Annotated in this window: 50 protein-coding genes, 1 tRNA gene and 4 pseudogenes (1 of these 55 cut by a window edge); 17 read left to right on the forward strand and 38 right to left on the reverse strand. The window is 72.5% G+C overall.

Features of this window, described 5'->3' with window-relative positions; genetic code table 11:
• The first annotated feature begins 5 nt into the window (after positions 1-5).
• Positions 6-341, forward strand: a complete 336-nt coding sequence (locus WBK50_RS28620; RefSeq protein ID WP_341338544.1) for a cytoplasmic protein — start codon at positions 6-8, stop codon at positions 339-341.
• Between the two features lie 663 nt (positions 342-1,004).
• Here the strand turns inward: WBK50_RS28620 and WBK50_RS28625 are convergent.
• Complete coding sequence (locus tag WBK50_RS28625; RefSeq protein ID WP_341338545.1) at positions 1,005-1,730, reverse strand: PAS domain-containing protein; 726 nt, start codon at positions 1,728-1,730, stop codon at positions 1,005-1,007.
• A gap of 295 nt (positions 1,731-2,025) precedes the next feature.
• Between WBK50_RS28625 and WBK50_RS28630 the strand changes: the two genes are divergently transcribed.
• Complete coding sequence (locus WBK50_RS28630) at positions 2,026-2,187, forward strand: hypothetical protein (RefSeq protein ID WP_341338546.1); 162 nt, start codon at positions 2,026-2,028, stop codon at positions 2,185-2,187.
• Between the two features lie 122 nt (positions 2,188-2,309).
• Here the strand turns inward: WBK50_RS28630 and WBK50_RS28635 are convergent.
• Positions 2,310-2,391 (reverse strand) — tRNA-Tyr (locus WBK50_RS28635).
• Between the two features lie 92 nt (positions 2,392-2,483).
• Here WBK50_RS28635 and WBK50_RS28640 point away from each other — a divergent pair.
• Positions 2,484-2,975: a YajQ family cyclic di-GMP-binding protein gene (locus WBK50_RS28640; RefSeq protein ID WP_341338547.1), complete on the forward strand. Its 492-nt coding sequence runs from the start codon at positions 2,484-2,486 to the stop codon at positions 2,973-2,975.
• Between the two features lie 664 nt (positions 2,976-3,639).
• Here the strand turns inward: WBK50_RS28640 and WBK50_RS28645 are convergent.
• Positions 3,640-4,134 carry a PaaI family thioesterase gene (locus tag WBK50_RS28645; RefSeq protein ID WP_341338548.1) on the reverse strand — a complete coding sequence of 165 codons (495 nt, stop codon included), beginning with the start codon at positions 4,132-4,134 and terminating at the stop codon, positions 3,640-3,642.
• A 130-nt stretch (positions 4,135-4,264) separates the two neighbouring features.
• Between WBK50_RS28645 and WBK50_RS28650 the strand changes: the two genes are divergently transcribed.
• From WBK50_RS28650 to WBK50_RS28660, 3 genes are read left to right on the forward strand one after another with little or no spacing between them, the layout of a single operon-like run.
• A complete protein-coding gene (locus WBK50_RS28650; RefSeq protein ID WP_341338549.1) occupies positions 4,265-4,441 on the forward strand; it encodes a hypothetical protein in 177 nt (58 codons plus the stop codon).
• A 35-nt stretch (positions 4,442-4,476) separates the two neighbouring features.
• A complete protein-coding gene (gene rfbA / locus WBK50_RS28655; RefSeq protein WP_341338550.1) occupies positions 4,477-5,391 on the forward strand; it encodes a glucose-1-phosphate thymidylyltransferase RfbA in 915 nt (304 codons plus the stop codon).
• Between the two features lie 43 nt (positions 5,392-5,434).
• Positions 5,435-7,087: an AMP-binding protein gene (locus WBK50_RS28660; protein ID WP_341338551.1), complete on the forward strand. Its 1,653-nt coding sequence runs from the start codon at positions 5,435-5,437 to the stop codon at positions 7,085-7,087.
• Between the two features lies 1 nt (position 7,088).
• Here WBK50_RS28660 and htpX read toward each other — a convergent pair whose 3' ends face one another.
• Together htpX and WBK50_RS28670 are read right to left on the reverse strand one after the other, a co-directional pair.
• Entirely contained in the window at positions 7,089-7,949 is an 861-nt protein-coding gene (gene htpX, locus WBK50_RS28665; RefSeq protein ID WP_341338552.1) for a zinc metalloprotease HtpX, read from the reverse strand.
• 78 nt (positions 7,950-8,027) lie between these two features.
• Positions 8,028-8,393, reverse strand: a complete 366-nt coding sequence (locus WBK50_RS28670) for a PaaI family thioesterase (protein ID WP_341338553.1) — start codon at positions 8,391-8,393, stop codon at positions 8,028-8,030.
• Between the two features lie 255 nt (positions 8,394-8,648).
• On the opposite strand from WBK50_RS28670, the gene WBK50_RS28675 reads away from it, so the two are divergent.
• The 3 genes from WBK50_RS28675 (at position 8,649) to WBK50_RS28685 (ending at position 12,547) form a co-directional block, all read left to right on the forward strand.
• Positions 8,649-9,407 carry an enoyl-CoA hydratase gene (locus WBK50_RS28675; protein ID WP_341338554.1) on the forward strand — a complete coding sequence of 253 codons (759 nt, stop codon included), beginning with the start codon at positions 8,649-8,651 and terminating at the stop codon, positions 9,405-9,407.
• 126 nt (positions 9,408-9,533) lie between these two features.
• A complete protein-coding gene (locus WBK50_RS28680; RefSeq protein WP_341338555.1) occupies positions 9,534-11,480 on the forward strand; it encodes a 2-oxoacid:acceptor oxidoreductase subunit alpha in 1,947 nt (648 codons plus the stop codon).
• Positions 11,477-12,547: a 2-oxoacid:ferredoxin oxidoreductase subunit beta gene (locus tag WBK50_RS28685; protein ID WP_341338556.1), complete on the forward strand. Its 1,071-nt coding sequence runs from the start codon at positions 11,477-11,479 to the stop codon at positions 12,545-12,547. Before WBK50_RS28680 ends, WBK50_RS28685 begins: the two co-directional genes overlap by 4 nt.
• 118 nt (positions 12,548-12,665) lie before the next feature.
• On the opposite strand, the gene WBK50_RS28690 is transcribed toward WBK50_RS28685, so the two are convergent.
• Positions 12,666-13,055, reverse strand: coding sequence for a LapA family protein (locus tag WBK50_RS28690; protein WP_341338557.1), 390 nt, complete (start codon positions 13,053-13,055; stop codon positions 12,666-12,668).
• An 8-nt stretch (positions 13,056-13,063) separates the two neighbouring features.
• On the reverse strand, positions 13,064-13,813 hold the full coding sequence (locus WBK50_RS28695; protein WP_341338558.1) for an OmpA family protein: 750 nt from the start codon (positions 13,811-13,813) through the stop codon (positions 13,064-13,066).
• A 188-nt stretch (positions 13,814-14,001) separates the two neighbouring features.
• Between WBK50_RS28695 and rarD the strand changes: the two genes are divergently transcribed.
• Positions 14,002-14,940 carry an EamA family transporter RarD gene (gene rarD / locus WBK50_RS28700; RefSeq protein ID WP_341338559.1) on the forward strand — a complete coding sequence of 313 codons (939 nt, stop codon included), beginning with the start codon at positions 14,002-14,004 and terminating at the stop codon, positions 14,938-14,940.
• 60 nt (positions 14,941-15,000) lie between these two features.
• Here rarD and WBK50_RS28705 read toward each other — a convergent pair whose 3' ends face one another.
• The 19 genes and pseudogenes from WBK50_RS28705 to WBK50_RS28795 form a co-directional block, all read right to left on the reverse strand.
• Positions 15,001-16,002, reverse strand: coding sequence for a polyprenyl synthetase family protein (locus WBK50_RS28705; RefSeq protein ID WP_445942316.1), 1,002 nt, complete (start codon positions 16,000-16,002; stop codon positions 15,001-15,003).
• A 50-nt stretch (positions 16,003-16,052) separates the two neighbouring features.
• Positions 16,053-17,684, reverse strand: a complete 1,632-nt coding sequence (nuoN, locus tag WBK50_RS28710; RefSeq protein ID WP_341338561.1) for an NADH-quinone oxidoreductase subunit NuoN — start codon at positions 17,682-17,684, stop codon at positions 16,053-16,055.
• Positions 17,681-19,318, reverse strand: a complete 1,638-nt coding sequence (locus WBK50_RS28715; RefSeq protein WP_341338562.1) for an NADH-quinone oxidoreductase subunit M — start codon at positions 19,316-19,318, stop codon at positions 17,681-17,683. Before WBK50_RS28715 ends, nuoN begins: the two co-directional genes overlap by 4 nt.
• A pseudogene (gene nuoL, locus WBK50_RS28720) lies at positions 19,315-21,266 on the reverse strand (NADH-quinone oxidoreductase subunit L). The gene WBK50_RS28715 and the pseudogene nuoL overlap by 4 nt, the downstream one beginning before the upstream one ends.
• A 43-nt stretch (positions 21,267-21,309) precedes the next feature.
• On the reverse strand, positions 21,310-21,609 hold the full coding sequence (nuoK, locus tag WBK50_RS28725) for an NADH-quinone oxidoreductase subunit NuoK (protein WP_297502951.1): 300 nt from the start codon (positions 21,607-21,609) through the stop codon (positions 21,310-21,312).
• Positions 21,606-22,421 (reverse strand): NADH-quinone oxidoreductase subunit J, encoded by an 816-nt coding sequence (locus tag WBK50_RS28730; protein ID WP_341338563.1) that lies wholly within the window; start codon positions 22,419-22,421, stop codon positions 21,606-21,608. The genes nuoK and WBK50_RS28730 overlap by 4 nt, the downstream gene beginning before the upstream one ends.
• A pseudogene (nuoI, locus tag WBK50_RS28735) lies at positions 22,418-22,989 on the reverse strand (NADH-quinone oxidoreductase subunit NuoI). Before nuoI ends, WBK50_RS28730 begins: the two are co-directional and overlap by 4 nt.
• A complete protein-coding gene (gene nuoH / locus WBK50_RS28740; RefSeq protein ID WP_341338564.1) occupies positions 22,990-24,282 on the reverse strand; it encodes an NADH-quinone oxidoreductase subunit NuoH in 1,293 nt (430 codons plus the stop codon). It lies immediately after the preceding pseudogene.
• Positions 24,279-26,741, reverse strand: a complete 2,463-nt coding sequence (locus WBK50_RS28745) for an NADH-quinone oxidoreductase subunit G (RefSeq protein ID WP_341338565.1) — start codon at positions 26,739-26,741, stop codon at positions 24,279-24,281. The genes nuoH and WBK50_RS28745 overlap by 4 nt, the downstream gene beginning before the upstream one ends.
• Entirely contained in the window at positions 26,738-28,042 is a 1,305-nt protein-coding gene (nuoF, locus tag WBK50_RS28750; protein WP_341339535.1) for an NADH-quinone oxidoreductase subunit NuoF, read from the reverse strand. Before nuoF ends, WBK50_RS28745 begins: the two co-directional genes overlap by 4 nt.
• Positions 28,043-28,157: 115 nt before the next feature.
• Positions 28,158-28,964: an NADH-quinone oxidoreductase subunit NuoE gene (nuoE, locus tag WBK50_RS28755; protein WP_341338566.1), complete on the reverse strand. Its 807-nt coding sequence runs from the start codon at positions 28,962-28,964 to the stop codon at positions 28,158-28,160.
• Positions 28,961-30,313, reverse strand: a complete 1,353-nt coding sequence (locus tag WBK50_RS28760) for an NADH-quinone oxidoreductase subunit D (RefSeq protein ID WP_341338567.1) — start codon at positions 30,311-30,313, stop codon at positions 28,961-28,963. Before WBK50_RS28760 ends, nuoE begins: the two co-directional genes overlap by 4 nt.
• A pseudogene (locus tag WBK50_RS28765) lies at positions 30,310-31,160 on the reverse strand (NADH-quinone oxidoreductase subunit C). The gene WBK50_RS28760 and the pseudogene WBK50_RS28765 overlap by 4 nt, the downstream one beginning before the upstream one ends.
• Before the next feature lie 7 nt (positions 31,161-31,167).
• The gene (locus WBK50_RS28770; protein WP_341338568.1) at positions 31,168-31,716 is read right to left on the reverse strand and encodes a NuoB/complex I 20 kDa subunit family protein; all 549 of its coding nucleotides are present in this window, start codon (positions 31,714-31,716) and stop codon (positions 31,168-31,170) included.
• A gap of 27 nt (positions 31,717-31,743) precedes the next feature.
• Complete coding sequence (locus tag WBK50_RS28775) at positions 31,744-32,109, reverse strand: NADH-quinone oxidoreductase subunit A (RefSeq protein WP_297491791.1); 366 nt, start codon at positions 32,107-32,109, stop codon at positions 31,744-31,746.
• A gap of 89 nt (positions 32,110-32,198) precedes the next feature.
• On the reverse strand, positions 32,199-32,393 hold the full coding sequence (locus tag WBK50_RS28780) for an FAD-binding protein (RefSeq protein ID WP_341338569.1): 195 nt from the start codon (positions 32,391-32,393) through the stop codon (positions 32,199-32,201).
• Positions 32,394-32,498: 105 nt separating this feature from the next.
• Positions 32,499-33,197 carry a demethylmenaquinone methyltransferase gene (locus WBK50_RS28785; protein ID WP_341338570.1) on the reverse strand — a complete coding sequence of 233 codons (699 nt, stop codon included), beginning with the start codon at positions 33,195-33,197 and terminating at the stop codon, positions 32,499-32,501.
• Positions 33,198-33,356: 159 nt separating this feature from the next.
• Positions 33,357-34,460 (reverse strand): glycosyltransferase, encoded by a 1,104-nt coding sequence (locus tag WBK50_RS28790; RefSeq protein WP_341338571.1) that lies wholly within the window; start codon positions 34,458-34,460, stop codon positions 33,357-33,359.
• A gap of 1 nt (position 34,461) precedes the next feature.
• Positions 34,462-35,619, reverse strand: coding sequence for a glycosyltransferase family 4 protein (locus WBK50_RS28795; RefSeq protein WP_341338572.1), 1,158 nt, complete (start codon positions 35,617-35,619; stop codon positions 34,462-34,464).
• A 164-nt stretch (positions 35,620-35,783) separates the two neighbouring features.
• On the opposite strand from WBK50_RS28795, the gene WBK50_RS28800 reads away from it, so the two are divergent.
• Positions 35,784-36,641 carry an inositol monophosphatase family protein gene (locus WBK50_RS28800; protein ID WP_341338573.1) on the forward strand — a complete coding sequence of 286 codons (858 nt, stop codon included), beginning with the start codon at positions 35,784-35,786 and terminating at the stop codon, positions 36,639-36,641.
• Here WBK50_RS28800 and WBK50_RS28805 read toward each other — a convergent pair whose 3' ends face one another.
• Entirely contained in the window at positions 36,642-37,112 is a 471-nt protein-coding gene (locus WBK50_RS28805; RefSeq protein ID WP_341338574.1) for a DUF3592 domain-containing protein, read from the reverse strand.
• Positions 37,113-37,239: 127 nt separating this feature from the next.
• On the opposite strand from WBK50_RS28805, the gene WBK50_RS28810 reads away from it, so the two are divergent.
• Positions 37,240-38,490: an isochorismate synthase gene (locus WBK50_RS28810; protein WP_341338575.1), complete on the forward strand. Its 1,251-nt coding sequence runs from the start codon at positions 37,240-37,242 to the stop codon at positions 38,488-38,490.
• A 156-nt stretch (positions 38,491-38,646) separates the two neighbouring features.
• Here the strand turns inward: WBK50_RS28810 and WBK50_RS28815 are convergent, their stop codons facing one another.
• Positions 38,647-39,456 (reverse strand): hypothetical protein, encoded by an 810-nt coding sequence (locus WBK50_RS28815; RefSeq protein ID WP_341338576.1) that lies wholly within the window; start codon positions 39,454-39,456, stop codon positions 38,647-38,649.
• Between the two features lie 113 nt (positions 39,457-39,569).
• A complete protein-coding gene (menD, locus tag WBK50_RS28820; RefSeq protein ID WP_341338577.1) occupies positions 39,570-41,213 on the reverse strand; it encodes a 2-succinyl-5-enolpyruvyl-6-hydroxy-3-cyclohexene-1-carboxylic-acid synthase in 1,644 nt (547 codons plus the stop codon).
• A gap of 65 nt (positions 41,214-41,278) precedes the next feature.
• Between menD and WBK50_RS28825 the strand changes: the two genes are divergently transcribed.
• Together WBK50_RS28825 and WBK50_RS28830 are read left to right on the forward strand one after the other, a co-directional pair.
• Entirely contained in the window at positions 41,279-42,910 is a 1,632-nt protein-coding gene (locus tag WBK50_RS28825) for an ABC-F family ATP-binding cassette domain-containing protein (RefSeq protein WP_341338578.1), read from the forward strand.
• A 34-nt stretch (positions 42,911-42,944) separates the two neighbouring features.
• Positions 42,945-44,138 carry an MFS transporter gene (locus WBK50_RS28830; RefSeq protein WP_341338579.1) on the forward strand — a complete coding sequence of 398 codons (1,194 nt, stop codon included), beginning with the start codon at positions 42,945-42,947 and terminating at the stop codon, positions 44,136-44,138.
• A 152-nt stretch (positions 44,139-44,290) separates the two neighbouring features.
• On the opposite strand, the gene WBK50_RS28835 is transcribed toward WBK50_RS28830, so the two are convergent.
• The 9 genes and pseudogenes from WBK50_RS28835 to WBK50_RS28875 all read right to left on the reverse strand — a co-directional run bounded on the left by WBK50_RS28835 (position 44,291) and on the right by WBK50_RS28875 (position 53,667).
• Positions 44,291-44,605, reverse strand: a complete 315-nt coding sequence (locus WBK50_RS28835; RefSeq protein ID WP_341338580.1) for an adhesin — start codon at positions 44,603-44,605, stop codon at positions 44,291-44,293.
• Positions 44,606-44,681: 76 nt separating this feature from the next.
• Positions 44,682-45,506 (reverse strand): aldo/keto reductase, encoded by an 825-nt coding sequence (locus WBK50_RS28840; protein ID WP_341338581.1) that lies wholly within the window; start codon positions 45,504-45,506, stop codon positions 44,682-44,684.
• 52 nt (positions 45,507-45,558) lie between these two features.
• Positions 45,559-46,419: a patatin-like phospholipase family protein gene (locus WBK50_RS28845; RefSeq protein WP_341338582.1), complete on the reverse strand. Its 861-nt coding sequence runs from the start codon at positions 46,417-46,419 to the stop codon at positions 45,559-45,561.
• Entirely contained in the window at positions 46,419-47,156 is a 738-nt protein-coding gene (locus WBK50_RS28850) for a DUF998 domain-containing protein (protein ID WP_341338583.1), read from the reverse strand. Before WBK50_RS28850 ends, WBK50_RS28845 begins: the two co-directional genes overlap by 1 nt.
• Before the next feature lie 140 nt (positions 47,157-47,296).
• Positions 47,297-50,096, reverse strand: a pseudogene (locus WBK50_RS28855) (FAD-binding and (Fe-S)-binding domain-containing protein).
• 112 nt (positions 50,097-50,208) lie between these two features.
• On the reverse strand, positions 50,209-50,691 hold the full coding sequence (locus tag WBK50_RS28860; RefSeq protein ID WP_341338584.1) for an FmdB family zinc ribbon protein: 483 nt from the start codon (positions 50,689-50,691) through the stop codon (positions 50,209-50,211).
• Positions 50,692-50,755: 64 nt separating this feature from the next.
• The gene (locus WBK50_RS28865) at positions 50,756-52,045 is read right to left on the reverse strand and encodes a hydroxyacid-oxoacid transhydrogenase (protein ID WP_445942404.1); all 1,290 of its coding nucleotides are present in this window, start codon (positions 52,043-52,045) and stop codon (positions 50,756-50,758) included.
• 5 nt (positions 52,046-52,050) lie between these two features.
• Entirely contained in the window at positions 52,051-52,863 is an 813-nt protein-coding gene (locus WBK50_RS28870) for an N-acyl homoserine lactonase family protein (RefSeq protein WP_341338587.1), read from the reverse strand.
• 102 nt (positions 52,864-52,965) lie between these two features.
• On the reverse strand, positions 52,966-53,667 hold the full coding sequence (locus WBK50_RS28875; protein ID WP_341338588.1) for a GntR family transcriptional regulator: 702 nt from the start codon (positions 53,665-53,667) through the stop codon (positions 52,966-52,968).
• A gap of 233 nt (positions 53,668-53,900) precedes the next feature.
• On the opposite strand from WBK50_RS28875, the gene WBK50_RS28880 reads away from it, so the two are divergent.
• The 3 genes in view from WBK50_RS28880 to menE are tightly spaced (at most 32 nt apart) and all read left to right on the forward strand, a layout consistent with a single transcriptional unit that may run on beyond the window.
• The gene (locus WBK50_RS28880; protein WP_341338589.1) at positions 53,901-54,572 is read left to right on the forward strand and encodes an ANTAR domain-containing protein; all 672 of its coding nucleotides are present in this window, start codon (positions 53,901-53,903) and stop codon (positions 54,570-54,572) included.
• Positions 54,573-54,604: 32 nt separating this feature from the next.
• Positions 54,605-55,525: a 1,4-dihydroxy-2-naphthoyl-CoA synthase gene (locus tag WBK50_RS28885; protein ID WP_341338590.1), complete on the forward strand. Its 921-nt coding sequence runs from the start codon at positions 54,605-54,607 to the stop codon at positions 55,523-55,525.
• Positions 55,526-55,535: 10 nt separating this feature from the next.
• Positions 55,536-56,638, forward strand: partial view of an o-succinylbenzoate--CoA ligase gene (gene menE, locus WBK50_RS28890; protein ID WP_341339536.1) — the 5' portion only. Its footprint extends 43 nt past the window's final position; 1,103 of the gene's 1,146 nt are visible here — the first part of the coding sequence; it begins with the start codon at positions 55,536-55,538; its stop codon lies off the right edge, out of view.

A 56,638-nucleotide genomic window follows, 5' to 3' on the forward strand; every position in this document is an offset into this window, starting at 1 on the left:
TGGACATGGATCCGGTCACGACGAACCCCGACCTCTACAAGGTCGTCTTCGAGAACAAACGGGTGCGAGTGCTGGAGTACAGGGACCGTCCGGGAGACAAGACCACGCCCCATGAGCATCCGGACAGCGTGATGCACACGCTGAGTTCCTTCCGGCGACGCCTGGGTGCGGACGGGGGCGAGCGGGAGGTAGAGCTGCCGGCCGGAATGACTGGCTGGCTACCGGCGCAGCGCCACTACGGCGAGAACATCGGCGAGACGGATACTCATGTTCTGTTCGTTGAGTTGAAGGAGAACGCGGCAGAGCCGTCATCTGACGTCGTGGGGCCATCCGAGGCCTGAGCTTGCGGATCATCTTCGGAGCGCCAAGTGGGCCGGCTGAGGCCCGCCGGCTGCGCCCGGGCCGGAGGCAGGAGGGCGCGAGCCGAGCGATGCCGGCGTAGCCGGCCCGCGCCGCCGGAGGCGGCGCCTTGATCCGGTAGAGGCAGATTCGGCAGCAACGTGGCCTGTTACGTGGACTGGACGCGGGAGGCCGCCCTTATGAGTTCCGGGCAGTTGGGTGCTTCGTCCCCCTAATACAGCAGTAGGGGATGCGAACCGTCCCGGTGCAGGCTCACCACCGGCGCCGGTCCGCCTCGACACATGACCAGCCCGCCTGGGCGCCCGCGGTCAAGGCGACCTCGACACGCCCTCACGCCGCAGCCTGGTTGCTGGCGGCGGTCGTCGTCGCGCTCGTCCTCGGCCTGCTCATCGCCGGCGCTCTGTCGATGCTGCCGACAGGGTTGTGCTCAGCTGCTGCTCTCATCGGCAGCGAGTTCGGCTACGGCCGAGGACGAACACGGCCCGCTCGGCGGGCATGACCAAACGACCGGATCACCTCCTTGCCTGTCTCCGGCGCCTGCGCACGACAGGACATCTCCGAGGTGCTCATCGACAGCCGGTCCGCCTAGACGCCGAGGAACTCGGAGCAACCTTCAGCGGCGATGTTCAGACCCGCACGCGGCGCTAACCGATCGGCGGGCTCTGCCAGCGGTCGGTGACATCCCAGGTCAGCCCGCGCATCCGCGCGGGCTCCCCGTCCTCCCCGACGAAGACCCGGCCCGTCGAGTACAGCCACCGGACCGCGCCGTCCGGCCGCACGATCCGATGGCTGGCCGCATAGGACTCCTTGGCCGCCAGAGCCCAGCCGATCGCCTCGGTCACGGCCGCCCGGTCGTCTTCGTGAATGCGCTGCAGGGCGATGTCCAGGTTGTGCCCCGTCCCCGGCTCGAGCCCGTAGATCTCGTACATGCCTTCCGACCATGTCGCGAAGTCCCGGCTGATGTCCCAGTCCCAGGACCCGACGAGGAACCGCTCTCCGCGAACCTGCGGTGGGTGGTCGGTGACGTCCTCACCGCAGAGGTAGATGCGTTCCTCCTCCGGGTTGGCCCGCATCCCGCAGGCGATGAAGCGGTGCGTGCCGTCCCGGCACAGCATCCGCACCCGCCGGGCGGGCATCCGACCCGGCCCGCGCAGCACCAGCCGCTCCCGGTCCTCCATCAACCGCTGCTGGTCGTCGGGGTGCACCAGCTCCCAGAACGGCACCGCCGACAGCTCGTCCAACGACCACCCCAACACCGCCCGGTGCGCGGCGTTGATCGACAAGGTGTAACCGTCGAAGTCCTGGACCCACACCAAGACCGAATCACCGGACGAGCCCTCGGGCGGTGGTGCCTCCTCGCCTCCGGCCATCGCGCAGCTCCCCTAGCCGCCTGAACGGCCGATACCTGAGTTGGTGCGAGCGTGACTATCCCGCAGAGCCTCGGCATAAACCGGCATAACCGGCATGGGGCGGCACCTCACTCGGCACGCTCCTCCGTGAGCACCTCGACGAGCACGGCACGACCCCCGATGGCCGGTGTTCCGCGGGGTGCGTGGCGGTCCGCTCTCCGAGAGCCTCCACGGCCGCTTGTGGGCCGCTGCGCTCTCCGACGAGGAAACCGCCTCGCCGCTCGCCCGGCGGCCATACGACCTGCGGCATGCGGCCGTGTCGACGTGGCTCAACAGTGGGGTCCCCGCGCCGCAGGTCGCGCAGTGGGCCGGCCACAGCGTCGACGTCCTCCTCCGGGTCTACGCGAAGTGCATCGCCGGCCAGGAGCACGAGGCGCGCCGTCGGATCGAGAACGCCCTCCGGGATCCCGGTTCATGATCGCGACCGCGTAGCGACCGCGAACACCCGTGGAGAGCCGGACGGAGTCGAACACCACTGGACACCAACGAAAACGGCCCCTGACCGGCTTCTCGCTGGTCAGGGGCCGTTTTCACGGGGTGTGGCAGGTGAAGGATTCGAACCTTCGTAGGCTAAGCCGACGGATTTACAGTCCGCTCCCTTTGGCCACTCGGGCAACCTGCCGGGTGCTTGTCGGCGTGCCGACGTGCGGGAGAAGGATACGACAGACCGAATGCGGGCCCTGAAGAGGGGGCCCGCTTGCACGAGGAGGACCCATGGCCGACCCGTCGTTCGACGTGGTGAGCAAGGTCGACCGGCAGGAGGTCGACAACGCGCTGAACCAGGCGTCGAAGGAGCTCTCGCAGCGCTTCGACTTCCGGGGGACGGGCACGTCGATCTCCTGGGCGGGCGAGGAGGCCATCACGATCGAGTCCGAGACCGAGGAGCGTGCGAAGGCCGCCGTCGACGTCTTCAAGGAGAAATTGATCAAGCGCAACATCTCCATGAAGGCCTTCGAGGCCGGTGAGCCGGCCGTCTCCGGCAAGACCTACAAGGTCGCCGGCAAGATCCTGCAGGGCATCGAGCAGGACAAGGCCAAGGAGATCAGCAAGGCCATCCGGGACGAGAAGTTCAAGGGCGTCCAGGCCCAGATCCAGGGTGACCAGCTGCGGGTCACGGGCAAGAAGAAGGACGACCTGCAGGCCGTGATCGCCCTGCTCAAGGGCAAGGACTTCGGGATCGCGCTGCAGTTCACGAACTACCGGTAGCACCGCTCCGAGCTGTGAAGACAGCTTCTCGAGGGGTGTTGGCAGATCACCGGAACAGCTGAGCGCAGAGCCCCTCAGCGTCTGCGTCTGGTCCGTGCCGAGCAGATCCAGCAGGAACGCTCGGTCGGACTCGGCGCCGGCGCTGTACACGATCACGTGCGCGCCAGCGATCATCGAGGCTCCCGTCCGGCGGTGGGCACCGCCCACCTTCCCGTCGCCGGCGCGAGGGCGTGTCGCGCGGCACGCCGAGGGGGCGGCACACCCGACCCCGCGAAGCCCACCGCGTGGTGAGCGGGGTCCGGTCAGGGTGCCTCGACCGCCGAGATCCGGTACTTCTTCACGTCCGCGTCCAGGTTCCGGGCCGAGGTCTCGTCGTCCGGCCCGGATCCCGGGAACGCCACCAGCTCCCCGTCGGACTCCCAGCCCTCGTGGACGATGATCCGGGCGGGGTCCGTCGCGTCGGCCGTCGGCGCGAAGTCGAGGCACCGGCAGAAGCGCGGGCAGCCTCCACGACCTCGACACCGTCAGCGACGTAGCCGTCCCGGTCGATGGGATCGACGACGAGATGTCCGGCGATGATGAACATGCCCCTACGCCCGGTACCGGACCCGGAACTCATCGCCGCCGAACCCGGCCACCCGTCGCGAGCGGCCACCCGAAACCCTCAGCGGAGCAGCAGACAGGACGACGTCGCCTCGCCCAGCAGCTTCCCCGCCTCGTTCCGCAGCTCGGCGCGCGCCAGCACGGTGCTGCGACCCGCGTGCACGACCCAGCCCTCGCAGCGCACGAGCCCGGTGTCCGTGGTCATCCGGCCCAGGAACTTCACGTCGAGGTCCAGGCTCGTGTACCGCACGCCGGCCGGCAGCGTGCTGTGCACCGCACAGCCGCACGCCGAGTCCAGCAGGGTCGCGTAGACGCCGCCGTGGACCGAGCCGATCGGGTTGTAGTGGTACTCGGCGGGCGTCAGCACGAAGACCGCGCGGCCGTTCTCGACGGACTCGAGATCGAAGCCCATGGTGTGCGCGATCGGCGGCGCCGGGAGCGAACCGTCCGCGACCCTGCGGAGCAGGGTCAGCCCGTCGAGCCCGGCCCCGGCGGCCATGCCGCGCGGGTCGGCCCAGGTGTAGGCGCGTTCCCGGTCCAGCTGCACGTTCGTCATGCAGCCGAGACTAGCTGGATAGCGATAAGAAACCCAGACTCGGGCGTAGGCGAACCGCTCCCGCCCGACACCGGCGACGGCGAGGTTCCCGCGGTCCAGAACCAGGTCGACGCACGGGTGCGGCAACAGCGTGACCGACGCCCGCCGGCCTCGGCAGTGCCCAGCTCACCACCCGGTGCCGCTCGACGAGCTCGGCGAGATCGGGCGGCGGCGGCAGCCGCTCGAGGGCGAAGTCCACGTCCCGCACGCCGAGGACGCCGTGCTCGCTGGTGGTGGACAGCTCGGTCACCGGTGCAGCACGGCCTGAGGGTTCGACGGTTTCGCGTGGGAGGATTCCCGGCAATGAAGGGGATCATCCTGGCCGGTGGCACCGGCACGCGTCTGCATCCGATCACCCGGGGCGTGTCGAAGCAGCTCCTGCCGGTCTACGACAAACCGATGATCTACTACCCGCTCTCGGTGCTGATGCTGGCCGGGATCCGCGAGATCCTGGTGATCACCACACCCGAGGAGCAGGACCTGTTCCGCAGGCTCCTCGGCGACGGTTCGGAGCTCGGCCTCTCGCTGAGCTACGCCGCGCAGCCCAGGCCGGAGGGGATCGCGCAGGCGTTCCTGATCGGCGAGGAGCACATCGGCGGGGACTCGTGCGCGCTCGTCCTGGGGGACAACATCTTCCACGGCCAGCGCTTCGCCGAGACGCTGCGCGAGTGCTCGGCCCGGATCGCCCGGGGCGCCCACGAGCCCGACGGCGCGGGCGCGGTCCTGTTCGGCTACCCGGTGCGCGACCCCGAGCGCTACGGCGTCGGCGTCGCGGACGACGACGGCCGGCTCGTCGACATCGAGGAGAAGCCCGCCCGTCCCCGCTCCAACCGGGCGATCACCGGGTTGTACCTCTACGACTCCCAGGTCGTCGAGATCGCGGCCGGGCTGAAGCCGTCACCGCGGGGCGAGCTGGAGATCACCGACGTCAACCGCGCGTACGTCGACGCCGGCGAGGCCCGGCTCGTCGACCTCGGGCGCGGTTTCGCCTGGCTGGACACCGGCACCCACGACTCGCTGCTCGAGGCGGGCCAGTACGTCCAGGTGCTCGAGCACCGCACCGGCGTGCGGATCGCGTGCGTCGAGGAGATCGCCCTGCAGCGCGGCTTCATCGACGCGGACGCCTGCTACAAGCTGGGCGAGGCCCAGGCCAAGTCCGGCTACGGCGAGTACGTGATGTCCGTCGCGGCGGCGCACGGGGCGGCCGCACCCGCCTAGGAAAGTCGTGACAGCGGTCACGTCTGCCGTTTGACTGGGACGCATGAGCGTCTACGACGACCGACCCTGGCTCGCCCGCTACGACGCCGGGGTCGCGCCCGAGACCGCGCTCGAGCACCCGTCGGCCCTGGCGATGTTCCGCGCGGCCACCGTGGCCCGTCCGGACCGGCCGCTCCTGCACTACTTCCACGCCACCCGGACCGTCGGCCAGGTGGACGCGGACTCCGACGCGCTCGCCGCCGGTCTCGCGGGCCTCGGGGTGCAGCCGGGCGACCGGGTGGCGGTGTACCTGCAGAACGTGCCGCAGTGGCCGGTCGTGATGCTCGGCGTGTGGAAGGCCGGCGGGGTCGTCGTGCCGGTGAACCCGATGCTGCGCGAACGCGAGCTCCAGGTGATCCTCGCCGACTCCGGCGCGACGGTGCTGGTCGCCCTGGAGTCCCTGTACCCGGTGGCGCACAGCGTGCAGGCCTCGACCCCGGTCCGGACGATCATCACGACGTCGGAGCTGGAGTACCTCGGCGGCGAGGTGCCCAAGCTGCTGGCCGGCAGCGCCCGGATGCGGCCGGCCTCGGCCGTCGACCTGCTGGAGCTGATCGACGAGCACGCGGGCGCGGCCCCGCCGGCGGTCCCGGAGCCCGGTCCCGACGACGTGGCGTTCCTGACCTACACCTCCGGCACGACGGGGCCGCCGAAGGGCGCGATGAACACCCACCGCAACGTCGTGTTCAACGCGCAGACCTACCGCGACTGGATCCGCCTCGGCCCGGACGACGTGATCTTCGGCGTCGCCCCGCTGTTCCACATCACCGGCCTGATCGGCCATCTCGCGCTCGGGCTGCTCCTCCCGGCACCTGTCGTGCTCGGCTTCCGGTTCGACACCGGGACCGCGCTGGAACTGGTCGAACGCTGGCGCGCGACGTTCGTCGTCGGGGCGATCCCCGTCTTCATCGCGATGATGAACCATCCCGACGCCGACGAGCGGGACCTGTCGTCGCTGGTCAAGGTCTACAGCGGGGGCGCGCCGGTGGCCCCCGCCGTCGTCGACGCGTACGAGCGCAAGTTCGGGCCGTACATCCACAACGCCTACGGGCTGACGGAGACGACGTCGCCGTCGCACGTCGGGCCGTTCGGGGAGCGGGCACCGGTGGACCCGGTGTCCGGTGCGCTGTCGGTCGGGGTGCCGGTGTCGAACACGATGGTCCGGATCGTCGGCGAGGACGGGCAGGACCTGCCGGCGGGCGAGGTCGGCGAGATCGTGACGAGCGGTCCGCAGGTCGTGCCGGGCTACTGGAACCGCCCGGACGAGACGGCGAACGCGCTGCCTGGCGGGGTGCTGCACACCGGCGACGTCGGGTTCATGGACCCCGACGGGTGGTTCTACATCGTCGACCGCAAGAAGGACCAGATCAACGCCGGCGGCTACAAGATCTGGCCGCGGGAGGTCGAGGACGTGCTCTACGGCCACGACGCCGTCCGCGAGGCCGCCGTGATCGGGGTCCCGGACGACTACCGGGGCGAGACGGTCAAGGCGTTCGTCTCGCTCAAGCCCGGACACGCCGTGGAACCCTCGGAGCTGATCGCGTTCGCGAAGGAACGGATGGCGGCCTACAAGTACCCGCGACAGGTCGAGATCGTCGACGAGCTGCCCAAGACGGTCAGCGGCAAGATCCTGCGCCGGGAGCTGCGCGGACGTTGAGTCAGCGCCACGCCATCTCCTCGAGGCGCCGGATCCGGTCCGCCATCGGCGGGTGGGTGGAGAAGAGCTTCACCCTCTGCTCCCCCGGGCGGAACGGGCTCGCGATCATCAGGTGCGACTGCGAGACGAGGCTCGGCTCCGGCGGCAGCGGGGCCCGGGCGACGCCGTACTCGAGCTTGCGCAGCGCCGAGGCCAGGGCCAGCGGATCCCCGGTGAGCTCCGCGCCGGAGGCGTCGGCCTGGTACTCGCGGGAGCGGCTCACCGCCATCTGCACGACCCCCGCCGCGACCGGGCCGAGGATCGCGATCAGGATCATCGCTATCGGGTTGGGCCGGTCCTCGTCGCCCCCGCCCAAGAGGCCCGTGAACATCGCCAGATTCGCCAGGAAGCCGATCATGGTGGCCATCGCCCCGGCGACGCAGGAGATCAGGATGTCGCGGTTGTAGACGTGGCTGAGCTCGTGTCCGAGGACGGCGCGCAGCTCACGCTCGTCGAGCAGGTCCAGCAGGCCGGTGGTGGCGCAGACCGCGGCGTGCCGGGCGTCCCGGCCGGTGGCGAAGGCGTTGGGCGCGTTGGTCGGGCTGAGGTAGAGCTGCGGCATGGGCTGACGGGCGCGCTGGCTGAGCTCACGGACGATCCGGTACATGCCCGGGTGCTCGGCCTCGGTGATCGGGCGCGCGTGCATCGCGCGCAGCGAGAGCTTCGCGGAGTTGAAGTAGGCGTAGCCGTTCATGCCGAGCGCGACGACGAACGCGAGGACCACACCGGTCCGCCCGGCGATCAGCCCGCCGACCAGCAGCACCAGGGCGCTCATTGCGCCCAGGAGGACCGCCGTCTTCAGCCCGTTCATGTGCCTGTGCACGCCGCTCTCGCCTCTCCGCTCGGGTGTCTGCAGAGTCAACGAGTCGTGCCCGACCGGTGTTCCGGGCCGGCCCGTGGTCTAGGGATTCACCGCGATCTGGTCCGGGAGCGCGGATCCGTGGTCGACGAAGTGGCTCGGCGGGACGATCAGGAACAGCGCGGACGCCTCCGCCGCCAGCGGGCCGTCCGGCGCGTCGAGACGTCCGCTCGCGCGCATCCAGAGCTTGCGCCCCTCCCGGCCCTCGAGCCGCGCCCACAGGTGCACCGTCGACCCGACCGGCACCGGCTTGCGGTAGCTGGTGTTCAGCTGCCCGGTCACCGACGCCTCCCCGACGTAGGCGTTCAGCGCGCCGAACGTCTCGTCGAAGGCCGCCGCCAGCACGCCGCCGTGGATGAGCCCGGGAGCGCCCTGGTGGGCCTCCCGGACCTGCAGCTCGGCGGTCACGCTGAGGTCCTCCCCCGCCGTGAACCGCAGGTGCAGCCCGTCCGGGCCGTCGCCGCAGGCGAAGCATCGGTCGTAGTGCCGCGGGACCGGCGCTCCGGGCGCCGGAGCTTCCCCGGACGGGGGCCGGCCGCGCCGCGGCCGCCGGTACTTCGAGGGGCCTTGCCGACAACGGTGAGGGGTGGGACACGACCGGACGGTAACCGAGGTCGCCACACCGGGCACCCACGAGCGGCCCGGCGGTGTCAGGATCACAGCATGAGTACCGAAGTCCGCACGAAGGTCGACGACGGCGTCGCCCTGCTCACGGTGGCCAACCCGGAGCGGCGCAACGCGATGAACCTGGATCTCGCGGGGAAGCTCGTGAGCGCGCTCGACGAGGCGGTGGCCGACCCGTCGGTCGGCGCGATCGTCATCACCGGTGAACCGCCCGCGTTCTGCGCCGGCGGCGACCTCGCCGAGCTGCAGAGCGCGGACCCCGCGACGTTGCGCCGGGTGTACTCCGGTTTCCTCGCCGTCGCGAACTGCCCGCTGCCCACCCTCGCCGCGGTGAACGGCGCCGCCGTCGGCGCGGGCCTCAACCTCGCCCTGGCGTGCGACGTCCGCCTCGCCGGGCCCGGCGCCAAGTTCGACGCCCGGTTCATGCAGCTCGGCCTGCACCCCGGCGGCGGCTACACCTGGATGGCGCAGCGCGCGATCGGCGCCCAGGCCGCGGCCGCGCTGACCCTGTTCTGCGACGTCCTGGACGCGACCGAGGCCGAACGCGTCGGCCTGGTCTACCGCCGGTACGACGACGACGAGGCCCTGCTCGCCGGGGCGCACGAGCTGGCCTCCCGGGCCGCGTCCGCGTCGCGGAGCCTCATCGAGACCACCAAGGCCACCATGCGGATCACCTCCGGCACCGTCTCGCACGCCGAGGCCACCGAGATCGAGGTCCGCGCCCAGGCCGCGTCCGTCCACTCCGAGGACTTCAAGCAGCGGGTCACCGCCCTGCAGAAGCGGATCAGCAAGCGATGACGCGTTCGCCTCAGCGGAACGAAACCGGTGTGACATCGGGCAGGGTCGACGGACACTCGTCGACACCGGGAGTTAACCTCGACCGGACATGCGTATACCCGACCGGAACCGGGGACTGACCTCGATATGACGACCAGCGACACCGCCGTCGATCGCGCCTCCGAGGGTGACCCCGAGGTGGTTCAACGTGACCGGGTGGTCATTCGATTCGCCGGGGACTCCGGCGACGGGATGCAGCTCACCGGTGACAGGTTCACCTCGGAGACCGCGACCTTCGGCAATGACCTGTCGACGTTGCCGAACTTCCCGGCCGAGATCCGGGCGCCTGCCGGGACGCTGCCGGGGGTGTCGTCGTTTCAGCTGCATTTCGCGAACTACGACATCTTGACCCCCGGGGACCGGCCGGACGTGCTGGTGGCGATGAACCCGGCCGCGTTGAAGGCGAACATCGCGGACCTGCCCAAGGGTGGGGTGCTCATCGTCAACACCGACGAGTTCACCAAGCGGAACCTGACCAAGGTCGGGTACGAGGCCAACCCGCTCGAGGATGACTCCCTCGCGGACTTCGCGGTGCATCAGGTCGCCATGGCCACCCTGACCCGGGGGGCGCTGGAGGAGACCGGGCTGTCGAAGAAGGACGCCGAGCGCAGCAAGAACATGTTCGCGCTCGGGTTGTTGTCGTGGATGTATCACCGGCCGCACGAGGGCACCGAGCGGTTCCTGCGGGAGAAGTTCGCCAAGCGCCCGGATCTGGCCGAGGCCAACATCTTGGCGTTCAAGGCCGGGCACGCCTACGGGGAGACCACCGAGGCGTTCGCGGTGACCTACGAGGTCGCCCCGGCCAAGCTGGAGACCGGGACGTACCGGCAGATCACCGGGAACACCGCGCTGTCCTACGGCCTGGTCGCGGCCGGGCAGACCACCGGGCTGCCGGTCTTCCTGGGCTCGTACCCGATCACCCCGGCCTCGGACATCCTGCACGAGCTCTCCAAGCACAAGGCCTACGGCGTGACCACGTTCCAGGCCGAGGACGAGATCGCCGGTGTCGGTGCCGCGCTGGGGGCCAGCTTCGGTGGCGCGCTCGGGGTGACCACCACCTCCGGGCCGGGGGTGTCGCTGAAGTCGGAGACCATCGGGCTGGCGGTGGCCCTGGAGCTGCCGCTGCTGGTGATCGACGTGCAGCGCGGCGGGCCCTCGACCGGGTTGCCGACCAAGACCGAGCAGGCCGACCTGTTGCAGGCGATGTTCGGGCGCAACGGCGAAGCGCCGTTGCCGATCATCGCGCCGCAGTCGCCGGGGGACTGCTTCCACGCCGCGGTCGAGGCCGCCGAGATCGCCGTGCGCTACCGCACCCCGGTGATGATCCTGTCCGACGGTGCGCTGGCCAACGGGTCGGAGCCGTGGAAGGTCCCCGACGCCTCCACCCTGACCCGGGTGGACCCGCAGTTCGCGACCGAGCCGAACGCCCCGGACGGGTCCGGGGAGTTCTGGCCCTACCTGCGCGACGCCGACACCCTGGCCCGGCCCTGGGCCGTGCCCGGCACGGCGGGGCTCGAGCACCGGATCGGTGGTTTGGAGAAGGCCGACGGCCGGGGCTCGATCTCCTACGACCCGGACAACCACGACCGGATGGTGCGGCTGCGCCAGGCCAAGATCGACGGGATCCCGGTGCCGGACCTGACCGTGGACGACCCGACCGGGGATGCGGAGGTCCTGGTCATCGGCTGGGGCTCCACCTACGGCCCGATCGGGGCCGGGGCGCGGCGGGTCCGGAACAAGGGCAAGAGCATCGCCACCGCGCACCTGCGCAACCTCAACCCGCTGCCGGCCAACCTCGGGGAGGTCCTGGGCCGCTACCGCACCGTGCTGGTGCCCGAGATGAACCTCGGGCAGCTCTCCCTGCTGCTGCGCGCCCGGTTCCTGGTCGACGCGAAGTCCTACACCAAGGTCTCCGGGCTGCCGTTCAAGGCCGAGGAACTGCAGGACGTGTTCCTCGGCTACGTCAGCGGGGACTACCTGACGGGGTCGCACCCCACCACGAGCACCGACGTCTCCTCCGGAGTTCTGGCATGAGCACTGATCTGGGACTGCCCGTGATCGGGGGTCTGGACCTGGTCCCGACCACCGAGGCGAAGCAGACCGCGAAGGACTTCACCTCCGATCAGGAGGTGCGCTGGTGCCCCGGCTGCGGGGACTACGCCGTCCTCGCCGCCGTCCGCCAGTTCCTCCCCACCCTGGGGATCAAGCGCGAGAACACGGTGTTCGTGTCCGGGATCGGCTGCTCGAGCCGGTTCCCGTACTACCTCAACACCTACGGGATGCACTCCATCCACGGCCGCGCCCCGACCATCGCCACCGGCCTGGCCGTCTCCCGCCCGGACCTGTCGGTGTGGGTGGTCACCGGCGACGGCGACGCGCTCTCCATCGGCGGCAACCACCTGATCCACGCGCTGCGCCGGAACGTGAACCTGAAGATCCTGCTGTTCAACAACCGGATCTACGGGCTCACCAAGGGCCAGTACTCGCCCACCTCGGAGGTCGGGAAGGTCACCAAGTCCACCCCCATGGGCTCGCTCGACCACCCGTTCAACCCGATCTCCCTGGCCCTGGGCGCCGAGGCGTCCTTCGTCGGCCGCGCCCTGGACAGCGACCGCAAGGGCCTGACCGAGGTCCTCGGGGCCGCCGCCGCGCACCGCGGCAGCGCCCTGGTGGAGATCTTCCAGGACTGCCCGATCTTCAACGACGGCAGCTTCGACATCCTGCGCAAGCCCGAGACCAAGGAGCAGCGCCTGGTCCCGATCCGCCACGGCGAGCCGATCCGGTTCGGGCCCGCCGACGCCGACGGCCTGGGCAGCTACGCCGTCGTCCAGAACGGGTTCCGACTCGAAGTGGTCGAGGCCGCCGGCGTGGACCCGGCACAGATCGTGGTGCACGACGCGGGTAACCACGAACTCGCGTTCGCGCTCTCCCGGCTCTCGGACCAGGACCTGAACCACACCGTCACCGGGATCTTCCGCAACATCGACCGCGGAACCTACGACGACGCGGTCCGCGCCCAGGTCCAGGAGGCCAAGAACCAGGCCGGCACCCCCGACCTGCAGGCCCTGCTCAACGGCCGCGACACCTGGACCGTCGTCTGAGGGCCCCAGCCCCACGATCGACGACCGCCGGCCCCCTCGGGGCCGGCGGTCTCCTCGTTTCGAGGGTCGGCGGCTCGGCGGTCCTCACCGCCCGGCGGTCCTCACCGCCCGGCGGTCCTCACGCCTGGTCCGGGCGGGTCTGTCGCGGGATGTCCGGGCCGTCGTCGCCGTCGGCGAGGCCCTCGAGCGCACCGGCGGCGGCCGCCCCGGCCGAGCGGCGCCGGGCCGAGATCCGGCGCTGGTCGAGCTCGGCCAGGGCCGGGTCCGCCGGGGCCGGGATCCTGGGCGGCTCCGGAGCCCGGGTGCGGGGCGGCTCGGGAACCGGCGCCTGCGGCGTCGAGGCCCGGCCCGCCGGGAACCACGGGGGCGGTGACCACACGGCGTCGGAACCGGGGGCGCGCCGGGCCGCACGCCGCAACGGGACGGCGAACGCAACCCAGGTCAGCAGCGCCCCCAGCAGGAACGCGACCAGGAGCAGCACCCACACCTGCCCGAACAGCCAGACCATGACGACTCCTATCCGAGGATGAGCTCGACGCGCCGGCTCGCGGCCTGCGACGCCAGCGGGTTGGTGGTCCCGGCACCGCGGGCGCGGATCCGGACGGGATCGACGCCGGCGGCCACCAGGGCATCCCCGACCGCCGCCGCGCGCCGCTCGGACAGGGCCTGCGCGTCGACCGTCGAGTCCGGGGAGTCCGCGGTGTGGCCGACCAGCTCGATCGGCGCCGCCGGGAGCTGCGCGAGCAGCGCGCCGAGCTCCTGGACGGCCCGGGCGGTGGACGGGGTGAGGGACGCGCTGTCGCCGGTGAACAGCAGCGGAGAGCGCGCGAGCAGGGCGGCCACGCGTTGCCGGTCCGCGTCCGTCGTCCCCGGGGCCGGCGGCCCGCCGGGCAGGGCCGCGGTAGGCGCGGGCTCGGGTTCGTCGGTGCGGGACGCCGTGCCGGATGTACCGGGCCGCACCCGCACCTCCCGCACGCCCTCGACCCCCTGGACGATCCGCGTCGCTTCGGACTCCCGCCCGTTCGGGACGCCCGCCAGCACCGCGTCCCGGCCGCTCAGATCCACCGTCACGCCCCGGAGCCCCGCCGAGCCGAGCGCCGCCACCGCCCGGCCGTGCAGGTCGTCCGCGATGCCGGGACCGGGCCAGACGAGGGCCAGGCCGGCCAGCACCACCGGGATCGCGAGCGCACCGACGAGCCAGACGCCGGTTCGCCGGGAGCGTCCCGGCCCGGCGGCGTGCGCCGGCGTGGGCGAACCTCGAGCCACAGTCGTCTCTCGCCTTCGCTCGACCCGCGCGTTCGGCGAGAACGCCTCCCCCGAGCAGGTGGTCGCCGCATCACGGGTGACGGTGACCGAACCGCATCACGTTCGAGTCTCGTTCCGATCACGGCTCGTGACCTGAGTGTGTGCTGGACCGTTTCGCCGCGAACGGGTCGGGATGTTCTGATGACGGGGTGACGAGCACGGCGGTGGAGGTGGACCGGCGGGGCCTCGGCCTCGGCGTCGGCGCGCACGTGGTCTGGGGGTTGTTCCCCGCATTCTGGCCGCTGCTGGATCCGGCGCCGCCGCTGGAGGTGCTCGCCCACCGCATCCTGTGGACGGCCGTCCTGATGGCCGGGGTGCTCTCGCTGCTGCGCGGATGGGGCGCGCTGCGGGCGCTGCGCCTGCGCGGCTGGCTGACGGTCGCCGCCGCGGCCGCGTTCATCACCGTCAACTGGGGCATGTTCATCTACGGCGTCGCGATCGACCACGTCGTCGAGATCGCCCTGGGGTACTACATGAGCCCGCTGGTCAGCGTGCTGCTCGGCGTCGTCGTGCTCCGGGAGCGGCTGCGGGTGACGCAGTGGGCCGCCCTGGGCATCGCCACGACGGCGGTCGTCGTGCTGAGCGTCGAGAACGGCGCGCCGCCCTGGCTGGGCCTGGTGCTGGCGACGTCGTTCGGGATCTACGGGCTGCTGAAGAAGACCGTGCCGTTGCCCGCGACGGCGAGCCTCACCGCCGAGGGGCTCGTGCTGGGCCCGTTCGCGCTCGCCGCCGTCGTCTGGTTCGGGGTGAGCGGTGCGGGAACCGTCCTCGGCCACGGCGCCCTGCACGACGTCCTGCTGGTCCTGGCCGGCCCGGCCACGGCCGTCCCGCTGCTGCTGTACGGGGCCGCGGCGCGCCGGATCCCGCTCACGACCCTCGGCACCCTGACCTACATCACGCCGACCCTGCAGTTCCTCTGGGGCGTGCTCGTCAACCACGAGGACATGCCGCTCACCCGCTGGATCGGCTTCGGCCTCGTGTGGGTCGCGCTGATCCTCTTCACGGTCGACCTCCTCCGCCACTCCCGATCCCCGCGGGTCGGCACTTCCGGTCGCCCGAGGAGCACATCCCGGGTGGTCCCGGGTTAGCGGACTCGGACGACCGGACGTGCCGCCTCGCGCGACGGGGAGGTACCGACTCGCGGGGGATCAGCCGGTGCGGTCGATGGTGTAGCCGGTGAGGGTGCCCAGGGCGTCGACGGCGGGGCAGGCGGGGAGCTTGCCCAGCTCGGCCCGGGCCTCCTCGGCGTAGCCCGCGAGGGTGTCCTTGGCGCGCCGGATGCCGTTGCCTGCGCGGAGCAGGGCCAGGGCCTCGGCCACCTCGGCGTCGTCCGTGATCGGGCGGGCCAGGAGCGCGCGCAGGCGCTCGGACCCGGGCTCCTGCATCGCGTAGAGCATCGGCAGCGTGTGCACGCCCTCGCGCAGGTCCGTGCCCGGCGTCTTGCCGGAGTCCCCGGACGGTGACGCGATGTCGATGATGTCGTCCGAGATCTGGAACGCGGTGCCGATGGTCGCCCCGAAGCGCTGCAACGAGTCCACCTGCTCCGGGGTGCAGCCGGAGAACATGCCGCCGTAGCGGCCGGCCGTCGCGATGAGCGACCCCGTCTTCTCCGCGATCACCTGCAGGTAGTGCTCGACCGGGTCGTCGCCCTCGCGCGGGCCGCGGGTCTCCCGCATCTGCCCCGTGACGAGCTCGGCGAACGTCTCGGCGATGATCCGCACCGCGTCCGGCCCGAGGTCCGCCACCAGCCGGGAGGCGTGGGCGAACAGGAAGTCCCCGGTCAGGATCGCGACCGTGTTGTCCCAGCGGTGGTTCGCGCTCTCCGCCCCACGACGCATCGTGGCGGAGTCCATGACGTCGTCGTGGTAGAGCGTGGCGAGGTGCACCAGCTCCACCACCGCCGCGGCCCGGACCACGTCGTCGCTCTCCGGCTCGGTCCCCACGTGCGCGCTGAGCAGTGTGAACAGGGGCCGGAACCGCTTGCCACCGGCGTCGATCAGGTGCAGCGAGGTCTCGGTGACGAACCGGTACCCGCTCTCCACCTCGCGGTGCAGGAGGTCCTCCACCCGCTCCAGCCCGGCCTCGGTCGATGCGGCCAGGGCCGGGTCGGCGAGCTCCACACCCGCCACGCTCTGCGTCTCCACGCCCATCAGCCTACGAGGCCCCGTCGGAGGATGCGCCCGGCACCGACACGCCGGGCTCAGCCCGCGAGGACACCGGCTCCCGCCCAGTTCAGCGCCAGGGTCGGGACGATGCCCAGCAGCAGCGTCAGGATCACGCCGAGGGTGATGGCGACCGTGGTGAACGCACCCGGGACGGTGACCGTCGGGCCGTCCGCGGGGGTCTCGCTGAAGTACATCAGCACCACCACACGCAGGTAGAAGAACGCCGTGACGGCGCTCGCGACCAGGGCGATCACCACCAGCGGGGCCATCCCGTCCTGCAGCGCGGCCGAGAACACCGCGAACTTCGCGGTGAACCCGCTCGTGAGCGGGATGCCGGCGAGCGCGAGCAGCAGGAACGTCATCACCCCGGCGAGGATCGGCGAGCGCTTCGCCAGACCCGCCCACTGGGAGAGGTGAGTAGCCTCACCATCCGAATCCCGGACCAGCGAGATCACGCCGAACACCGCGAGCGTCGTCAACCCGTAGGCCAGGAGGTAGAACAGCGTCCCGGAGACGCCCTCGCGGGTGATGGCCATGGCGCCGAGGAGCAGGAAGCCCGCGTGCGCGATCGAGGAGTACGCGACCATCCGCTTCACGTCGGTCTGGGTGAGGCCCAGGATCGCGCCGATGAACATCGACGCGATCGCCACCGCCCACATGATCCCGCGCCACTCCCAGTGGGTGGAGCCGAAGGCGACATGGAGCACCCGCAGGATGGCACCGAAGGCCGCGACCTTGGTGCAGGCCGCCATGAACGCCGTGACCGGCGTCGGGGCGCCCTGGTAGACGTCCGGGGTCCAGGTGTGGAACGGGCCCACGGAGCCCTTGAACATCAGCCCGACGATCAGCAGCGCGAGCCCGCCGAACAGCAGTGCGTCGGACTTCAGGGAGCCCGCCGCGGCGTTGGCGATGTCCGTCAGCCGCACCGAGCCCGCGTAGCCGTAGAGCAGCGCGAGGCCGTAGAGGAAGAACGCCGACGCGAAGGCGCCGAGCAGGAAGTACTTGACCGCCGCCTCCTGGGACAGCAGCCGGCGGCGCCGCGCGAGCCCGCACATCAGGTAGAGCGGCAGCGACAGCACCTCGAGCGCCACGAACATGGTGAGCAGGTCGTTCGCCGCGACGAAGGCCATCATCCCGCCGAGCGCGAACAGCGCGAACGGGAAGACCTCGGTCTGCATGGTCGGGGCGTCGCCCGGGGCGCCGTAGGAGCGGTCGACGTGCTCGGGCTCGATCCCCGGCTCGGAGGTCCCGACGGACCCCACGGTCGCGCCGACGGCCGCCCGTTCCTCGGCGGACGCGATGAACGCGCCGCCGGGCTCCACGGACCGGTCCGCGATCAGGAGGAGGCTGCCCAGCCCGAGGAGCAGCAGCGTGCCCCACAGGAACAGCGTCGGGACGTCGATCGCCAGGGCGTCGGACAGGGTGGTGACGCCGGCGACCGGCGCGTCCCCGGCGTAGATCCCCAGCGAGACGCCCGCGACCGCGATGACCAGCACGGACAGCGCGACCTGGGCGGGCCAGCGCTGGTGCCGCGGGAGGAACGCCTCCAGCAGCACCGAGACGCAGGCGCCGCCGAGCACGACGAGCAGCGGCATGACGGCCGCGTAGTCCACGGCCGGTGCGCTGATCGGCGCCACCGGCGCCTGGGCGAGTATCGAGCTGATCATCGGGCGATCCCTCCCAGGGGCACCGGGTCGGGCAGGCCGACCTCCTGCATCGTCGCGGCCACCGACGGGTTGATCACATCGAGCAGCGGGCCGGGGAAGAACCCGAGCACCACGATCACGACGATCAGCGGGGCGAGCACCCCGATCTCCCGCTTCGTCAGGTCCGGGAACCCGCTGCCGCGCTTCGCGGCGACGTTCGGGTCGATCATCGCGCCCGGACCACCGGCCCCGGCCCGCTCCAGCGCCCCGATCACCGCGTTGCCGCGGACCGGCCCCTGCATCGTCTGCTGGTAGAACCAGAGGATGTAGAGGGCGGCGAAGACGATCCCGACCGTCGCCAGGATCGTGTAGACGGGTTCGCGCGGGTACGAGCCGACGAGCACCAGGAACTCGCTGACGAACGAGTTCGTGCCCGGCAGCGCGAGCGAGGACATCCCCGCGAGCAGCAGGCACCCGGCGAGCACCGGCGCGAGCTTCGAGACACCCCCGTAGTCCGAGATCAGGCGCGAGCCGCCGCGGGCGACCAGCAGGCCCACCATCACGAAGAGCATGCCGGTGGAGAGCCCGTGGTTGACCATGTAGAGCGCCGCGCCGGCGAAGGCCTGGCTGGAGAACGCGAACGTCCCGAGCGCGATGAAGCCGAAGTGCGCGATCGAGGTGTACGCGACGAACCGGCTCATGTCCTTCTGTCCCACGGCCAGCAGCGCGCCGTAGAGGATCCCGATCACGGCCAGGATCAGCACCAGCGGCGCGAGCGTCTTGGACGCCTCGGGGAACAGCGGCAGGCAGTAGCGCAGGAAGCCGTACGTGCCCACCTTGTCCAGCACGCCGACGAGCAGGACCGCGGCCACGATCGGCGCCTCGGCGCTGGCGTCGGGCAGCCAGGTGTGGAACGGCACCAGCGGCGCCTTGATCGCGAACGCGACGAAGAAGCCCAGGAACAGCCAGATCTGGGTCGACGTGGGGGTGTGCGCGGCGATCGCCTGCAGGTCCGTCCAGGTGAACGTGCCCTGGCCCAGCTGCTCGGCGCTCGTCGCGTACAGCCCGATCAGCGACGCGAGCATGATCAGTCCGCCGAGCAGCGAGTAGAGGAAGAACTTCACCGAGGCGTACTGCCGGTTCGGGCCGCCGAAGCGCCCGATCAGGAAGTACATCGGGATGAGCATCGCCTCGAAGAAGACGTAGAACAGGAAGACGTCCGTGGCCGCGAAGACGCCGATCAGCGTCGCCTCGGTGGCCAGCAGCAGCGCGAAGTAGCCGGACGTCGTCCGGCCCTCGGGCAGCTTCTCCGCCCAGGCGAAGAGCATCAGGCCGGGGACCAGGAACGCGGTGAGCGCGATGAGGACCAGCGCGATGCCGTCGATGCCGAAGGCGAAGTGGGTGCCGAACGCCGGGATCCAGGGCGCCGAGAACTCGAGCTGGAACCGGGTGCCCGAGGCCGCGGCCTGCGTGGAGTAGCTGAGGTACACGACGACGACGAGGACGAACTCGAGCAGCGCCGTCCCCATCGCGACGCCCTTGGCAGCTGAGATGTTGCGCCGCAGCGGGTACATCGCCAGGGCGCCCAGGACCGGCAGGGCCAGCAGGACGAGCAGCAGCACGTTGCCGCCGGAGTCGGGTGCGATCGTGTTCACGCGAACCTCACCGCCAACAGGGCCGCCACGACGAACACCGAGCCGCCGAGGATCGAAAGCGCATAACTTCGGACGAATCCCGTCTGGAGCCTTCGTAGCCTCGACGAGCTCCGCCGAGCCCGGCTGCGATGCCGTTGACCAGGCCGTCGACGCCGCGGTTGTCCACGAACACCAGCGCGCGGGTGAGCCAGACGCCCGGCCGGGCGATGAGGGTCTCGTTGACCGCGTTGGCGTAGAGGTCCGCGCGGGCGGCCCGCACGGGGAGCGACACGCGCAGCGGACGCTCGACCGGCGTCGGACGGCGCCCGACGACGAGGTAGGCGACCAGCACGCCCAGCGCCGAGAACAGCAGGACCAGCCACGGGACCAGCGCGTGCGGCAGGACGCCGCCCTCGAGTTCCACGAGCGGGCCCAGGGACGGTTCGAGCCACTGGTTGAGGCCGAGTGCCGAGAGCGTGAACCCGCCGAAGACCGAGCCGACCGCCAGCACCATCATCGGGATCGTCATGGTCGGCGGGGCCTCGTGCGGGTGGTAGCTCTCGCCGTCCGGGGCCTTGAGGTGCTTCCAGCGTTCCTCGCCGAAGAAGGTCATGATCATGAGCCGGGTCATGTAGAACGCCGTGAGCCCGGCGGCCAGCGTCGCCGTGAGCCCGAACACCCAGCCCTGCCAGCCCGGCTGCGCGAACGCGGCCTCGATGATCGCGTCCTTGGAGAAGTAGCCGGACAGGAACGGGAAGCCGATCAGCGCCAGGTAGCCGAGGCCGAAGGTGATGAACGTGATGGGCATGTACCGGGCGAGGCCGCCGTAGCGCCGCATGTTCACGTCGTCGTTCATGGCGTGCATGACCGACCCGGCCCCGAGGAACAGCCCGGCCTTGAAGAAGCCGTGCGTGAGCAGGTGGAAGATGCCCAGCGCGTACCCGGCCGGGCCGAGCCCGACGGCCAGGAACATGTAGCCGATCTGGCTGACGGTGGAGTACGCGAGGACCTTCTTGATGTCGTCGTAGGCGCAGCCGATGATCGCCCCGATCAACAGGGTGATCACACCGATGACCGCGACGACCAGGCGTCCGGTCTCGGTGAGGTCGTAGATCGGGTTCGTGCGGGCGATCAGGTAGACGCCCGCGGTGACCATCGTGGCCGCGTGGATCAGGGCCGAGACCGGGGTCGGGCCCTCCATCGCGTCCGGCAGCCAGGACTGCAGCGGGAACTGGCCGGACTTGCCGCAGGCCCCGAGCAGCAGCAGGAGCGTGATCGCCAGGACGGTGCCGGGCGGGACCTCGCCGATCCGGGCGAAGACCTCGTCGTACCGCAGGGTGCCGAGGTTGAGCCAGATCAGGAAGATCGCGAGGGCCAGCCCGACGTCGCCGACGCGGTTCATCAGGAATGCCTTCTTCGCGGCGGTCGCCGCGGACGGACGGTCCTGGTAGAAGCCGATCAGCAGGTAGGACGCCAGGCCGACGCCCTCCCAGCCGAGGTAGAGCATCACGAAGTTGTTGCCGAGGACGAGCACGAGCATCGCCGCGACGAACAGGTTGAGCTGCGCGAAGAACCGCCGGCGCCCCGGGTCCTCCTTCATGTAGCCCACCGAGTAGAGGTGGATCAGCGAGCCGACCCCGGTGATGAGCAGCACGAACGTCAGCGAGAGGGGTCTCAGCCGGAGCCCGAACGTGACGTCGAGGGACCCGGAGGTGATCCAGTGGTACAGGTCCACCTCACGGGTGCGCTGCTCCGGGGCCAGGCCCAGCGTCTCGAAGAAGATCACCAGGCCGAGCACGAACGACGCGGCGACGGTCGCGACGCCGAGCCAGTGTCCGGTGGCGTTCGCGCGCCGCCCGGCCAGGAAGAGGATCACGGCACCCGCCGCGGGCAGCACGAACAGCAGCCACGCGAGGGAGGCGGCCCCGCCGGCGGGGAGCACCTCGGGGAGTTCGGTCACGGCGTGCACTCCAGGCCTTTCGGGGGTGCACGGGGGCGCAGCCCCCGTGGGTCTAGTACTTCAGAAGGTTCGCGTCGTCCACGGAGGACGAACGACGGGTGCGGAAGATCGACATGATGATGGCGAGCCCCACCACGACCTCGGCCGCGGCGACGACCATGACGAAGAACGCCATGACCTGGCCGTCGAGCGAGCCGTTGATGCGGGCGAAGGTCACCAGCGAGAGGTTCACCGCGTTCAGCATCAGCTCGATGCACATGAACACGACGATCGCGTTGCGGCGCACCAGCACGCCGACCGCGCCGATGGAGAACAGCAGCGCGGAGAGCAGCAGGTAGTACGTCGGGGTCATTCGTCGATCACCTTCGTGGAGGCCCGACCGTCGGTGAGGGCGTGGGCGTCCGGCTCGCGCCGGGGCTTCTCGTCCACCGGCGTCCCCTCGATGATCTCCGAGAGCGACTCGGGGGCGATCGAGCCGTCCGGCAGCAGCGCGGGCACGGCGACCGAGTCCGCCGTGGCGAAGACACCGGGGCCGGGCAGCGGGGAGACCCGGTCCCCACGCAGCCGCTGGATCACGGTGCCGCGTTGGCCCTGCTTCGCGCTCTGCCGGCGCTGGGCGAAGGTCAGCACCATCGCGCCGAGCGCGGCGGTGATGAGCAGCGCGGACGTCAGCTCGAACGAGAACAGGTACTTGGTGAAGACCAGCTGACCGATGCCCGGCAGGTTGCCGTTCGAGCCCGCCACACCGAGGCCCGCGGGCGTGACCTCGCTGAACGCCCGTCCGACGCCCGCGACCAGGAGCAGCGCGAACGCGACCCCGAGCAGCAACGCCGCGACACGCTGACCGCGGAGCACCTCGACCACGGAGTCCGAGCTGTCCCGGCCGACGAGCATCAGCACGAACAGGAACAGCATCATCACGGCGCCGGTGTAGACGATGATCTGCACGAAGCCGAGGAACGGCGCCTGCTGGATCATGTAGAGCACCGCGAGCGAGAGCATCGTCGCGGCCAGGAACAGCGCGGAGTGCACCGCGTTCCGGGCGAAGACCATGGCCAGCGCGGACGCCAGCGCCACCGGGCCGAGGATCCAGAAGACGACCGCCTCGCCGGTGCTGACGAGCCCCCCGCCCTGGTCCGCGGCCTGGGCCAGTACCGAGATCATCGGACCTGCTCCCCCACGGGATCGTTCTCCACGCCCGGCTCGCCCGCGGCGGTGCGCTGCGCCGATGTCCGGGCGAGCGTGGGGCCCTGCACGTAGTAGTCCTGCTCGTCGTTCCCGAGCCGCATCGGGTGCGGCGGCTGCTCCATGCCGGGCAGCAGCGGGGCGAGGAGCTGTTCCTTCGTGTAGATCAGGTCCTGCCGGTTGTCGTCCGCCAGCTCGTAGAAGTTCGTCATCGTGAGCGAGCGGGTGGGGCAGGCCTCGATGCACAGGCCGCAGCCGATGCAGCGCAGGTAGTTGATCTGGTAGATCGCGCCGTAGCGCTCCCCCGGGAGTAGCGCTCCTCCTCGGTGTTGTCCCCGCCCTCGACGTAGATCGCGTCGGCCGGGCAGGCCCAGGCGCACAGCTCGCAGCCGACGCACTTCTCCAGCCCGTCCGGATGCCGGTTGAGCTGGTGGCGGCCGTGGTAGCGGGGTGCGGCGGGCGGGAAGTCCTCGGGGTACTCCTCGGTGACGACCTTCTTGAACATCGTCGAGAAGGTGACGCCGAAGCCCTTGAAGAAATCGAACATCTACTCGGTCTCCTTCCCCGGGTCGCCGGTGAGGGCCCCGGCGGGCTCGCGCCGCTTCTCGCGCGCGACGGCCTTGCGCTTCGCCGTCCGCCTGGGCGTGTCCGGGACGGCCAGGTCCAGCGGCGGCACCGGGTAGTCCGACGCCGGGTCGACGGCCGCCTCGGGACGCCGGCGCTCGGGCACCAGGAACGCGATGGCGAGCACGGCGACCAGCACGATGCCCAACGTGATGAGCAGGACCGCGACGCTGCCGCCGGAGCTGTTCCGGTAGGTGCGGATCGCGAAGATCACCAGAATCCACAACAGGCTGACCGGGACCAGGGCCTTCCAGCCGAGCCGCATGAACTGGTCGTAGCGGAAGCGGGGCAGCGTGCCGCGCAGCCAGATGAAGACGAACAGGAAGATCAGCGTCTTGACCAGGAACGCGACGAACATCAGCCAGCCGTTGTCGTTGAACGACGACAGCGGCCACGGCCAGCGCCCGCCCCCCAGGAACAGCGTGGTGGCCATCGCCGAGACGGTGACCATGTTGACGTACTCGGCGAGGAAGAAGAGCGCGAACTTCAGCGACGAGTACTCGGTGTGGAAGCCGCCGACCAGCTCGGACTCGGCCTCCGGGAGGTCGAACGGGGCCCGGTTCGTCTCGCCGACCATCGCGATCACGAAGACCACGAAGCTCGGGACGAGCAGCCAGAAGTACCAGCCGCCGCCCTGGGCCGCGACGATGTCCGCGGTCGACATGGAGCGGGAGTAGAGGACCACCGCGACGATCGAGAGGCCGAGCGCGATCTCGTAGGAGATGACCTGCGCGGCGCTGCGCAGCGCGCCGAGCAGCGCGTACGGCGAGCCGGAGGCCCAGCCGCCGAGCACGATCCCGTAGACGCCGATCGAGGAGCAGGCCAGCACGACCAGCACGCCGACGGGGAGGTCCACGAGCTGCAGCACGGTGCGCTCACCGAAGATCGAGACCTCGCCGCCGAACGGGATGACGGAGAAGGCCACGAACGCCGGGATCGTCGAGACGACGGGCGCGATGAAGAAGACCTTCTTGTCCGCGTGCGTCGGCATGATGTCCTCTTTGAACGCCAGCTTGAGCCCGTCCGCGAGGGACTGCAGCCAGCCGCCGGGACCGGTCCGGTTCGGGCCCGGACGCTGCTGCATCCGGCCGACGACCTTCCGTTCCCAGTTGATCATGAAGAGGGTCAGCACGACGCCGACGCCGAACAGCACGACGACCTTGAGGACGATCAGCCAGAACGGGTCGTCGGCGAGGAGCTGCTGGGTGCGCGTCATGCCGCACCACCGGCACTGACGCGGACCAGCGAGCCGTGGCCGGCGCCGAGCGTGGCGCGTACCGCCGAGCCCGGTGAGTTGGCCGGGAGCCAGACGACGCCGTCCGGGAGGTCCGTGAACTCGACCGGCAGCGTGATCGCACCCCGGTCCGTCGCGACGCTCGCCTCGAGGCCCTCGACGAGCCCGAGGCGCTCCGCGGTGGCCGCGTTGACCCGGACCCGGGCCGGGCGGGCGGTGCCGGCCAGGGCCGGCTCGTCGATGCTCAGGGAACCGTCGTCGACGAGCTGGCGCCAGGTCGCGAGGACCGCCTGCCCGTACTCGGCGGGGCGCGGCGCGGCGCCGGCCTCGGCGGTCGGCCCGGCGGGCGCGGCGCCGGTGTGGGCACCGAGCCGCTGCAGGTCCCCCATCGCCGCGGCCGGGGTCTGCGTGAACAGGTCCGCGTCCATCTCGACCGCGAGCGTGTCCAGCACCCGGCAGTCCGGCAGGACGCCGCTGGAATCCAGCGTGCTGGGGAACTCCCGCAGCCGGCCCTCCCAGTTCAGGTAGCTGCCGGCGCGCTGGGCGTCCGGGGCCACCGGCAGCACGACGTCCGCCAGCTCGGTGACCGCGGAGTGGTGCATCTCGAGGCTGACCAGGTAGCCGACCTCGCGCAGCGCCCGCCGGGCGAGTCCCGGGTCCGCCAGGTCGTCCGGATCCACCCCGCCGACGACGAGCCCGGAGAGCTCGCCGCGCGCGGCGGCCGCGAGGATCTCGTCCGTGCTGCGGCCGGGGGTGGCGGGCAGCTCGTGCATGCCCCAGGCCTGCGCGACCTCGGCCCGCGCCGCGGCGTCCGAGACGGGACGGCCCCCGGGCAGCAGGGTCGGGACCGCGCCCGCGTCGAGCGCTCCCCGGTCGCCGGCCCGGCGCGGGATCCAGGCGACCTTCGCGCCGGTGCGCGTCGCCAGCGCGGTGACGGCGGAGTAGAGGCCGGGGACCTCGGCGGCCCGGTCGCCGACGAGGACCACCGCACCCGGCCCGCTGAGGGCGTCGATCAGCTCGGAGGCCCGCGCGTCCTTCTCCCCGGCCGCGGAGATCAGCTCGCGGAGCACGGCGGCCTCGGCCCCCGGAACGGCCTTGATAAGCGTCGCCTCGGTCTTGCGGGCGCCCGGCGTCGTCCACTGGCCGAGCTGGAAGACGCGCTGCCCGCGCTTGCGGACGGCCTTGCGGAGGCGGAGGAAGACGATGCCCGCCTCGTCCTCCGGGTCCAGGGCGACGGTCAGCACCGCCGGAGCCGCCTCGACCGCGGTGAAGGTGACCCCGGTGTCAGGTGTGGTCCCGACGGCGTGGGCGGCGAGGAACTCCAGCTCCTCGGCGCTGTGCGGCCGGGCCCGGAAGTCGACGTCGTTGGTGTGGGCCGCGACCCGGGCGAACTTCGCGTAGGAGTAGGCGTCCTCGACGGTCAGCCGGCCGCCGGTCAGCACCCCGATCCCGTTGTGCCCGCGCGCCGCCAGCAGCCCGTGCGCCGCGGCCCGCAGGGCCTCGGTCCAGGACGTCTCGACGAGCTCGCCGTTCTCCTCGCGGATCAACGGCCGGGTGATCCGGCCCTTGGACTGCAGGTAGCGGAACGCGAAGCGGCCCTTGTCGCAGTTCCACTCCTCGTTGACCTCGGGGTCGTTGCCCGCGAGGCGCCGCATGACCGAGCCGCGGCGGGCGTCCGTGCGCTGCGCGCAGCCGGAGCTGCAGTGCTCGCACACCGACGGCGTCGAGACGAGGTCGAACGGCCGGGAGCGGAACCGGTAGGCCGCGCTGGTGAGTGCGCCGACCGGGCAGATCTGGATGGTGTTGCCGGAGAAGTAGGACTGGAAGGGCTTGTCCTCCGCCGTGCCGATCTGCTGGTTCGCGCCGCGCTCCAGCAGGTCGATGAACGGGTCCCCGGCGATCTCCTCGGAGAAGCGGGTGCAGCGCTGGCAGAGCACGCAACGCTCACGGTCGAGCAGCACCTGCGAGCTGATCGGCAGCGGCTTCGGGAACGTCCGCTTGGTCTCCACGAACCGCGAGTCCGTGCGGCCGCTGCTCATCGCCTGGTTCTGCAGGGGGCACTCCCCGCCCTTGTCGCAGATCGGGCAGTCCAGCGGGTGGTTGATGAGCAGCAGCTCCATCACGCCCTGCTGCGCCTTGTCCGCGACGGGCGAGGTGTGCTGGGTCTTGACGACCATCCCGTCGGCCACCGTCATGGTGCAGCTGGCCTGCGGCTTCGGCATCGGCCGGCCGCCCATCTCCACCTCGACGAGGCACTGCCGGCAGGCGCCGGCCGGCTCCAGCAGCGGGTGGTCGCAGAACCGCGGGACGATGATCCCGAGCCGCTCGCAGGTGCGGATCAGGATCTCGCCCTTGGGGGCGTCGACCTCGATCCCGTCGATGGTCAGGCGCACGTACCCGTCGGGTACGGGCTTGGTGTCCTTGTCAGGAGCGATCGTCATGCGGGGGCTCCGGTCAGCTCGGCCAGCTGCTCCGGACGCGCGACCGCAGGCTGCTGCGCGACGAGGTCCAGGAACTCCTGGCGGAAGTACTTGATGCCACTGGTGATCGGGCTCGTCGCACCGTCGCCGAGCGCGCAGAAGGAGCGGCCGAGGATGTTGTCGCAGATGTCGAGCATCGTCTCGACGTCCTCCGCGGTGCCCTCGCCGTGCACCATCCGCTCCAGGATCTGCACCAGCCAGTAGGTGCCCTCCCGGCACGGCGTGCACTTGCCGCAGCTCTCGTGCTTGTAGAACTCGGTCCACTTCATGACCGCCCACGGCACGGAGACGGTCTCGTTGAAGACCTGCACCGCGGTGGTGCCGAGCATCGAACCGGCCGCGGCGGCGCCCTCGAAGTCGAGCGGAACGTCGAGGTGCTCGGCGGTGAAGATCGGGGTGGACGACCCGCCCGGGGTCCAGAACTTGAGCGGGATCCCGTCCTTCATGCCGCCGGCGAGCTCGAGCAGCTGCCGCAGCGTGATCCCGAGCGGGGCCTCGTACTGGCCGGGGCGCTCGACGTGCCCGGACACCGAGTAGATCTTCGGGCCGGGGCTCTTCTCGCTGCCCATGGTGCGGAACCAGCCGCTGCCCCCGGCGACGATCGCCGGGACGCTCGCGATGGTCTCGACGTTGTTGACGACCGTCGGCGACGCGTACAGCCCGGCCGTCGCGGGGAACGGCGGCTTGAGCCGCGGCTGGCCGCGCCGGCCCTCGAGGGAATCCAGCAGCGCCGTCTCCTCGCCGCAGATGTAGGCGCCCGCGCCGGCGTGCACCACGATGTCCAGGTCGAACCCGGAGCCGAGGATGTCCTTGCCCAGGTAGCCCGCGGCGTAGGCCTCCGCGACCGCGGCACGCAGCCGGCGGATCGGGTGCAGGGCCTCCCCGCGCACGTAGATCGCGCAGAACTTCGCGCGGATCGCGTAGCTGGTGATGACGCAGCCCTCGATCAGCGAGTGCGGGTCCGCCATCATCGTCGGGATGTCCTTGCAGGTCCCGGGCTCGCCCTCGTCCGCGTTGACCACGAGGTACTTGGGCTTGGCGCCCGGGCCGGTGGAGCCCTGCGGGATGAAGGACCACTTCATGCCGGTCGGGAAGCCCGCGCCGCCGCGGCCGCGCAGCCCGGAGTCCTTCACCAGCGTGATCAGCTGGTCCGGGTGGGCGGTCAGCGCGGTGCGCAGGGCCCGGTAGCCATCGAGCTGCTCGTAGGACTCGAGGGTCCAGGAGCGCTCGGCCGTCCAGCGCCGGGTGAGGACCGGGGTCAACGGGGCCGGGCCCTCGGGGCCGGGACCGGTGTCCGCGGGGCCGGCGGTGTCCAGGCCGGCCACCTTCTCGGCGGCACCGGCCTTCTCCGGCTTGTCGGGAGTGCTCATCGGCTCCTCACTTCTCCGGGAGGGGCGGGAGGGCGGGGTGCTCGTCGGGCATCGCCGGGGCGATCCAGCCGCGCTCGGCGGCCATCTGCACCCCGCGCAGCGTCTCCGGGGCGGCCGACGGGCCGGCGACCGCGGCCGCGGCGAGCGCCGGGTCGTCCGTGAAGCCGGCGAGCTCCAGCTCGACGGTCCGCAGGTCCGTCAGCGGCGCCCCGCGCGTCGGCGGGGGCTTCTCCCCGCGGCGCAACGCGTCCACCAGCGCCTCGGCCGAGGCCACGCTCTGGTTGTCGTAGTACTCGTAGTTGACCTGCAGCACGGGTGCGAGGTCGCAGGCCGCGAGGCACTCGGCGTGTTCGAGGGTGATCGAGCCGGTCGTGCCGGGCTCCCCCACCGTCTCCTCGTGGCCGATCCCGAGCCGGGCCTTCAGTGCCGCGTAGATGTCGTCCCCGCCGAGCGCCGCGCACAGGGTGTTGGTGCAGACGCTCACCAGGTGCTCGCCGCAGGGCGTGCGCTTGTACATCGTGTAGAACGTCGCCACCGCGCTGACCTCGGCGGTCGTGAGCTCCAGCGCCTCCGCGCAGAACCGGATGCCGTCCTGGCTGACGTGGCCCTCCACCGACTGCACGAGGTGCAGCAGCGGGAGCAGCGCGGAGCGGGCCACCGGGTAGCGGGCGATGATCTCCTCGGCCCGCCGGCGGGTGAGCTCGTCGAACGTCGGGGAAACGGGGCCCTGGTCCGGCCGGGCCGTCCACGTCCGCTCCGCCGGCGCGACGGCCAGGCGGCTGTTGGTCTCCGGGTTCCCCTCGGGCAACGTCATCGGTCGACACCTCCCATGACCGGGTCGATGCTGGCGACGGCGGCGATGACGTCGGCGACCATGCCGCCCTCGCTCATCGCCGGCATGCACTGCAGGTTCACGAAGCTGGGGTCCCGGACGTGCACGCGCACCGGGCGCGTCCCGCCGTCGGACACGAGGTGATAGCCCAGCTCGCCGCGCGGGGACTCGACGGACGAGTACACCTGCCCGGGCGGGACGTGGAAGCCCTCGGTGACCAGCTTGAAGTGGTGGATCAGGGACTCCATGGACTGCCCCATGATCTTGCGGACGTGCTCGAGCGTGTTGCCCATGCCGTCGCTGCCGATGGACAGCTGCGCGGGCCAGGCGATCTTGCGGTCGGAGACCATCACCGGCCCGGGCTCGAGCTTCCGCACGGCCTGCTCGACGATCTTGAGCGACTCGTGGATCTCGGCGACCCGCAGCCGGTAGCGGGCGTAGCAGTCCGCCTCGGTGGCCGTCGGGACCTCGAAGTCGTACTCCTCGTAGCCCGAGTACGGCTCGACCTTGCGTTGGTCCCAGGGCAGGCCTGCGCTGCGCAGGATCGGGCCGGTGGCGCCGAGCGCCAGGCAGCCGTCGACGGGCAGGTACCCGACGCCCTCGAGGCGCTGCCGCCAGATCGGCTGGGCGGTGAGCAGCTTGTCGTAGTCGGGAAGGCGCGATTTCATCACCTTGACGAAATCGGTGACCTTCTCCTTCCAGTCCTCGGGGAGGTCCTGGGCCAGGCCGCCGGGCCGGATGAAGGCGTGGTTCATCCGCAGGCCGGTCAGGTGCTCCAGCAGGTGGAGCACCTCCTCGCGCTCGCGGAAGCCGGCCGTCATGCCGGTGAGCGCGCCGAGCTCCATGCCGCCGGTGGCCAGGCAGACCAGGTGCGAGCCGATCCGGTTGAGCTCCATCAGGAGCACCCGGATGTGCTGCGCCCGACGCGGCACCTCGACACCGAGCAGCTTCTCGACGCCCAGGCAGTACGCGGCCTCGTTGAACAGCGGCGCCAGGTAGTCCATGCGCGTCACGAACGTGACGCCCTGGGTCCAGGTCCGGTACTCGCAGTTCTTCTCGATGCCGGTGTGCAGGTAGCCGATCACGGTGCGGCCCTGGGTGACCGTCTCGCCCTCGAGCTCGAGGACCAGCCGGAGCACCCCGTGCGTCGACGGGTGCTGCGGGCCCATGTTGATGACGATCCGGTCGTCGTGCTCCGAGTCGAGCAACGTGTCCCAGTCGCCACCGGTGACCGTGTAGACGGTGCCCTCGGTGGTCTCGCGCTGCTGCGCCGCGTACGCGTCCCGGGCCGCCTGGGCCTCGCGCGCGTCGAGGTCGTCGGTCGTGCTCATGAGTACGCCCTCCGCTGGTCGGGGGAGGGATCTCCGCGCCCTTGTACTCCACGGGGATCCCGCCGAGCGGGTAGCTCTTGCGCTGGGGGTGGCCCTCCCAGTCGTCCGGCATGAGGATCCGGGTCAGCGCCGGGTGACCGTCGAAGATCACGCCGAACATGTCCCAGGTCTCGCGCTCGTGCCAGTCCGCCGTCGGGTAGACCTCGACGACGCTCGGCACGTGCGGATCGGCGAAGTCCAGGGCGACCTCGAGGCGGATCCGGCGCCGGTACGTCATCGACAGCAGGTGGTAGACGACGTGCATCGGCTTCACCACCGACGCGTCGTCCGGGGCGCTGTAGTCCACTCCCGACACGCTGGAGCAGAGCTCGAAACGCAGGTTCGGGTCGTCCCGGAAGATCCGTGCGAGCTCCAGGACCCGTTCCCGCGCAACGTAGAACGTGATCTCCCCGCGGTCCACGGTGATCTGCTCGATCGCCGCGCGCGGGATGTCGCGCTCGTCGAGGGCCGCGGCCAGGTCGTCCGCGAGGTCGTCGAACCAGCCGCCGTAGGGCCGCTCCGCCGGGGCGGGCGCGTAGCCGGGCAGCCGCAGGCCGCCGAAGCCGGAGGTGTCCCCGCTGCCGCGGACGCCGAACATGCCGGAGCGCTCGCGGGTGGCCGCGGGCCGGGTGCCGCCCTCGGGGGCGAGACCCGCCTCGTCGCTCGCCTGCTCGACCTCGCCGGCCTCGGGTCGCTCGCCGCCGCGGGCGCGCTGCTCGGCCGTCGCCCCGCCGCTGGCCTCCGCGGAGGACTGCTCGCCGCCGGTGCGCTCCTCCCGGTCCTTGGAGGTGCCTGTGGGTTCCGTCATCGCCGCATCACTTCTTCGCGTACTTGATCGACGAGGGCACGAGCTCGGTCTTGTGCCCGCTGGCCTGCAGCTCCGCGGCCCGCTTGGAGCCGAGCGGCTCGTCCATGATCTTGGCGTGGATCTTGAGGATCGCGTCCATCAGCATCTCCGGCCGCGGCGGGCAGCCGGGCAGGTACATGTCGACGGGGACGACGTGGTCCACGCCCTGCACGATCGCGTAGTTGTTGAACATGCCGCCGGAGCTGGCGCAGACGCCCATCGCGAGCACCCAGCGGGGCTCGGGCATCTGGTCGTAGATCTGGCGCAGGACCGGGGCCATCTTGTTGCTCACCCGGCCCGCGACGATCATCAGGTCCGCCTGCCGGGGCGAGGCGCGGAAGACCTCCATGCCGAAGCGCGCCAGGTCGTAGCGCGGCGCGCCCGTCGTCATCATCTCGATCGCGCAGCAGGCCAGCCCGAAGGTGGCCGGCCAGAGCGAGGACTTCCGGGTCCAGTTGACCAGCTTCTCGACGCTGGTCAGCAGGACGCCGCTGGGCAGGTGCTCCTCGAGTCCCATGTCGGCTCCTCCTCTAGTCCCGTCGACTCAGTTCCAGTCGAGTCCGCCGCGTCGCCACACGTACATGTAGGCGAAGCCGACGGTGATGATGAACAGCACGATCTCCACCAGCCCGAACACGCCCAGCGCGTCCGCGGTCACCGCGAAGGGGTAGAGGAAGACCATCTCGATGTCGAAGAGGATGAACAGCATCGCCGTGAGGTAGTAGGCGACGGGCATCCGGCCGCCGCCCACGACGGGCTGCGGCGAGGGCTCGATCCCGCACTCGTAGGCGTCCAGCTTCGCGCGGTTGTACCGCCGCGGGCCGATGTAGGGCGCCGCGGTCACGGAGAAGAGCGCGAAAGCCCCCGCGAGGGCGAACATCAGCACCAAGGGGAGATAGGGATCGAGCATCGTGCACCTTCGTCGTCTGCACTGCTACGTGTGTGGATCGATACCGAGCGTGGTGGGGACCATAAGTGCCGCTCGTCACCCCGCCGAGGTCAGGACAGGCTTACCCGGCGATCTTGCGGCCGGTGCGCGCCTGGTCGTGGCGGGTCCTTCTCGAGCAGCAGCACGTCGAGGCCGGCGCGGGCCTGGGAGTCCGCGGCGGTGGGCCCCGCCGGACCGGCACCGACCAGGATGACGTCGGCCTCGGATCCGGTCGGGGCGCCAGTGGTGGGTTCGGGCGCGTCCATTCGGCTCCTTGTGAACTGGTTCACGAGGTACTTGTGAACTGTTTCACGAAGTCCGGCGATAAGTCCAGAGAACCCCCGCACCACCGGCGGGCGAACCTCAGGGGGTCAGCTTTCGTCCGGTTTGCGGGCCCGGTGCAGGGCGACCGCACCGCCCGTCAGGTCCCGCCACGCGGCGTCGGTCCAGCCCGCCCCGATGATCCGCCGCGCGAGCTCCGGCTGGGTGGGCCAGGCGAGGATCGAGTCCGCGAGATAGGTGTAGGCCTCGGGGTTCGACGACACCCGCCGGGCGACGGCCGGGAGCACCCGGCGGAGCATCCCTTCCTGGTAGACCGCCCGGAACGGGGTCCACGTGGGGGTGGAGAACTCGCACACGACGAGCCGTCCGCCCGGCCGCGTCACCCGGGCCAGCTCGCGCAGCGCGAGGTCCGTGTCCGCGACGTTGCGCAGCCCGAAGGAGATCGTGACGGCGTCGAACACGCCGTCCGCGAAGGGCAGGTGCAGCGCGTCCGCGGCGACCTTCGGGACCGGGCGGGCCGCGCCGGCCTTCAGCATCCCGAGCGAGAAGTCCGCGGCGACGCACCATGCGCCCGAACGGCCGAGCTCGACGGTGGAGACCGCGGTACCGGCCGCGAGGTCCAGGACCCTCTCCCCGGGGCGCAGGTCGAGCGCGCGCCGGGTCATGACCCGCCAGCGCCGGTCCTGCCCGCCGGAGAGGACGGTGTTGGTGACGTCGTACCGCCGCGCGACGCCGTCGAACATCGACGCGACGTCGCGGGGGTCCTTGTCGAGATCGGCCCTGGCCACGGACACGACCCTACGGGGCGGCCCGTTCCCCGCGCCTGCGGACGTGAGATGAACACCAGCGCTCTTCGATCTGGGGCCGGCCCACTGGTGTTCCTCATGAACGCGCCCATGCCGTGCAGGGCGATCCAACGGTGGTCGTAGGCGCACACATCCGTATCGCTACGGAGCCAGGGTCGCCAGCATCCGGTCGACCGACGCCGGCCAGCCGAACTCCTCCGCCCGGGACCGCGCGGCGCCCCGGCGGACCGCCTCGTCCGCGGCCAGCAGCGTCGTCACCCCGGCGGCGAACGCGGCCGGCGAGTCCTCCGCGGCGGCCCCGCTCCCGGCCACGATCTCGGGCAGGGCCGACGACCGGGACACCACCACCGGCGTCCCGCTGGCGAGCGCCTCGAGAGCCGAGAGCCCGAACGTCTCGTGCGGCCCGGGCGCGAGCGACACGTCCGCCGACGCGAGCAGGGCCGCGAGCTGCGCCCGCCCCGGGACGAAGCCCACGAACGTCACCGGGAGCCCGGCCGCGCGCCGCTCCAGCGCGGCCCGCCGCGGCCCGTCGCCGGCCACGACGAGCCGGACGTCGAGCCCCGCGTCGCGGAGGGCCGCCACGGTGTCCACGCTCCGCTCGGGGTGCTTCTCCGGGGACAGCCGCCCGGCGTGCACGAGCAGCGCCTGCGCGCCGCGGCCCAGCTCGGCGCGCAGGGCGGGATCGCGGTGCAGCGGGGAGAACGTCGCGAGGTCCACGCCGAGGGGCACCCGCCGGACGTTGGTGGCGCCGATCCGGTCGAACTCGGCGCCGGCGAACGCGGTGGTGCAGACGACGGTGTCGTAGGCGGCGGCCATCCTGGCGTTGGCCGCGTCCGCGACCCGCCGGGCGACGCCGGGGGGCAGCAGGAACTGGCTCAGCAGCCGGTCCAGCCGCTCGTGCGAGATCACCACGCTCGGCACCGCGCGGCGGGCGGCCCAGGTCCCGAGGCCGCGCAGGGTCAGCCGGTCCGACACCTCGATCGCGTCCGGCCGCAGCCGCTCCAGCAGGCGCTGCACCCGCCACGGGTCGACGGCCCGGTAGCCGCCGGTGCCGGGCAGCCGGGGCGCGGCGATGGTCGCCCGGCGGATCCCGCCGGGCAGCAGGTCCGTGGCGTTGCGCGGCCCGGGCACCACGAGGACGACCTCGTGCCCGCGCGTCACGTACCCGGCGCCGAGCGCGTGCAGGGCCGTACGCAGGCCACCGGAGCGGGGACCGTAGAAGTTCGCGAGCTGGACGATCCGCACGTCACGCGGCCTGTGCCGTCCCGGCGGCGCCCAGCACGTCCAGGTAGTGCGCGATCAGCTCGTCCCCCACCACCGACCAGGTCCGGCGCAGCACCGAGCGCCGCGCCGCCGAGCCGAAGGCCGTGCGGCGCAACGGGTCCCGCAACGTCTCGACGGCCGCGCGGAGCTCGGCGTCCGCGACACGCGATCCGGGGTCCGCCGCGTCCGCCCCGTCCGGCCGCGGCGGGACGAGGTAGCCGGTCCGGCCGGGCAGCACCAGGTCCCGCGGGCCGCCCGCGTCCGGCGCCACCACCGGCAGCCCGGACGCCAGCGCCTCCTGGACCGCCTGGCAGAACGTCTCGGCCGGGCCGGTGTGGACGAACACGTCCAGCGAGGCGTAGATCGCCGCCAGCTCGTCGCCGCCGCGGAAACCGAGGAACGCCGCCTCCGGCAGGGCCGCGCGGAGCCGCTCCTCGCTGGGCCCGGACCCGACCACGACGAGCCGCACGCCGGGCATCCCACCCAGCACCGCCAGCCGTTCCACCTGCTTCTCCGGCGCGAGCCGCCCCACGTACCCGACCAGCAGCTCGCCGTCCGGGGCCAGCTCCGCCCGCAGGTCGACGGAGCGCCGGGCAGGGGTGAAGCGCCGGGTGTCGACGCCGCGGGCCCAGCGGTGCACGCGTGGCACCCCGCGCTCGCGCAGCGCCTCGGTGGCCCAGCTCGACGGCGCAAGCGTCCGGTCCGCCTGCGCGTGCAGCCGGCAGGTCCAGCGCCAGGCGGCGCGGGCGGTGAGTCCGAGGCCGTAGGACGACGCGAACCCGGCGACGTCCGTCTGGTAGATCGCGACCGTCGGGATCCCGAGCTTGCGGGCGGCGGCCAGCCCCCGCGCCCCGACGACGAACGGCGCCGCCAGGTGCACGACGTCCGGCGCGAACTCGCGCAGCGCCTTGAGGATCCGCCGGCTCGGCACCCCGACCGGCATGGACGACACCACGGGCAGCTCCAGCGCGGGCACCCGCACCACGCGGATCCCCTCGTGGTCCTCGGACTCGTCCGTCCCGGGGGCGATCACCAGCACCTCGTGGCCCGCGGCGCGCAGGTGCTCGCAGACCCTCAGCACGGAGTTCGTGACGCCGTTGACCACCGGCAGGAAGCATTCGGACACGATGGCGACTCGCACGGTGGAACCGTGGCGTCCCCGGGGCGCCGCAGGCCGTCGCGGACGTGTCAGGGCGCCGAACCCCCGGCCAACACCCGGTTCCCGGCCCGGAATTGGCCCGCACGGTCCCGGGTCGTCACCGGCCGGACGCCGCGAGGTCATCCGGCGCCCCGACCCTCGGGCCCATGACGGTCCTGCCCCTGCCCAGGGTCCCCGCCACGGTCACGGACCGCCGGCGGGCCCCCGCCCCGGTCGATCCCGGCCTGCTCTCCCGCGCCCTGGACGTCGCGGGGCGGTTGGCGAACGATGCCGCCGAGGTGATCACCGCGACCACCGGCCGCGGGGTCGCCACCGGCGCCGTCACCAAGGCCAACCCGTTCGACTGGGTCACCGACACCGACCGCACGCTGGAACGGCACACCCGCCGGGTCCTGGCCGCGGAGTTCCCGGACGTCCCGGTCGTCGGCGAGGAGTACGGGGCGGATGCGAACGCGGCCGCGGCGCCGCTGCGCTGGGTGGTCGACCCGGTGGACGGCACGGCGAACTACGTCGCCGGCTTCCCGTGGTGTGCGTACAGCCTGGCGCTGGTCGACGCGGACGGCCCGGTCGTCGGCGTGCTCGCGGACCCGAGCCGCGCGCAGATCTACGCCGCGGCACGCGGCCGCGGGGTCCGGGCGAACGGGACGCCGGTGCGGATCGACCCGCGGACCACCGCCGCGGGCGGGCTGATCTGTGCCGAGTCGCCGAGCCAGGACCTGCTGGACGCCGCGGCCGCGCACCACGCGGGGATCAGGGTGCTCGGCTCGTCCGCGCTCGCGATCGCGCAGGTCGCGTTGGGTCGGGCCACTGCGGCGGTGCTGGATCGGTACCACGAGTGGGACGTCGCGGGGGCACTGTGCCTGGCCGCCGAGGCAGGGGCGGTGGTCGTCGACCGGGACGGCAGGGCGGACCCGCTACCCGCGGACGGGCTGCTGGTCGCCGCCCCGGGCGTGGCGGACGAGGTGCACGGCTGGTGGCGCCGGGCCTCTCCCGGGCCGCGCTAGCTAGCGGGACCGGCGGCGGCGGAGCCAGTAGGACGCGCCGCCGAACACCAGCCACACGACGACGAGCCCACCGGCCATCGACAGCAGCCCGCTCGCGGCGGTGCGCCCGGCGACCCGCACGTTCTCCGGGTTCGCGGCCTCGTACTCGACGGTGACCGTCTGGCCCGCGGTGAGCCCGCGCGGGTAGAGCACGCCGCGCTCGGGCACGACGAACTGCCCGTTGCGGTCGGTGAACCGGATCAGGGTGCGGGCGAGGCCCGGGTCGTCCAGCACCTCCGCCGAGGCGACGACGCGGCTGCGGGAGATCGCGACGTCGTCCACGACGGACCCGGCCAGCGCCACAACCGCGAGCACCGTCACGAAGGCCGCGACACCCACCAGGATCTGCGGGAGGAAGCGGTGCAGGGCTCGCCCGACGGTCCGCGAGCTGCCTCGCACGTCGGCGAGCAGATCACCCGCGCCGCTGGTCACGAGGGGTGAGTCTAGGCGGACGACGCCGCCCGGCCGCGTCCGGTGCGGGACCCGTGTGGACGCCGTGTGGTGACCGCCTCCCCTGGCGGACGCGCATCGCCCGGCGCGGTTCCCTACCCTCGATCACGTGACGATCGCCCCGTTGCCCGCAGGTCTGCGCGTCCGGACCCGGGCCGTCGACCTGCCTGGCAAGGGACTGCTGGACCTCCTGCCGGACTCCTCCGGGGTGCTGAGCTGGGTGCGCGAGGGCGACGGGATCGTCGGCTGGGGCGAGGTCGCGCGGTTCGAGACCGAGGGTCCGGACCGCTTCGCCGAGGCGGACGGCTGGTGGCGCCGGGTCGTCGCCGGGCTGGACGTGCACGATGAGCTGGGCCTGCCCGGCACCGGCGCCGTCGCCTTCACCAGCATCGCCTTCGGCGACCAGTCGCCGGGGTCCGTGCTGGTGGTGCCCCGCGTCGTCGTCGGGCAGCGGGACGGGCAGGCGTGGATCACCGAGTTCAGCAGCGGGGACATGCCGATGCAGCCGCGGTCGCTGCGGGCCGTCACCCCCGTGCGACCGACCGGGCCGCTGCGCTACGCGGACGGGTACCTGCCCGTCGACGGCTACCGGCGCGCGGTCGCCGAGGCGGTGCGTCGGATGCGGGCGGGCGAGCTGGACAAGGCCGCGCTCGCGCACGACCTGCTGGCCGTCGCGGACGAGCCGCTCGATCCCCGCTTCCTGCTCGCGGGGCTCGCGCGCCGCTATCCCACGTGCTGGTCCTTCGCCGTCGACGGGCTGGTGGGCGCCACCCCGGAGCTGCTGCTGCGCCGCCGCGGATCCGTCGTCGAGTCCCGGGTCCTGGCCGGCACGATCTGGCCCGGGGAGGGCGCGGACCCGGAGACGGCGCTCCTCGACTCGGGCAAGGACCAGCGCGAACACGCCTACGCCATCGACTCCCTGACCGACGCGCTGCGGCCGTTCTGCACGACGCTCGACGTCCCCGAGCAGCCGTCGATCCTCGCCCTGCGCAACGTCTGGCATCTCGCCAGCGACGTCCGGGGCACGCTGGACCCGGCCTCCCCGGCGTCGCTGCTGCACCTCGTGGAGGTGGTGCACCCGACCGCCGCGGTCGGCGGCACCCCGACCAAGGAGGCGTGCACCCTGATCGCCGAGCTCGAGGGGATGGACCGCGGTCGGTACGCCGGCCCGGTCGGCTGGCTGGACGCCGACGGCGGCGGCGAGCTCGGCATCGCCCTGCGCTGCGCCCAGCTCGACGGCCGGGTCGCCCGCCTGTTCGCGGGCTGCGGGATCGTCGCGGACTCCGACCCGGACTCCGAGGTGCGGGAGGCGGCCGCGAAGCTCGTCCCGGTGCGGGACGCGCTCGAGGGCGCGGAGTAGCGGTCGCGGCCACGACGACCGCCGCCGTCCCGGTTCCGGAGGGCGCGCCGGACCCGACGACCGGTCCCCCTGCCGTCGCGCCGACCACCGAGCCGACCACCACGACCGTCGTCGAGCCGCCGGTCCTCGAAGGCACACCGGACCCGACGACGGCCCCTACCGGCTGAGCTCCGCCCGCGGTCCCGGAACCGCGTTTCCCCGCCGCGAGCTGAGCAGGAACGGCACCCCGGCCCCGAGCATCGCCGCGACGCCCGCGAGGTGCAGCGGGTCGGACAGCCCGCCCGGCGCGCCCTGGCCGAGTTCCGCGGCGTGCGCGCTCGCGAGAGCGACGAACGCGAGCCCGATCCGGCGCAGGAGCGGCCGGTCCCGGCGCAGCCCCGCGAGGACGGCCAGCACCCCCGCGGCACCCGCGCCGGACCAGGCGAGCAGGTCCGCGGTACCGGCCAGGCGGGCCGGGGTGCGGAGATCCGGTGCCAGCGAGGCCGTCATCCCCGCCACGACGATCGCGACCCCCAGGACCGCGGCGGTGATCGCGACGACCGGGGTGACCGCGGCCGAGCGGCGCCGCACGGCGAGCGCGAGCAGCACGACGACGCAGAACACGCCGACCGCCCCGACCAGCGGCCACAGCCCGTGCCGCGTCGACAGCCCGAGCGCCCGCGGCAGCGGGACGAGCACCGCGGCGCCGGCGACGGCGGCCGCGATCCGCCCGGCGCGGCGACTGCCGGAGGCGTGCCCGGCGAGCGCGATCAGCACGGTGGCGATCGCGCCGCCGACCGTCAGGATCACGGCGGAGACCTGCACCGACGGCTCGGCCGAGCGCACGACCAGCCCGGCCGTCAGCGCCGTACCGACGAGCGCGGCGCATTCCGCGGCGAAGGTCCGTGCGCTGCCGGCGGGGAGCGGGCGCGTCACTGCGCGGGTCACGGCACGGGTCGTGACCGGGGTGCGGGTGCTGGGGATCACCGGCGCCTCGTGGGGAGGAGGGGCGGCAGGTCCGCGGGGTCGGGCCGGCCGGGAGCGCACGGGCTCCGCACCTCTGTCGGCGCCGCCGTGGGGTGCGTTACCGGACACCCCCGTCAGCCGGCCGCGGCGACGGCGGCGCGGACCGCGGCCCGCAGCGCGGCGTGTCCCTGGCGCAGGGTCCCGCGCTCGGCGCGCACCTCGAGCAGCCGCAGCCCCTGCGCGGGCCCGAGGTCCTGCGCGAGCGGGCCGTCGGCGAGCACGTGCGCGGCCCCGAACGCCGCCGCGAGCGCGCGCAGATCCGTGGTGTGCGGGGTCCCGAAGACCCGCTCGAACGACGCCGCGTGCGCCGGCGCACCCTGCTCCAGCAGCGAGAAGATGCCGCCGCCGGAGTCGTTGAGCACCACGAACGTGAGGTCCGGCCGCGGCTCGTCCGGGCCGATCAGCAGGCCGGTCGTGTCGTGCAGCAGCGTCAGGTCCCCGAGCAGCGCGTAGGCCGGGCCCGGGTGCGCCAGTGCGGCGCCGACGGCCGTCGAGACGGTTCCGTCGATGCCCGCGACGCCCCGGTTGGACAGCACCGTCACGTCCGCCCGCGGCACCGCGGCGAGGGCCACGTCGCGCACCGGGTTCGACGAGCCGAGCACCAGTTGGGCGCCCGCCGGGAGCGCAGCGATCAGGTCCCGGGCCAGGCGCAGCCCCCGCGGCGTGCCTTTGTCGAGCGCGGCGTCCAGGGCGGCGGACGCGGCGCCGTCGGCCGCCTTCCAGCGGTCCGCCCAGTCCCCGGGCGGGGCGAGCGGCGGGACCGAGCCGACCGCGCGGACCGTCGCCGGGACGTCCGTCCACTGCCCGCCGCGCGGGTCCGCCGCCGCGTAGACCGCGACGTCCGGGTCCGCGAGCAGCCGCTGGACCGGCCGGTGCAGCGTCGGGCGCCCGACGACGACGACCTGCGCGGGCTTCAGCGCGGACTCCTCCAGCAGCCAGGGCGCGGCGCGCAGCGCGTGCCCCCACAGCGGCGACGAGGGCTCCGCGACGAGCGGTGCCCCGCCCAGCAGCGCCGGGTGCTCCCCGGCGCCCCCGCCCGCGACGACCAGGGTCGGCGCGGCGGGGTCCAGCGGCAGCGGCGGGACCTCGGCACGGACGCGGCCGACGGCCGTCCAGGGGCGGCCGTCCGCACGCCCGTCGAGCGGCTCGGACCAGGCCTGGTCGGCATCGGGCACCAGCGGTTCCGCGAACGGGAGGTTCAGCTGCACCGGGCCGGGCAGGCCCCCGCGGACGCCGGTGGCGGTCGCGACGACCCGGTCGACGGTCGAGCGCCAGCGCGCCTGCTGCCCGGCGGCGTTCGTCGCGACCGCGGTGGTGACGGCCAGCCGCACCGCCGTACCGAAGATCCCGGGCTGTTCGACGGTCTGGCTCGCGCCGGTGCCGATCAGCTCCGGCGGGCGGTCCGCGCTCAGCACGACCAGGGGCACCCCGGAGTGCGACGCCTCGAGGACGGCGGGGTGCAGGTTCGCGACGGCCGTGCCGGACGTCGTCGCGACCGGGACCGGACGGCCCGAGCGCAGCGCGAGGCCGAGGGCCAGGAACCCCGCCGAGCGCTCGTCGATGCGCACGTGCAGGCGCAGCCGACCGGCCGCGTCCGCCGCGTGCAGGGCGAACGCGAGCGGGGCGTTGCGCGAGCCGGGGCACAGCACGGCGTCGGTGACGCCGGCGCGGACGAGCTCGTCGATCACCACCGTGGCCTGCGCCGTCGAAGGATTCACGCGAAGGACACTATGCGCCGGGCCGACGGGGCCGCTCACGGGCGCGGATTAGAGTCCTACGGGTCATGAGTGCGACCCTGCAGGCCACCGGCCTCTCCGCCGGCCACGGTTCCCACGTCCTGTTCTCCGGGCTCGATCTCGTCGTCGCCCCCGGCGACGTCATCGGGCTCGTCGGCGTCAACGGCGCCGGCAAGTCCACGCTGCTGCGGCTGCTCGCCGGCGAGGACGTCCCGGAGGACGGCGGCATCGCGCTGAGCCCGCCGGACGCCACCGTCGGGCACCTCCCCCAGGAACCCGAGCGGACGCCCGGCGAGACGATCGCCGCCTACGTCGCGCGGCGGACCGGGGTGAGCGCGGCGCAGGCGGACATGGACGCCGCCGCGGAGGAGCTGGGCGCCGGCGGGGACGGCGAGCGCTACGCCTCGGCCCTGGACCGGTGGCTCGCCCTCGGGGGTGCGGACCTGGAGGAACGCGCCGCCGAGGTGGCCGCGGACGTCGGGCTGGGCGTCCCGCTGGACACCCCGATGACCGCGCTCTCCGGCGGCCAGGCCGCCCGGGCCGGGCTCGCCGCGCTGCTCCTGTCCCGTTACGACGTGCTCCTCCTCGACGAGCCCACGAACGACCTGGACCTCGACGGCCTGGAGCGGCTGGAGCGCTTCGTCCAGGGGCTGCGGTCGCCGGCCGTGATCGTCAGCCACGACCGCGAGTTCCTGGCCCGCACCGTGAACCGCATCGTCGAGCTGGACCTGCACCAGCACAAGGTCGGCGTCTACGACGGCGGCTACGACAGCTACCTCGTCGAGCGCGATGTGGCGCGGCGGCACGCCCGTGAGGCCTACGAGGAGTACGACGACAGGCTCGGCGGCCTCAAGGACCGCGCCCAGATGCAGCGCAACTGGATGGCGCAGGGGGTGCGCAACGCCCGCCGGAAGTCCAAGGACAACGACAAGATCGGCAAGAACAAGCGGGCCGAGACCAGCGAGAAGCAGGCCGCGAAGGCCCGGCAGACGGCGAAGATGATCGAGCGGCTGGATGTCGTCGAGGAGCCCCGCAAGGAGTGGGAGCTGCGGATGACGATCGCGTCCGCGCCGCGCTCCGGGGCCGTCGCGGCCCGGCTGGACGCGGCCGTCGTCAAGCGCGGGGACTTCGTGTTCGGGCCGGCCACGGCGCAGGTGGACTGGGCGGACCGGGTCGTCGTCACCGGCGCGAACGGCGCGGGCAAGTCCACCCTGCTGGGCGCGCTGCTTGGCCGGATCCCGGTGGACTCGGGCTACGCCGGCCTCGGCTCGGGGGTACGGGTCGGCGAGATCGACCAAGCCCGCGGCCTGTTCCTCGGCGACGAGCCGCTGGTGACGGCGTTCGGTCGAGCGGTGCCGGACTGGCCGGACTCCGAGGTCCGCACGCTGCTGGCGAAGTTCGGCCTGACCCGCGAGCACGTGCCGCGCCCGGCGGCGTCGCTCTCCCCGGGCGAGCGGACCCGGGCGGCCCTGGCGCTGCTACAGGCCCGTGAGGTCAACCTGCTGGTCCTCGACGAGCCGACGAACCACCTGGACCTGCCCGCGATCGAGCAGCTGGAACAGGCGCTCGACGACTTCGGCGGCACGGTCCTGCTGGTCACCCACGACCGTCGGATGCTGGACACGGTCCGCGCCACCCGCCGCTGGCACGTGGAGTCCGGGGGTCTCACGGAGCTGTAGCAGCGGTCCACACCCGGCGCGTACGGTCCGGGACGTGCGACGACGCGCGGTGCCGCCCTGGGTCGCCCTGTGGACGGTCGTGTTCGCCGTCGCGTACGGGACGAACGTCCCCACCCCGCTCCTGCTGCTCTACCGGGACACCCTGGGCCTGACCCCGACGTCGCTGACGGGCGCCTTCGGCGTCTACGCCGCGGGGCTCGTGCCGGCGCTGCTCCTCGCCGGGCCCGCGTCGGACCGGCTGGGCCGCCCGCGGGTGGTGGTGCCGTTCGTGCTGCTCTCCGTGGTGACCTCGCTGCTGTTCCTGGCCGTGCCCGCCTCGGTGTGGGTGCTGTTCGCCGGCCGGTTCCTGCAGGGCGCGGTGTCCGGGGTTGTGTTCAGCGTCGGCACGGCGTGGCTCGGTGAGCTGATGGCCGCCGGGTCCGACGACGACGTGTCCGCCCGCTCCGCCCGGCTCACGACCGCGGCGCTGGGCGGTGGCTGGGCACTGGGCCCGCTGACGTCCGGGTTGCTGGGCCAGTGGGCTCCGTGGCCGACGGTCCTCCCCTATCTCGTGCACGTCGCGCTCATGCTGCCCGCCGTCGCGCTGCTGCCGCGCATCCCGGAGACGGTGCCGCCGGGCGACAGGCGCCTCGGCGGGCCCGCGGTGAACCTCGGCGTGCCGGCGCTCGCCCGGCGCCCGTTCCTGCTGGTGGTGGTGCCGATCGCGATCGGGGTGTTCGCCTACCCGTCGACCGCGGTCAACGTCCTGCCGCTGGAGCTGGGCCCCGTGATGCCCGGTGTCGGCGTCGCGGTGACGGGCATCGTCTCCGGCATCACGCTGGGCACGGGCGTCCTCGCGCAGCCCCTGGTCGGGCACGTCGGTTCCACGTGGGCGGGCGCGATCGGGCTGGGCCTCGGCGCCGCCGGCACCGCCCTCGGGCTGCTCGCGGACCTCACCGGGGCGTGGCCGTTGCTGCTGCCGGTGTCCCTGCTGCTCGGCGTCGCGTACGGGCTCTGCCTCGCGACGGGCCTCACGCTCGTCGCCCGGCTGGCGGGGCCTGCCCGTCGGGGCGCCCTCACCGGGACCTTCTACGCGTGCGCCTACCTCGGCTTCGGCGTTCCGGTGCTGCTGTCGCTGGTCGGCGCGGGGCACGGCTTCACCCCCGGCCTGGCGGGGCTGGCGGTGGTGTCGGCGGTGGTCGCGCTTGCGCTGTCGACCCGCGGCGCCCGGGGGCTCGTCACGCGCTGACCCGCACGAGCGGGTCCGGACGACCGGGAACACCGACTCGGACGACTGGGAACACCGACTCGCGCGACGGGAGGTGCCGGCTCGCGGAAGGGGACGGGGCGGCCCTCGCCCGTGCGGGTCGAGAGCCGCCCCGGTCGGGCGTCGCGTGCGGGTCAGGCCTGCGCGGCCGGCTCCTCGGCCTGCGGGCCGATCGCGAAGCGCAGCTCCTCCTCGCCCTCGGAGTTGGTGAAGGGCTGCACGTCGAGGATCTTGTCCTCCAGGACCTCCGCCGCCATCGGCTCGAGGAACACGTTGAGCCCCTCGCCGGTGAGGACGGTGTCGCTCTGGTCCGCCTGGGCCGCGAGCGAGAGCTCGAGACCCTGCTCGGGGTCGGTGGCCGCGATGCGCAGGCCCCCACTCTCGGGCAGCTCCGCATCCGTGGTCAGCGACTTGATGGCTTCGGCCGCGGTATCGGTGATTGCCAACATCGGTCCGACGGTAGCGACCTGCTCCGGACCGTGCAGCCCGGGACAGGACTGCGTCACATCGGGGGTGGAACCGGCCTCAGCCGAAGTCGTCGGGGTTCGGGCCCTTGCGCTCGCCCGTGTCCAACGCGTCGACCGCGTCCATGTCCCCGGGCTCGAGCTCGAAGTCGAAGACGTCGATGTTCTCCTTGATCCGCGACGGGGTCACGGACTTCGGGATCACGATGTTGCCGAGCTGGATGTGCCAGCGGAGCACGATCTGCGCCGGGGTCTTCCCGTACTTCGCCGCGAGGCTCTGCAGGGTCGGCTCGGACAGCAGGTTGCTGCCCTGGCCGCCGATCGGGCTCCACGCCTCCGTCGCGATCCCGTGCTCGCGGTGGTAGGCGCGCAGCTCGGCCTGCGGGAACCGCGGGTGCAGCTCGATCTGGTTGACGGCCGGCACCGTCGCGGTCTCGGCGGCGAGCCGCTCCAGGTGCGGGATCTGGAAGTTCGAGACGCCGATCGCGCGGGTCCTGCCGTCGCTCTGCAGCTCCTCGAACGCCTTCCAGGTCTCGACGAAGCGGTTCTCCTTCGGCCGCGGCCAGTGGATCAGGTAGAGGTCCACGTGGTCGGAGCCGAGCTTGTCCAGGCTCTCGTCGAGCGCCTTGATCGCGTCGTCGTGACCGTGCCGGTCGTTGTTCAGCTTGGTCGTGACGAAGATCTCGTCGCGCGGGATACCGGTCTCGGCGATCGCCTGCCCGACCTCCCGCTCGTTGCCGTACATCTGCGCGGTGTCGAGGTGCCGATAGCCGGCGTCGAGCGCTGCCCGGACGGCCGCCACGGTGTCGCCCCGGTCGATCTGGAAGACGCCGAAGCCGAGCTGCGGGATCTCGACGCCGTTGTTGAGCGTGATCGAAGGAACCATGCGGCACGGTTACCCCTGGGGGCGCACCGCCGAACCGCGGTGGTAGGCCTCGTCACACCGGGGTCTCCGCGCCCGCCCACACGGCCCTCACCTCGTCGAGCACCGCGGACGCCTGCGCCCGCCCGGCCCGCGCCGCCGGTGCCCGCCGCGCCGGGTCCAGGACGTTCTTCCCGATGGCCTCGACGGCGATCTCCCCCGGCGAGACGACGCACACCCGCGACCGCACCCGCAACGCCTCGACCTGCGCCTCGACGCCGGCGATCGGGCCCATCCCCTTGACGGCCGGGGCCAGCACGACGACGGAGTCGTAGCCGCCCGCCAGGTCCGCATTGGCCATGGAGCGCATGCCGCCGTCGATCCAGCGGGTGCCGAGCGCGGTCACCGGCGGCCAGACACCCGGCACCGCACAGCTCGCCGCGACGGCCTCGACGAGGGACACGCCGCAGGTGCGGTCGAACGCCCGGAACTCTCCGGTCACCGCGTCGACGGCGGTGACCAGCAGGTCCCGCTCCGGCCACTCGTGCGAGGTCAGGCGTTGCCGCATCACGGCGAGACGCTCGCTCTCCGGCACCGTCTCCGCCGCCAGGGCCAGCTTGCCGATCCGGGCGCGCACCGCCCGCGGCTCCCGCGGACCGCCGACGACCGCGAGGCCCAGCCGGGCCATCACCCTCGGCCCGATCCGCGAGGCGATCTCGCCGCGGGCGTCCCGGAGCTGGGCCTCGTACCGCTCCTGCATGTCCGCACCGCTCGCCACGAGCGCGCCGACGACCGACCCCGCAGAGGTGCCGACGACCAGGTCCGCGTCCGTCAGGTCCACGCCCTTCTCCGCGAGGCCGGCCAGCAGGCCGATCTCCCAGGCGATCCCCGTGATCCCGCCGCCGCCGAGCACCAGTGCCCGAGTTCCGTCACCCATCACCCGATCTTCGGCTGTGCCGATCGCGAGGGCAACGAGGAGACTGCGCGGGACCCGGCCGCCGCCAGGGTCCAGAGCGCCAGCACCACGACGACCAGCACCTCCGTGAACGCCAGCCCGCGCTCGACCAGGCCGAGCGGGATCGCCTGCCACCAGCTCCGGCCGGTCAGCGGGCGCAGCAGGAAGCCGCCGAGGATCCAGGCGAACCACAGGTAGGCGACGACGCCGAGCCGGCGGGTCCACGCGGCGAAGCGGGACCACAGGGCGTCCCGTCGGAAGCGGCGGCCGATCGTGATCGCGGCCGCCGGCATCGCGAGGAACGCGGCCAGGCTGGCGTAGCGGTGGATGTAGCCGCCGACGCTCGGGCCGACCGACCAGTTCGTCTTCTCGAACGCGACGACCGTGCACATCCCGACCGCGAACAGCGCCAGCAGCACGGTGGGTGCGGAGACGGCCCCGAACAGCCGGACCCGCACCGCGGCGACGGTCACGGCGACCGTGCCGAGCGCCAGGGCGAGCACCCCGACGTCGAACACGGGCTTGTAGGGACCGAGGCCGTACTCGCTGATCGTCCGGCGGACCGGGTCCACGTTCGTCGCGACGAAGTGCAGCCCGAGGATCAGCACCACCGCGATCGCCGCGCCCGCGATACCGACCAGGGCGAACGTCCGGGTCAGGGGGGCCCGCCCCACCTCCGGCTCGACGACGCCGAGGCCGCTGGGTGATTCGACGGACATGCCTCTCCCGGGGATCGTCGTGCTAGTTCACCGTTCAACGGCCGTCCGCCGGCGGGCGTTCCCCCACCCGGCCGTGCGGTGCGTCCCATTCTGACCGGGTCGCGAGGTCCGTGCCGATCGCGGCGGGCCCGTGGCCCGGCTCAGTGCTCCGGGCGGGTCGGCCGCAGCCCCAGCGCGCGCGCCGCGAGCTGCGCGAGGTGCACGGGTTCCCGGGTTCCGGCCTGCCGCAGCTGGGTCCGGCAGCTGAACCCGTCCGCCAGCACCTCGACGTCCGCCTCCGCGGACCGGACGGCCGGCAGCAGCACTCGCTCCGCCGCCGCCATCGACACCTCGTAGTGGCCCTTCTCGAACCCGAAGTTCCCCGCGAGGCCGCAGCAGCCCGAGTCCAGCACCTCCGCCTCGACGCCGAGGGCCCGCATGACCGCGCGGTCGTCGTCCGCACCGAGCTTCCGCGTGCTGGTGGCAGTGCACCTGCACGAGCGCCCGCCGGCTCCCGCCGACGACGAGGCCGGGCAGCTCGTCGAGGTGCTGGGCCAGCAGCTCGGCGAAGGTCTTCACCCCGCCCGCGAGGGCCGCGGCCAGAGGCTCCGCCGGGAGCAGCTCCGCGCCGTCCGCCCGCAGCGCGGCGGTGCAGGACGGTTCCAGCCCGACGACCGGGACGCCCGCCGACAGCCACGGCTCGATGGTCCGGAGGCTGCGCCGCAGCACCCGCCTGGCCGCGCCGACCTGCCCGGTCGACGTCCAGGTCAGCCCGCAGCAGACGCCGTGCGGCGGCAGCTCGACCGAGTAGCCCAGTGCGGTGAGCACCGCGACGGCGTCCTCGGCGACGTCCGGGTCGAAGTGGTCGGTGAAGGTGTCCGGCCAGAGCAGGATCCGGCCGCGCGGCGCGGACACCGCCGGGCCGCGCTCGACGATCGAGTCCGCCCGGGCGCGCGTGGTGAACGTCTCCCTCGCGATCTCCGGGATGGCCCGCTCGGGCGCGATCCCGCCGGCCCGCTTCGCGATCCCGGCGAGCCACGGGACGCGCGCGAGTGCGTTGATCCCGTCGACCACGCCGGCCGGCAGCATCCCGACCAGCCGCATCCACCGCGGCAGCGCGCCCATCGAGTAGTGCGACGCCGGGCGGAGCTTGCGGTGGTAGCGCTGAGCCAGGAACTCGGTCTTGTACGCCGCCATGTCCACACCGACCGGGCAGTCCCGCTTGCAGCCCTTGCACGACAGACAGAGGTCGAGGGCCTCGGCGACGGCGTCGTTCTGCCAGCCGCCGTCGATCACCTCGCCGTTGGCCATCTCGAACAGCAGCCGCGCCCGGCCGCGCGTCGAGTGCATCTCCTCGCCCGTGGCCCGGTAGCTGGGGCACATCACGCCGCCGTGCGCGGTCACGCACTTGCCGACGCCCAGGCAGCGGCGGGTGGCGCGGGTGAAGCTGCCGCGGTCGTGGGTGAACGCGAGCTGCGGGGTGTCCTGGATCGTGGGCATCCCGACGAACACCCGCAGGTCCTCGTCGAGCCGGGCCGAGCGCACGATGCAGCCCGGGTTCATCCGGTCGTCCGGGTCCCAGATGCCCTTGAACTCCTCGAACGCCCGGATGATCGTCGGCGGGTACATCCGGTCCAGCAGCTCGGACCGGGCCCTGCCGTCCCCGTGCTCGCCGGAGAGTGATCCCCCGTGCGCGACGACGAGGTCCGCCGCGTCCTCCATGAACGCGCGGAAGTTCGCGATGCCGGGCCCGCTGAGCAGGTCGAAGTCGATGCGGACGTGCAGGCAGCCGTCGCCGAAGTGGCCGTAGTACACGCCCTTGCGGCCGTGCCGCTCCAGCACCGCGTCGAACTCGCGCAGGTAGGCGCCGAACTTCGCCGGCGGCACCGCGGCGTCCTCCCAGCCGGGCCAGGCCTCGCCGCCGTCCGGGCTGCGGGTGAGGATGCCGGCGCCGTCCTCGCGGATCCGCCAGAGCGCCTTCATCTTCGCCGGGTCGCTCACCACCAGGCTGGACGCGCCGTAGGGCTTCATCGCGCGGGCGACGGCCTGCGCGGCCGCCTCGGCCTCGGCCCGGGTCTGCCCGCCCGTCTCGACGTAGAGCCAGCCGCCGCCGGGCGGCAGGGCGCGGCTCGCCGTCTCCACCGGGTTCGACGCGCGCAGGGCCGCGATCAGCCCGGCGTCCATGCCCTCGATGGTCAGCGGCGAGTGCTCCCGGACGACCATCACGTTGTCCGCGGCGATGTAGGCGTCCGGGAAGCCGAGGACGGCGAGCGCGCGCACGGGCGGGGACTCGACGAGCCGGACCGTCGCGTTCAGCACGGTGGCGCACGTGCCCTCGGTGCCGACCATGGCCCTGGCCAGGTCGAGCTCACCCTCGGGCAGCAGCTGGTCCAGGTTGTACCCGGAGACCCGGCGGGTGAGGTCCGGGAAGCTCGTGCGGACCTCGTCCGCGTAGCGCTCGCCGAGGGCGCGCAGCCGCTCCGGGATCGCGCCGGTGGCCCGGCCCCGGCCGAGGGTGAGCCGCTCGCCGCGGTAGGTGAGCACGTCCATCGCGTGGACGTTGTCGACCGTCTTGCCCCAGGCCACGGAGTGCGAGCCGCAGGCGTTGTTGCCGATCATCCCGCCGATCGTGCAGCGGTTGTGCGTCGACGGGTCCGGGCCGAACGTGAGCCCGTGCGGCGCCCCGGCGTCCCGCACGTCGTCGCAGATCACCCCGGGTTCGACGCGGGCGGTGCGGGCGTCCGGGTCCACCTCGAGGATGCGGTTGAGGTACTTGCGGAAGTCCAGCACTACCGCCGTGTTCACGGCTTGCCCGGCGATCGAGGTCCCGGCGCCGCGCGGCAGCACCGGGACCTCGTGCGCCCGGCAGACCGCCATCGCCGCCTCGACGTCCGCGGCGTCCCGCGGGGCCACGACCCCGATCGGCATCTTCCGGTAGTTCGAGGCGTCCGCGGACCACATCGCGCGGTGCGCGTCGTCGAACCGGACGTCGCCGCCGACGGCGGCCCTCAGGTCGGCGGCGAGACCGGCGATCCGGTCCGTACTGGTGACGGGGTCGTGCACGCTCACCCCGTCAGTCTGACGAGGTGGACGGGGTGGCCTTCGAGGCGGGCGGGTCCGCCTTTCCCGGCGCGGGGGCGTGGGAGTGCCCGTGGCCGTGTCCGTGGCCGTGCCCGTGTCCCGGCGTCGGAGCGGTCCCCGAGAGCTGGATGTCTCCCGCCCGCAGCGGCGCGTTGTGGAACTTGCCCTCGTGGGCGAGGATCGGCCGCTGGTCGCCCGCGATCTCGGGGTACTTCTCCTCGAGCTTCTGCCGGCCGTCCCACGTCCGGCGCATCCGGTCGATGTACTCGGAGTTGCCGTTGTAGACGCCGCGCCAGGTCTGCGGCATCTCGTCCTTCGACAGCCCCGCGTTCGCCTGGCCGCCCAGGGAGAAGCCGGCCGGGACCTTGCGGGTCGCTCCGCCGCAGACCGGGCAGCCCGGCGTCGCGGTGTCGGTCATGGAGGCGAGGTGCTCGAAGCGCGTGCCGCACTCGCACCGGTATACGTAGATCGGCATTTCGGCAGGTCCTTAGGGGTCGTGAGTGCGTAGCAGCGCTAGAGCGCTGCTACGCACTCACAGGTCACCAGTTCTCGACGGAGTTCGTGAGGATGTCGGCGATGTCGTCCTCGGACGGGGTCTTCGGACAGGTCGCCAGCAGCCGCTGCTGCTTCATCGTCCCCGGGACGAGGTCCGGGACGTCGGCCTCGGTGTAGCCGACGCCGCCGATCCCGTTCGGGATCCCGATGTCTCGCATGAGCCGGACCAGCACCGACGGGAGCTGCTCGCGCGCGTCGTTGTGCTTGTCCGCGCGCGGGTCCATCAGCTCCGCGGCCCGCAGGTGCCGCTCCGGCGCGCTCTCGAAGGAGAACCGGAACGCCTCGGGCGCGGTCAGGGACACGGACTGCCCGTGCGGGACCATCGGCTCGTCCTGCGGGTAGCCCGCCGGCCGGTAGTCCTTGACCATGCCCGCGATCGGGTAGGCGTTGGCGTGCGGGATGTGCACCCCGGAGTTGCCGAAGCCCATGCCCGCGAAGGTCGCGGCCATCATCATGTTGGACCGCGCCTCGAGGTCCTCCCCGCCGCGGTGCACCGCGTCCCGGAAGGACTGCGCGAGCAGGGTCATCGCCTTCTCGCACCAGAGGTCGGACACCGGGTTCGAGCCACAGTAGGTCACCCGCTCCTCGGGCTGCTTGCGGTCGAACGTGGTGTAGTACCGCGCCGTGTAGCTCTCCACCGCGTGGCAGACGATGTCCATCCCGGACGCCGCGGTGACCTCCGGCGGCAGGGACATCGTCAGCAGCGGGTCGATCACGGCCAGGGTCGGGCGCAGCCGCCAGTGGCTGATCCCGGTCTTGACCTTCATCGACAGGATGTCCAACACGCACATCGCCGTGGACTCCGAGCCCGTCCCGGCCGTCGTGGGCACCGCGATCAGCGGCTTGAGCTGGCCCGGCGGCACCTTCGCGTTGCCGATCGGCTTGTTGATGTAGTCCATCAGCTCGCCGGGATGGCTGGTCAGCAGGTTGATGGCCTTCGCGGTGTCGATCGCCGAACCGCCGCCGACGGCGACGAAGCCGTCCCACGGGCCCTGCACGCGGGCGTACTCGGTGGCCTTGTTCATCGAGTCGTCGGTCGGCTCGACGTGCACGCCGTCGAAGATCTCCGAGTCGATGTCGTAGCGCTTGAGGTTGTCCGCGAGCCGCTGCGGGGCGCCGAGCGCGTTGATCCCCGGGTCGGTGACGATCAGGACCCGCTTGACCCCGTAGCCGGACAGCTCGAAGCCCACCTCGTCGATGGCCCCGGCGCCGAACTTCAACGGCGGGGCACCCCAGGTGAAGATCGTCTCCTCGGTCAGTTGCACATCAGCCAGGTACGTCACGTGTACGAACCCTCCGGCGCCTTGCGCAGCTCCTTGATCTGCTGGGCGTCGTGCCCGAAGATCATCGTGGCGTCGGTCTTCTCCTGGATGCCGCGGAGCTTCTCGACGGACTGGAACCACTGCTCGAGGTTGTTCACGATCGCCGCGGGGGCGGCGGGCGGGCCGTAGCTCTCCCCCATGTACACCGCGTCCGAGGTGAAGATCATCGTTCCCGAGTCCGGGAGGTCGACCTGCATGGACATGGTGCCGACGGTGTGGCCCGGGGCCTGGATCAGCTTCACGCCGGGCAGGATCTCGACGTCGCCCGAGACGGTCTCCCAGTTCAGTCCCTCGTAGTCCGACTTGAGATGGGCCCCGTTGAAGTCGCCCTCGAAGTTGAGCGCGAACTCCTTCTCCTTGTCCGAGCAGATCAGCTTCGCGTTCGTGTTCTTGAACATCTGCGCGTTGCCGGCGTGGTCGAAGTGCAGGTGGGAGAGCACGACGTAGTCGATCTCGTCGAGTCCGACGTTCATCTTGTTGAGCTGGGCGTCGAGGTACTCGTCGTCGGCGACCTGGTCGTAGGGGAAGAACTCCTGCAGGCCGGTGGGCTTCCACCGGGTCTCCCAGTCGGACGGGCAGCTGGTGTCCCACAGCAGCTTGCCCTCGTCGGTCTCGACGAGGACACAGTGGGTCGGCACCTCCACCCAGCTGATCTTGTCCTCCTTCTCGGAGCGGGTCTTGATGCTGACCCCCGGCTTGAGGAGGAGGAACGTCAGGTCGGCGTGCATGGCCCCGCACGGGATGACGCTGAGCTTGTTCGCAGTTGCCATCGTGGTCCCTTCGGCACTGAGGGGTCGCGTGCGTCACACGCGATGCCCCGAACGGTGGCATGTGGCATGCCACTCGTCAATCGGTGCGCATGTGCGCATCACTCAGGCGGGGTTCGTCCACCCCAGGTCGATGTCCAGGACCCCGGTCCCGGCCCCCGCCTCCTGCGCGATGAGCAGCTCCGCCGTGTGCCGAACGTGGACACGCATGGCCTCCGCCGCTCCGTCCGCGTCCCCGGCCTCGATCAGCGTGAGGATCTCGGCGTGCTCGGCCACGATGTCGTCGAGGCTGCGGGACTCCCGGGCCGTCGAGACGCCGCGGCGCAGCACCATGTCCCGCAGCCCGTCGACGTAGGTGGCCAGCCGGGTGTTCCCGGACGCCTCCAGGACGACGCGGTGGAAGCGGCGGTCGTGGCCCAGCATCGTGAACTCGTCGTCCGCCTTCGCGGCCTTCTGCATCGCGGCGAAGTGCTTGCGGAGCTCCTTGCGCGTGGACTCGTCCAGGCGCATCACGGCGCGCCGCACGGCGGCCGGTTCGAGCAGCAGCCGCAGCGCGAAGACCTCCTCGAGGTCGTGCAGCGACGTCTGCAGCACCCGGACGCCGCGGTTGCGCTCGAACCGGACCATGCCCTGCTGGGCGAGCTTGATCAGCGCCTCGCGGACCGGGGTGCGGGACACCCCCAGCTGGGTGGCCAGGGTCTGGACGGAGTGCAGGGTGCCGGGTGCCAGCTCGCCGGTGATCACGGCGGTGCGCAGCGCGGCGAGCACCTGCGCGTTGACGGTCTCGGTCTGCCCCAGTGCCTTCACCGGCTCGGCGCCTTCATACCCGGAGATCCTTCTCCCGGCAGGCACCGCCGCGTCGTCGCACCCGCCGAGAGTGACATGCCACACACCACCGGTCAACGCCGAGGCCGCCGCCGCGTCGTGTCGGGGAGTCGGTCGCGGGGGACGGGCGGGCCGCTTGGTAACGTCTTGCGGCGCAGGTCCAGCAGCGAGGCCCGCGGTCCCTCCACAGACCGAGACCGCTGGACAGGTGCCCAATGCCCGACGCCCTCGATCCCGCACGCCCGATCGAGGCCCGCCCCGACTCCCGGTACGGAGTCGGGCTCGACGCGTTGAGCGGATCGTTCTCCGCCGAGTGGGTCGGCCGTTTCCGCCTCGACCTGCGCAACGGCCACTGGGAGTGGTCCGGCGACGGGCCGCTGCATCCGGCCGAGCTGCTCGCCGAGCGTCATCCCGAGGACCGGCCCGAGGCGTCCGTCGTCACGGTGCCGGTCGGGGAGAACCGGCCCTTCGGGACCGGGTTCCGGCTCATGTCCTCCGCCGAGCGCCAGGTGATCGTGGTCGGCGAGGGCGAGCGGGCCCCGGACGGCGAGGTGGTGGCCCTGACGGGCTACGTCGCGGAGCTCGACGGCGTCGTCGAGCGGTGGCAGTCCGGGCTGCGCGAGCGGGCCGAGCAGTTCGAGCGCGCGCTGCGCAGCCGGCCGACGATCGAGCAGGCCAAGGGCATGCTGATGCTCACCCACCGCTGCGACGACGAGCGCGCCTTCCAACTCCTGGTCGCGGCGTCACAGGCCTCCAACCGCAAGCTGCGCGACGTCGCGGCGCTGATCGTCGACGCCCTGCCCGCGGGCCGTCCGCTGCCCGACGACCTCGCGGCGGCGCTGCAGACCGAAGGTGGGCGGCTGCGCCGCGAGCGGGTCCGGGACTGATCACCGGCCTCGCTCGGGCTAGTGTCCCGGGCGTGAGTGCACCGGCATCCGGATCCGTCTCCGAGCTGTTCGATCCCACCGCGTGGCGTGAGGTCCCCGGTTTCGGCTTCACCGACATCACCTACCACCGGGCGGTGGACACGGGTGCCGTGCGGATCGCGTTCGACCGGCCCGAGATCCGCAACGCGTTCCGCCCGCACACGGTCGACGAGCTCTACCGCGCCCTCGAGCACGCGCGCACCTCCTCCGACGTCGGGTGCGTGCTGCTGACCGGCAACGGCCCCTCACCGCGCGACGGGGGCTGGGCCTTCTGCTCCGGCGGCGACCAGCGGATCCGCGGGCGCACCGGCTACCAGTACGCCTCGGGCGAGACCTCGGACACCGTCGACCCCGGACGCGCCGGGCGGCTGCACATCCTCGAGTGCCAGCGGCTGATCCGGTTCATGCCGAAGGTCGTCATCGCGGTCGTCCCGGGGTGGGCCGCCGGGGGCGGGCACTCGCTGCACGCGGTCGCGGACCTGACGCTGGCCAGCGCCGAGCACGCACGGTTCAAGCAGACGGACGCCGACGTGGGCTCGTTCGACGGCGGGTACGGCTCGGCCTACCTCGCCCGCCAGGTGGGGCAGAAGTTCGGCCGCGAGATCTTCTTCCTCGGCCGGACCTACACCGCACAGCAGATGCACGAGATGGGCGCGGTGAACGAGGTCGTCCCGCACGCCGAGCTCGAGGCCACGGCGCTGCAGTGGGCGAAGGAGATCAACGGGAAGTCCCCGCAGGCGCAGCGCATGTTGAAGTACTCCTTCAACCTGATCGACGACGGCCTGGTCGGCCAGCAGCTCTTCGCGGGCGAGGCGACCCGGCTGGCCTACATGACCGACGAGGCCGTCGAGGGCCGGGACTCGTTCCTGCAGAAGCGGGAGCCGGACTGGTCGCCCTACCCCTGGCACTACTGACGTGCGGGAGCTGCGCGCGCTCGCCGTCGACGGGTCCCCGGAGAGCGTCGAGCACCTGATCGGGGCCCTCGCCGCGGCGCTCGACGGCAGCGGGCCCGCGGTCGTGCCCGGACTCGTCGAGGTGCCCGCCGCGGAGGTGCCGGACGACGTCGCCGTCGTCATCGCGACGTCCGGCTCCACCGGCGAGCCCAAGTACGTGATGCTCACGGCCGCGGCGCTCACGGCGTCGGCCCGCGCGACCGAGGCCCGGCTCGGCGGGCCCGGCCGCTGGGTCCTCGCCCTGCCCGCGGACCACGTCGCCGGGGTGCAGGTGGTGCTGCGCGCGCTGCTCGCGGGGCAGCCTCCGGTGGTCCAGGACGTCCGCGAGGGATTTCGGCCGGCCGGGTTCGTCCGCGCGACGCGACGGCTGCCGCACGGCGCGCGCCGCTACGTCAGCCTGGTCCCGACGCAGCTCCTGCGGATCCTCTCCGACGCCGGGGCCGCGCTGCACGCGCTCGCCGGCTACGACGCGGTGCTGGTCGGCGGTGCGGCGCTGGCCCCCGCCCTGCGCGAGCGGGCGGAGGCGGCCGGTATCCGCGTCGTCACGACTTACGGGATGAGCGAGACCTGCGGCGGCTGCGTCTACGACGGCGTCCCGCTCGACGGCGTTGACGTCCGGGTGGCGGAGGACGGGCGGCTGCTGCTGGGCGGCCCGACGCTCGCCCGGGGCTACCTCGGCGACCCCGGGGCCACCGCCGAGAGCTTCGCCGGCGGCTGGTTCCGCACCGGGGACGTCGGCCGGATCGTCGACGGGCGGGTCACGGTGCTCGGCCGGGCGGACGACATGATCGTCACGGGTGGGGAGAAGGTGGCCCCCGCCGCCGTGGAACGGGTACTGGCGGCCCAGCCCGGCGTCGGCGCGGTGTGCGTGGTGGGCGTGCCGGACCCGGAGTGGGGCTCGCTCGTCGCGGCGGCCGTCGTGCCGAGCGGCCCGGAGCCGGACGAGAAGGCGCTGCGGGACGCCGTGCGGGCCGTCGAGGGGCGGGCCGCGGTGCCCCGCCGGTTCCTGTTCCTCGACGAGCTGCCGGTGCGCGGGATCGGCAAGCCGGACCGCCGGGCCGTGGCGGACCTGCT

Origin of the sequence: Pseudonocardia sp. T1-2H, assembly GCF_038039215.1 — a bacterium.
Classification (GTDB): domain Bacteria; phylum Actinomycetota; class Actinomycetes; order Mycobacteriales; family Pseudonocardiaceae; genus Pseudonocardia.

Excerpts from the sequence above, each read along its gene's own strand:
- WBK50_RS28845 (WP_341338582.1), bottom strand. The coding sequence starts at position 46,419 with ATGGGTGACGGAACTCGGGCACTGGTGCTCGGCGGCGGCGGGATCACG.
- WBK50_RS28660 (WP_341338551.1), top strand. The coding sequence starts at position 5,435 with ATGAGCGTCTACGACGACCGACCCTGGCTCGCCCGCTACGACGCCGGG.
- WBK50_RS28850 (WP_341338583.1), bottom strand. The coding sequence starts at position 47,156 with ATGTCCGTCGAATCACCCAGCGGCCTCGGCGTCGTCGAGCCGGAGGTG.
- nuoE (WP_341338566.1), bottom strand. The coding sequence starts at position 28,964 with ATGACGTTGCCCGAGGGGAACCCGGAGACCAACAGCCGCCTGGCCGTC.
- WBK50_RS28870 (WP_341338587.1), bottom strand. The coding sequence starts at position 52,863 with ATGGCAACTGCGAACAAGCTCAGCGTCATCCCGTGCGGGGCCATGCAC.
- nuoN (WP_341338561.1), bottom strand. The coding sequence starts at position 17,684 with ATGATCAGCTCGATACTCGCCCAGGCGCCGGTGGCGCCGATCAGCGCA.
- WBK50_RS28860 (WP_341338584.1), bottom strand. The coding sequence starts at position 50,691 with ATGCCGATCTACGTATACCGGTGCGAGTGCGGCACGCGCTTCGAGCAC.
- WBK50_RS28780 (WP_341338569.1), bottom strand. The coding sequence starts at position 32,393 with ATGGACGCGCCCGAACCCACCACTGGCGCCCCGACCGGATCCGAGGCC.
- nuoK (WP_297502951.1), bottom strand. The coding sequence starts at position 21,609 with ATGACCCCGACGTACTACCTGCTGCTCTCCGCGCTGCTGTTCTCCATC.
- WBK50_RS28880 (WP_341338589.1), top strand. The coding sequence starts at position 53,901 with ATGCCCGACGCCCTCGATCCCGCACGCCCGATCGAGGCCCGCCCCGAC.
- WBK50_RS28775 (WP_297491791.1), bottom strand. The coding sequence starts at position 32,109 with ATGCTCGATCCCTATCTCCCCTTGGTGCTGATGTTCGCCCTCGCGGGG.
- WBK50_RS28770 (WP_341338568.1), bottom strand. The coding sequence starts at position 31,716 with ATGGGACTCGAGGAGCACCTGCCCAGCGGCGTCCTGCTGACCAGCGTC.
- WBK50_RS28625 (WP_341338545.1), bottom strand. The coding sequence starts at position 1,730 with ATGGCCGGAGGCGAGGAGGCACCACCGCCCGAGGGCTCGTCCGGTGAT.
- WBK50_RS28705 (WP_445942316.1), bottom strand. The coding sequence starts at position 16,002 with ATGGGCGTGGAGACGCAGAGCGTGGCGGGTGTGGAGCTCGCCGACCCG.
- WBK50_RS28730 (WP_341338563.1), bottom strand. The coding sequence starts at position 22,421 with ATGATCTCGGTACTGGCCCAGGCCGCGGACCAGGGCGGGGGGCTCGTC.
- WBK50_RS28690 (WP_341338557.1), bottom strand. The coding sequence starts at position 13,055 with ATGGTCTGGCTGTTCGGGCAGGTGTGGGTGCTGCTCCTGGTCGCGTTC.
- WBK50_RS28760 (WP_341338567.1), bottom strand. The coding sequence starts at position 30,313 with ATGAGCACGACCGACGACCTCGACGCGCGCGAGGCCCAGGCGGCCCGG.
- WBK50_RS28685 (WP_341338556.1), top strand. The coding sequence starts at position 11,477 with ATGAGCACTGATCTGGGACTGCCCGTGATCGGGGGTCTGGACCTGGTC.
- WBK50_RS28800 (WP_341338573.1), top strand. The coding sequence starts at position 35,784 with ATGACGGTCCTGCCCCTGCCCAGGGTCCCCGCCACGGTCACGGACCGC.
- WBK50_RS28645 (WP_341338548.1), bottom strand. The coding sequence starts at position 4,134 with ATGACGAACGTGCAGCTGGACCGGGAACGCGCCTACACCTGGGCCGAC.
- WBK50_RS28835 (WP_341338580.1), bottom strand. The coding sequence starts at position 44,605 with ATGTTGGCAATCACCGATACCGCGGCCGAAGCCATCAAGTCGCTGACC.
- rfbA (WP_341338550.1), top strand. The coding sequence starts at position 4,477 with ATGAAGGGGATCATCCTGGCCGGTGGCACCGGCACGCGTCTGCATCCG.
- WBK50_RS28675 (WP_341338554.1), top strand. The coding sequence starts at position 8,649 with ATGAGTACCGAAGTCCGCACGAAGGTCGACGACGGCGTCGCCCTGCTC.
- WBK50_RS28825 (WP_341338578.1), top strand. The coding sequence starts at position 41,279 with ATGAGTGCGACCCTGCAGGCCACCGGCCTCTCCGCCGGCCACGGTTCC.
- WBK50_RS28840 (WP_341338581.1), bottom strand. The coding sequence starts at position 45,506 with ATGGTTCCTTCGATCACGCTCAACAACGGCGTCGAGATCCCGCAGCTC.
- nuoH (WP_341338564.1), bottom strand. The coding sequence starts at position 24,282 with ATGACGCGCACCCAGCAGCTCCTCGCCGACGACCCGTTCTGGCTGATC.
- WBK50_RS28745 (WP_341338565.1), bottom strand. The coding sequence starts at position 26,741 with ATGACGATCGCTCCTGACAAGGACACCAAGCCCGTACCCGACGGGTAC.
- WBK50_RS28640 (WP_341338547.1), top strand. The coding sequence starts at position 2,484 with ATGGCCGACCCGTCGTTCGACGTGGTGAGCAAGGTCGACCGGCAGGAG.
- WBK50_RS28680 (WP_341338555.1), top strand. The coding sequence starts at position 9,534 with ATGACGACCAGCGACACCGCCGTCGATCGCGCCTCCGAGGGTGACCCC.
- WBK50_RS28620 (WP_341338544.1), top strand. The coding sequence starts at position 6 with ATGGATCCGGTCACGACGAACCCCGACCTCTACAAGGTCGTCTTCGAG.